We start from the raw sequence: 57,671 nt of genomic DNA on the forward strand, positions 1-57,671 counted from the left end.
GTACGAGGAAGAGCTCATATCCTTTATCGAGAGCAGGCACGCGGACATCATAGAGGATATCCGCACCAAGAAGAACATAGATAACGAAGTAAAGGCGAAGCTCAACAAGGCGCTCGACGACCTGAAGGGCCTTTTTGTGGCAGTGGGCAAGTAATACAAAGACTATCACAGGGTGACCCAATAGATGCCAAGCCTTAAGGACATAAAAAGAAGGATAAAGTCGGTCAAGAACACCCGGCAGATCACGAAGGCCATGAAGATGGTCTCCGCCGCCAAGCTCAAAAGGGCGCAGGACGAGATCGTGGCCGCGAGGCCCTATGCCGAAAAGATGCTCGAGCTCATAGGCTCGCTCGCCTCAAAGGCCTCATCCGACAGCCACCCCCTGCTTGAAGCGAGAGGCGGCAACAAGGTCGGCCTCATGCTCTTCACCTCCGACAGGGGCCTTTGCGGAAGCTTCAACTCCCAGCTCCTCCGGAACGCGGAGAGGTTCATGAGGGAGCGCCCTTCCGCGGAGATAAGCCTCTATCTCGTCGGCAGGCGCGGCGGAGAGTACTTCAAGAAGCGCGGCATCAAACTGATCAACTCCCGGAACATGGGCAACGCGAGGCCGAACTACGGCTCGGCCGCCGAGATAGCCAATGATATCATCGGAGCTTACTTGAAGGGCGAGATCGACGAGGTCCATATCATATTCAGCGAGTTCAAGTCTGCCCTTACCCAGAAGCCGGTCCTCCAGCAGCTCCTGCCAGTTGTCGCTCCTCAGAACGAGGAGAAAAAGGAAGAGGGCGGCGATTACCTGTACGAGCCGGCTGAGGACGCGGTCCTTGCGAGCCTCCTGCCCAGGTACGTCGAGGTGCAGGCTTTCAGGGCGCTCCTTGAAACCTCGGCCAGCGAGCACGGTGCGAGGATGACGGCCATGGACTCGGCCTCAAAGAACGCCGGACAGATGATAAGCGGCTTGACCCTCGTCTACAACAGGCTCCGCCAGGCCGCTATAACCAAGGAGCTGATGGAGATCATCGGGGGCGCCGAGGCGCTCAAGTGATAGGCAGGCTGTAAAACGCTGATTTTTATTAAGGCTGATCAAAAAGCTCCATATGCGAGCGACGAAGACAACGACGCAGATGGGCTTTTTCAGCAGCCGTAACTAACAGATTCCGTAAGGAGGTCTTCCTGAAATGTCCCAAATGAACATTGGAAAGATTACACAGGTCATAGGTCCTGTGCTCGATATCGAGTTCCCCCCGGGGAAGCTCCCGGCCATCTATAACGCCGTAAAGGTGACCAACCAGAGCATAAGCGGGGAAAAATGGAACCTGGTGACCGAGGTGGCCCAGCACCTGGGAGAGAATACCGTAAGGTGCATAGCCATGGACTCCTCTGAAGGCCTTGTAAGGGGCACAGAGGCATGGGATACCGGCGCCGGGATAACCGTCCCGGTCGGAAAGCCTGTCCTCGGGCGCATAATAAACGTCATAGGCGAGCCTGTCGACGAGATGGGGCCGATAGAGTCCGATAAGCAGTACGTCATACACCGCCCAGCCCCGGCATTCGCCCAGCAATCGACCAAGATGGAAGTCTTCGAGACCGGCATCAAGGTCGTCGACCTCCTCACCCCGTACTTGAAGGGCGGGAAGATCGGCCTCTTCGGCGGCGCTGGCGTCGGCAAGACGGTCCTCATCATGGAGCTTATAAACAACGTCGCCATGCAGCACGGCGGCTTCTCGGTCTTCGGCGGCGTCGGCGAAAGGACCAGGGAAGGCAACGACCTCTGGGAGGAGATGAAGGAATCCGGAGTTCTCGGCAAGACCGCGCTGGTCTACGGCCAGATGAACGAGCCCCCGGGAGCGAGGGCGAGGGTCGCGCTAACCGCGCTTACGATGGCGGAGTACTTCAGGGACGAAGAGAATCAGGACGTCCTCCTCTTCATAGACAACATATTCAGGTTCGTGCAGGCCAACTCAGAGGTCTCGGCGCTCCTCGGTCGTATCCCCTCGGCGGTCGGCTACCAGCCAACACTTGGCACCGACATTGGCGGCCTCCAGGAGAGAATCACCTCTACTGTAAAGGGCTCCATCACCTCGGTCCAGGCCATATACGTGCCGGCCGACGACCTTACGGACCCGGCCCCGGCCACGACCTTCGCGCACCTTGACGCCACGACCGTCCTTTCAAGGCAGATAGCCGAGCTTGGCATCTACCCCGCGGTCGACCCGCTTGATTCGACCTCAAGGATCCTCGACCCGCAAATCGTCGGCGACGATCACTACGCCACTGCGAGGCAGGTGCAGGCCATACTCCAGAAGTACAAGGACCTTCAGGACATCATCGCCATCCTCGGCATGGACGAGCTCTCCGAGGATGACAAGCTCGTGGTATCGAGGGCAAGGAAGATTCAGCGGTTCCTCTCCCAGCCGTTCTTCGTCGCCGAGCAGTTCACCGGTTCGCCAGGCAAGTACGTGAGCGTGAAGGACACCATCAAGGGCTTCCAGATGATCGCCAACGGCGAGCTCGACGACATCCCGGAGCAGGCCTTCTACTTGGTCGGCGCCATCGAGGAAGCTATTGAGAAGGCCGAGAAGATAAGGGCGAGCGTTTAACCGAAGGGATAAGAGCTGATTTATGTCAAACACCTTTTTACTTGAAATAGTAACACCCCAGAGGAGGCTCCTCTCCAAAGAGGTCGATGAGGTAACCGCCCCGGGACAGGCCGGGCAGTTTGGCGTGCTCGCAGGCCATACGCCCTTTTTAACAGTCCTCAAGCCCGGAGAAATAATATACAAGAGCGGTACTGATACGGCTCTTCTTGCCATAAACCGAGGCTACGCCGAGGTATTGCCCGAGAAGACCACTATCCTGGTAGATGCAGCCACGGAAGAGCATGAGATAGACCTCGATGGCGTGAGGGCTGAAGCAAGGGAGGCTGAAGAGGCCTTGAAGACCCTCCATCAGGACGACTCGGCGCTGCCTAAGGCGCAGGACAGGCTCGATTACGCCCTGGCAAAGCTCAGGGTAAAAGAGGGGCTTAAGGACTAAGCCGGCAGACCTTATGAAAAAACAGAAAGGCGGGGCAGATGCCCCGCCTTTTTTTATCGGCTCAACCAATATTTTTTTCTCCCCTGCCCATTCACATAACCGCCGCTCGACAGGAGATCCCTCAATGACTTAATGCCAGCAAAACAAAGTCTTAGCTCACGCGGGTTGTGTTCCAGGCGACATTGGGGCTATAATGACCTCCATGCGGATAACCAGAAGACTTATTGTGGCGCTGGTGATCGCGGTCACCGCCGTTTCAGGGATCGCGACATACCTGACGGTCCAACAGGAACGCGACAGGCTCACCACAGACCTCGAGCACCGCGTATGGCTTCTCGCCGAGGGGCTCAAGGAATCTACAGGCCCCCTTATAGCAGAAGCTCCTTCCAAACGGCTCGACAGGATCGTTGAAAAGATAAGCGCCGGCAAACAGGTCGAAGGCATCGCTGTCTTCGACAACTCAGGCAAGCCTGTTTCATTGTCAAAGGGCCTGGCCGGGAAGCTCCCTGATGATCTGAATTTCATACTGAAAGACCACGAGGGGGAGACTGGCAAGGGCACCTACGAAAAGGTAGATTCCCTGCCGATGTATATCTATGCCCTTCCGACGACCATTGACGGGAATGTCAATACCGGCATGGTCGTCATATTCACCGACATCTCCTATATCGAAGAGCATATATCGGGTATCTGGCGGAGGAATTTTATCAGGATACTCGCGAACGCGCTCATCATCTCTGTAATCACGCTTGTCATCGTACGCTGGAGCATCATCGGCCCCATCGCCCAGATGTCCGAATGGATAAAAAGCATGCACAGGGGAAAGGCCGACGGCCTGTTCAAGCTCCCTAAAGAGGGCATTTTCGAGCCGATATCCAAAGAGATATCGAGTATCGTAAAAAGCCTGGCAATAGCCCGCACGCAGGTCGAGGAGGAGGCGAGGCTCCGAAACCAGGCCGATTCCAAGTGGACGGCTGAACGGCTTAAGCTGCATGTGCGTGAGAAACTGCAGGACAGCAAACTTATAGTGGTCTCAAACCGGGAGCCCTACATGCACGTGCGGAGCGGCAAGCTCATCGAGTGCCTCAGTCCGGCAAGCGGCCTCGTTACCGCGCTTGACCCGATATTAAAGGCATGCTCGGGGCTCTGGGTCGCGCATGGGTCCGGCAATGCCGACAGAGAGACCGTGGATAACAAAGACATGGTGCTCGTGCCGCCTGACAACCCGCAGTATGTCCTCAAGAGGATCTGGCTCAGCCAGGAGGAAGAGGCAGGCTATTATTACGGCCTTTCCAACGAGGGTCTGTGGCCGCTGTGCCACATAGCCCATACTCGCCCGACCTTCAGGATAGACGACTGGGCGCGCTATCAGGAGGTCAACTTAAGGTTCGCCAGGTCGCTTGACGACGAGATCGGGAAAGGGACTTACATATTCATCCAGGACTATCACTTCTCCATACTCCCGCGGCTTATCAAGCAGCGGCACCCTGACGCGAAGATCGCCCTTTTCTGGCATATACCCTGGCCCAATCCCGAAGCCTTCGGCATCTGCCCCTGGAAACGCGAGATACTCCACGGGATGCTCGGCGCGGACCTTATAGGGTTCCATACGCAGTATCACTGCAACAACTTTCTTGAAACTGTCGACAGGACGCTTGAATGCCGCACCAATTGGGAAAATTTTTCCACGACCAGGTCGGGGCACTCAACCATCGTCAAGCCCTTTCCCATAAGCGTCGATTTCAGCGGTCAGCCGCTCGGGCCAATAGGCCAGAGCAAGGAGGACCTGCTCAGGGAACTGGGGGTAAGAGCCTCTGTCTTCGGGATCGGCGTTGACCGCCTCGATTACACAAAGGGCATCATAGAAAGGCTCAGGGCCGTTGAGCGCTTCATTGAAAAAAACCCCGAATACCGCGAGGTATTCACATTCGTCCAGATAGGGGCTCCGAGCAGGGAGCACATAAAGAGCTATCACGATTTCGTCGGGGAAGTGCTCTCAGAGGTAGACCGGATCAACTGGAAATTCCAGTCGGCCAACTGGAAGCCTATCGTATTCCTGAAGCGGCATTTCTCGCACGCGGAGATCGAGCCGTTCTATCGCCACGCCGACCTGTGCATGGTAACGTCCCTCCATGACGGCATGAACCTCGTGGCCAAGGAGTTCATAGCTTCACGGGAGGACGAAAAAGGCGCGCTCATACTCAGCACTTTCGCTGGAGCCTCCCGTGAGCTCAGAGACGCCATCCTGGTAAACCCGTATGACATCGAGCAGATGGCCAACAGCATAAAGACAGCTCTCGAGATGGACTCATCAGAACAGATAGAGCGCATGAGGAAGATGCGGGAGATCGTGCGCGAAAACAATATTTACAGATGGGCGGCCAATATAATCACTGAACTCACCAACATACGCGCCAGCTGATGACAGGCTCAAGGACCAGGAAGATAATCTTCCTCGACTTTGACGGTACGCTTTCCCCGATTGTCGACGACCCATCCAGGGCCTTTATCAGGGATGAGAACGCGGCCTGGCTCCAAAAAGCCTCGAAGGACGGGAACCTCAAGCTGGCCATCGTCACCGGCAGGTCGTTAAAGGACATACGCAGGCTGGTCGGTCTAACGGATATCATCTATGCCGCCAACCACGGCGCCGAGATATATTCCGGCGGCAAGATCCTGCTTAAGAAGGGCGAGGCATTTCGCCGGCCTCTCAGCCGTCTCGCAAAAGTGATGCGGGAGGCGCTTTCAGGAATACCAGGAATATATCTGGAGGACAAAGGCCTCTCGATAGCGGTGCACTTGAGGCGTGTGGAACGCAGCAACCACAGCAAAGCGAAGGAGATCGTTAAACAAGAGGCCGCCGCCGCGCTCGCGCGCCATGGGCTTAAAATTACTTACGGCAAAATGCTCGTCGAGATACGGCCTCATGCGCACTGGAACAAGGGGGACGCGGTGCTGTGGGTCTGGAAGAAACTTGCCCCGGACCACCTGCCGTTCTATGTTGGCGACGACACGACCGATGAAGACGCGTTCCAGGCGCTCCGGCCATATGGAATAACGATACGGATAAGAGACAAAAGAGGCTCTCACGCCGAATATTACGTCTCTTCTTTCAAACAGCTGATAGATTCCGGCCTTTTTGAATGCTGAACACGCTGAAGCGTTGGCTGGTCAAGGCTAAAAGGTTCAAAGCTTCGATGAAGGCGGGGATGGGCCCCGCCTTTTTTATTACAAGTGTAAATTCTAACGGTTTTCTGAAAAACCCAGATTTTATTGAGGCCGTTACTGCGGCGGCCTTACCTTATTTGAAAGTATGAGGTCGTAGCTGAACTTCAGGTACTGCTGGAACTCTTCCATCAGGGCCTTTGACTCCGCTCCGTCCTTCAAGATATCCCTGGCAGGGTCAGCCTTGTAATCATACAGGCCCATCGGGGCATTCATGTCTGTTACGAGCATATACCGCCCGTTCACCCACACGAACATGTCGCCGCGCGGAAGCAGCGCCCTCCTCTCGCCTTCCGCAAGCACGGATTTCCCCCATGACGTAAATGGCGCCGGGACCTTTAGCATGTCGAAGACAGTGGGCAGTATGTCCACCTGGCTCGCTACTGCCTGGTCTACCGATGGCTTTACGCCCGGCCCGTAGAAAAGGCACGGTACGCGGTAGCCCTCGTAGACGCTTTCCCGGGTAGAATGCCCCTCCGTATGGTCGCCGACTATCACAAAAATAGTGTTCTTGAAATAATCCGATCTTCTGGCCTTCTCGAAAAACTTCCTCAAGGCATGATCAGAGTATCTCATCGAGTTCAGAAAAGCGCTGTACTGCACTTCGCTTCCGAAGTGCTCGAACTCCTTTGATGGGAGCTTATATGGCGTGTGGGAACTGAGTGAGAAGATGGCCGCGAAGAATGGTTCCCGCGTTTTCGAGAACTCCTCATCGGCTTTCTGGAAGGTATACTCGTCGTATATGCCCCATGTGCCGTCGTCGCCTGAGTCGTCGAAGTCGTCCCTTGAGATGTGCCTCTGGAAGCCGAACCTCTTTACGAGCGAATCGAAGCCGAGAGAGCCGGGCCTTGCGCCGTGGACGAAGATGGTCTCATAGCCGTAGCGTTTAAGCGAGCTCACGGCAGGCTCAAGCCTGGTCTGGTAGAGGAGCCCTCCCTGGTCGAGAGACATCTTTTTCCAGGAAGGCAGAGAGCCCAGGGTGGCTGAAAGCCCCTCGTAAGACCTCTGGGCGTTGGCAAAGCAGTTATTGAGGAGCATCCCGTCTTTTGACAGGGAGCTGAAGAACGGGGCCGCCTCTACTTTGCCTCCGAGAGAGCCTATGAACTTGGCGCTCCAGCTCTCCATGACGAAGATGACGACGTTCATATTCTTTCTTTCGCCGTCAGGATAATTGAACTTCCTGAAGAGCGGATAGCCCTCTGCCGCGCCCTCTTTGGACCTGTCCACTATGAAGCCCTGTACGTCGGCCTCTTTCTCAAAGGACGTCCTTCTTAATATCTCCAGGTTCTTGTCCTCGTTGTTGTTATAGAGCGTATTAAAGGTGGAGTATATGCCGTTTAAGGCCAGCGTCCCGACCTCTATCCTGTCGCTTGAGAACGCGTTCTTGATGCTGAGCGGCTTCATCTGCACCCCGCCCCTCGCTAAGACAACCGTAAGGGCCGCTATGGCGAGGAAGACGCCGGCGTCAACTGCGATGGAGGCAAGGTAGCCTCCGGGGGCGGCAAGCGGCGACCTCTTTTTCTCCCTTGCCAGATAGATATAGACGGAGCCGAAGAGAACAATGAAGAGAACGAGGGCGATGAACTCCGGGACGTACCTCGCCAGCCCTATCTTTACTATGACGCCGGTGTCGCGCCAGGTATTCGACAGCTCGAAGGTGAGGTGCCTCTGCGCGAAAGAATAATACTGTATGTCTATGAAATTGTAGGCGAGCAACGCGGCGTACCAGGCCAGGAGCGTGGCTAAAAGCGCCCTTCTGAGAAGCCTGCTAAGAGAGATGCCAGGAAAAAAAAGGACGAGAAAGACAGGGGCGGACATGAGGGCCGCGGTAGAGAGGTCGAAGCGCATGCCCTGGACAAAGGCCCAGGCTATCGAGCTCGCGTCTATCCCGGAGTAGGTATCGTGATATTTTATGAAAAAATAGAGCCTGCCGGCGGATAAGGCTGCCGCGAAGAGGATAAGAGGTACGAAAAAGCCCTTAAACTTGAGTCTGGCGTGGGTCAGGCTGTCCCTGAACAATCTACCTATATTCACAGTCTACCGTAGAATGAGAGGTCAATGGTGTAAAATAAAAAACCGGCTTACATGGCCGGAAGGCTCTGCCGAGTGTATCAGAATACTGTATTATAAAAGAATGCAAGAGGAAAGTCTAAGATTTTAAAACGGGGCCTTTTTTGGTGTTATGGTAAGCTTCGCCTTCCCGTCCTTTATGGAGACCTTGAGATCGATTTCGCTTGTCTTGTATTGCTCTTCTATCTTTTTCCTGTACTGCTCTACCGTCTTCTTGAGCCCTTCGAACGTGATGCCGTCCGTAGGCTCATGGCATTCCTTCCTCGCCTCGACATACCTCCTGTAGACATCCTCGAATGCGCCCCCGTTGGCCTCCCTCGGCCTCTCAGGGGCGGGTGGTACGGAAGGCCTCTGCGCGGCAACACCGTTACCGCTCAAGCCTTCAGCCTTCCTCACATAGGTGCCTTCATCTATGGCGCGGAGCACCCTGCCCCAGTACTGCTTGTAAGAGTTGTACTTGGAGACGACCGCGTTGAGCCTGAACTTTAAGGCGGTGTTGTTTATGGTCCTGTTGCTGAGCGAAAGTATGGCCTTGTCGACCTCGTCACGGATCTGCGCGGGCTCCCGCTTCAATACCCTGGCAAAGTACTGCTCGTACTCGACCTTGAGCCGGGCAACCTTCGAATCCAGTACGTCTATGTCCTCTCTGTCACCCATCTGCCCTGAAGACCTGTCAGTTCTGGAGCTTTACGGCCTCGATATCTGCCTCCCGCGCGCCGAGCCCTACGGAAACAGGCAATGATACGTAGTGCTTTCTTTTATCCGTACCATAGTCGTGTATTGCCAACCCTATTGTGACCACGTCCCCTTCCGAGAGCGCTACGTTATATCTGCCAGCGCTCCCGAGCTTTATCTTGAAGACCGCGATATACTTACCCGAAGACCATGACCCTGCGCCCTCGAAGCCGGGCTTCTCGTCCCATACCCTGTCGTCAAAGACCCTTCCGTCTTCAGACGACACCCTTCCGCCCTCGAACTGGATCGATTTAAGGTCGATAATACCGTCCCTGGACCTTAAATCCGCGTCCGCCCTCCTCTCGGACCAGGAGCTTTTGGCGTAATAGGCGTAAAGACGCGCTTCGTCCCTGCCCTTATACACACGCCCGATATCGCCGCTTGATGGGGCCTGCGGCATCGTGCTCAGGTCGTTATGGCATGTAATGAAGCAGCCGTAGTTGCGGAAAGCCTGCTCTGACTTGTTCATCTGTATGGAGACCCTGTCAGGGGTGTTGCCCTTCTGGCTCCAGGAAGCCCCTTTTGAGTCCCAGCTGAACCTCAGGTAGAGGTAATCGTTATCGTAAGCCGCCTGCGCCTCGGTTGTGATGACGCCCTTTTTGCCCGGCAGCGGTTCCGGCTCGAAGGGCTTGTGAGACCTCTTCATCCTGATGGCGCCCGAGGCGATCTCATCGGCCTTGAGGTCAAGCCCACCGTCCATTTCAAGATGGCAATGGCCGCAGTTCTTCTTGCCTTTTTTTATCTCCCTGGCTCCCAGCTTGTGGTCATCGCTATTGAGGAATTCCCACGAGCTCACGCCCGGATAAAAGAGGTATATATTCGAGGACCTGACCTTTGACCAGTTTATCTCCGCCGCGCGTGAATATTGAGGAAAGAAGAAAGTAACCAGTACCAGAAAAGGCAATACTATGCTGAAAGCCCCCATCCGCCGCCTCCGTTCTGTCATGCCTTGAAGTTTGCCACAGTGCTCTTGAGGGCGTCTGCCTGCCTGTTCATCTCGCCTACCGTCCTCTCGAGCCTTGCCGCGAGCGCCGCGTTGTCCTCAGCGGCCTTCTTGACCGTATTTACCGCGTTCACTATCCTTTTGGAGAAGACCATCTGCTCGGATGTCGCGTCGGCCACCCTTGATATCTTCTCTATCACCTTGAATATGGCCTCGGCGACCCTCCTGGTCTCACGCCCCTGCTCCATGGTAGATGATTTCACCCGTTCCATGAACTCACGCATCTGCGCGGTGTCCTTCAAGATCTCCTTGGCGGCGTGCGACTGCTCCCCTGAGGCGTTCTTTATGTCGGAGACCATGTGGCTCATCACCTGGACGGCGCTGGCGATCTGGCCGGCGCCCTTGGTCTGCTCGGCAGTCGCCTTCTCGATGAGCTTCGCCATCTCGAAGGAGCTGCGTGAAGAGTCCAGTATCTTTATGAGCGCCTCCTGGGCGTTCCTTGAAAGGGCCACGCCGTCCTCGACCTTCTCAGAGCTCCTCTTCATCGACTCTACCGAGATAGCCACCTCGCTCTGGACCTGGCTTATGAGCTCAGCTATCTCCTTTGTCGAAGAGGTCGTCTTCGTCGCCAGGTCCTTCACCTGCCTCGCAACTACCGCGAACCCTTTCCCGTGCTCACCGGCCTGCGCCGCCAGTATCGTGGCGTTGAGCGCCAGGAGGTGGGTCGTATCGGCTATGTCGTTTATGACGATCAAGACCTTGCCTATCTCTTTCGACCTCTCGCCGAGGCGGTTTATCACCAGCGCGGTCGAGGCCACCTCCTCGCTTACCTTCTCTATCCCCTCCCTGGTCTTGACGACCGAGGCCATGCCGAGGTCCTCGGCGTCCACCCTGACCTTCTCGGCAAGCTCGGCCTGGCTCCTGGAGTAGGTCTCCACCTCCTTGACCTTCTCGCCGATATCAATGATCGAAGAGACGACGTCCTCGCTATTCCTGAAAAGCTCGTCGACGTGCGAGGCGACCTGGTTTATTGATACGGCTATCTCGTTTATGGAAGAGTTAGTCGATGAGGCCGCGATAAAGAGCTTCTCTATATTGACCTTCACATCGTCGACAGAGCCGGACATGGTGCGCACGGACTCGGAGACCTCGCTTGACGAGCCGCGGAGCGCCTCGGCCTCCTCCGCGACCATCTTTATCGACGCGTCCATCTCCTGTATGGACCCGGATGTGTCTTCCGCGGCCTGCATCTGGGTCTTTACCGCCTCGATTATCTCCCTTGACGAAGACTCTATCTGGGTGGACGCGGCCGACACCTCTCTCGATATGCCGAAGATGTCCCTGACCATCGTCTGCATGCCGTCGACGAACTTGTTGAACCACCTGCCAAGGAGGCCTATCTCGTCATTCGAGCTTATCTCGAGCCTCTTGGTGAGGTCTCCCTTGCCCTCGGCTATGGCCTTTAGCATCACGACCGCCCTGTCGATCGGGCGGGTTATGACGCCGGAGACAAGAAGCCCCAGGAGGATCGTCATCGCGCTCAAGGTGGCGAGCCCGTAGAATATCCATTTATTCCTCGACCCGGCCAGGAGGTCGTACATCTCTTCAAGGGAGGTCGTTATCATGAGCGCGCCCCTTGCGGCCTCCTCGTGCTCATGGCAGGAGGAGCATTTCGGCCTGTACTCTATCGGCACTACGTAAGTAAAAAGTTTCCGGTCCCCTTCGCTCTCGGTATAATAGACCGCTTCCTTCTGCCCGCGGTTAAAGGCCTGGAGCGCCTTCTTGAACTCCGGGTTTTGTATGCCCTTGGCGACGTTGTTGAGCTTGTTAGGGTGGTCGGCGAGCCACTCCGGCTTTATCTCGCCGAACTCGGTCTTGACGGCGTCCAGGGTCTTGTGGTCCTGGAAGGCCTCCTCGACCCCGTTCGACCTTATGAGCTGGACCCGCTCAACCCCCTTTATGGTCTTGAGGCCTTCGATGAGGAAGCGGGACATGTCAGCGCGCTCATCGAGCATGTCCTTGTAGATAGTATGGAGGATGGGCTGGGCCATGAGCGCGCTCGCCTTCAGGCGCTCCCTCAAAAGGCTCTTCTCCTCCTCCTTTATGACCAGGAGTATGAGCACCCCGAAGGCGACGAGCGCAAGCCCGATCGTCAGGTTGAGTATTTTGGATTTCAAGCCCTGCCGGAACATCACGTATTACCCCGTGAGAATATGAACGCAAGCCAAAACAAGACAGGTAGCTTAAGCGGATGGCGAATGGAGGAAAAGGGCGTAGTCCGGAAAATTCTTAAAGGCCCGCGTCTTGAAAGGCATTATATTACTTTCAATTCCGGAATACCATTAAATAGAGCTTTCCCCGCATCAGGAAATGCCGGTCAATTCCGGCCAGCAGTCCCGCCATCAGGCTGCGTCTTTACATATCGGATAAGGGAAGGGATTTCTTTAAGCCTGTAAAAAACCGCCCGCCCGGGGTACGGGCGGGCGGAGCGGATACCGTCTCTAAGAGGCACTTACCTCTTTGACTTCTTCTTGGCCGGCTTGGCCTTGGCCTTTAATACCTCAAGCTCCTGCTTGGTAGCGTCAAGCTCGGAGGTTATCGTGGTTATGCGTGTCTTGGCCTCTTCAAGCTCGGTCTGAATAGTGGCCATCTGTGTCTGCAGCGCCGTCTTCTCGCCCGTAAGAGCCGTTATCTGCGCCTTGAGCTCCTCATTTTCCTTCTTGATCTTCTGGCCGCAACCCGCTGTCGCAAGAAGCACCACAAACGCAAGACCCAATAAACCAGCTTTTCTCATATTTCTTTAACCTCTCCTGCTTTTTATTTATGGCAACCCGGCCAAGGCCGGAGATAACCCGTAACGGGTGACAGATTGAACGGATTTGGCAGATTGTACGAAAAGGCGGAGAGCGTGTCAAGCGGCAAAAAAGGCGGGAGAAAAACGCTTTAATATGGTATCGTTAGGCCATCCCCGGCCTCAAGAAAGCCCGGTGAAGCTATTGACTAAGCTTCCAGTGCTATGATAAAGTAGGTAGCTTATGAGAAGGCCCAGCCACTGCCCTTCCCTCGATGTCTTCAAGGAATTAGCCAAAACGAGCAATATGGTGCCCGTCTGGAGGGATATCCTCGCTGACACCGACACCCCTGTCTCCGCTTTCATGAAGATAGATACCGGAGGCGACTCCTTCCTCCTTGAAAGCGTGGAGGGCGGTGAGAAATGGGGGAGGTACAGCATCCTCGGCTCTGCCCCGAAGATGGTCTTAAGGAGCCTCGGAAACCGTGTCGAGGTAGTACAGGCCAATGGCAAAAGGGTCATAGAGGGCAACCCCCTTGATATCATCCAGTCGATCATCTCCGGCTTCTCCCCGGCTACAGTTGAGGGCGCGCCCAGGTTTTCAGGCGGGGCCATAGGCTACATGAGCTATGACATCGTCCGCCACATAGAGAACCTGCCTGACTCATCCCCCAGGGAGCTCGGGCTCGACGACATATACCTCATCTTTACAGACACGTTCCTCGTATTCGACAACGTCGAGCACAGGATAAAGATAGTGTCAAACGCCTATATCAACGAAGGCGACGACGTCGACGAGGCCTACGCAAGCTCACTTCGGAAGATCGACGCCATCGTGGAGCAGCTCAGGAAAAGGACCCCGGAAAGGGGCGGACAAACACCCGGCGGCACAGTAGAGATATCCTCGAACTTCAGAAGAGAGGACTTCCTCAGGGCCGTTGAGCGCGTAAAGGAATACATAGTCGAAGGGGACATATTCCAGGCGGTCATCTCCCAGAGGTTTTCGGCCTCTCTCACCGTAGACCCTTTCGACATATACAGGGCCTTGCGTGTCATAAACCCCTCCCCCTACATGTTCTTCCTCAAGCTCGGGGAGGCAACCCTCGTCGGCTCCTCGCCGGAGATACTTGTGCGGGTCGAAGGGGAGAGCGTGAACGTGAAGCCGATAGCCGGCACGAGGAAAAGGGGCAGGGACGAGGCGGAGGACCTCTCGCTTGAAAAGGACCTCCTGGCCGACCCGAAGGAACTCTCAGAGCATATAATGCTCGTGGACCTCGGCAGGAACGACGTCGGAAGGGTCGCGAGGGCCGGCACCGTCGAAGTCGACGAGCTCATGGCTATAGAGCGCTATTCCCATGTCATGCACATAGTCTCTAACGTAAAGGGTACTCTCAAAAAGGGGCTCGACTCATTCGACGCCCTCAAGGCCTGCTTCCCGGCGGGCACGCTCACCGGCGCGCCGAAGGTAAGGGCCATGGAGATAATAGAAGAGCTCGAGCCCTCCAAGCGCGAGGTCTACGGCGGGTGCGTTGGCTATCTCGGCTTTTCAGGCAACATGGACATGTGCATAGCCATACGGACCATGGTCATCGCCGGCGGACGCATACACATACAGGCCGGGGCCGGCATCGTTGCCGACTCGGTCCCGGAAAAAGAGTTCGAGGAGACTGAGAACAAGGCAAGGGGCATGCTAAAAGCCGTAGAGATGGCGACGGAAGGGCTTTTCTGAAATGATACTGATGATAGACAACTACGACTCCTTTACCTTCAACCTCGTCCAGTACTTCATGGAATTGGGGCAGGACGTGCTGGTCAAAAGGAACGACGCCATAACGACAAAAGAGATAGAGAAGCTTTCCCCGGCGGCGATAGTCATCTCGCCGGGGCCGTGCGACCCGCCAAAGGCAGGGATATCGGTCGAGGCCATAAAGGCATTCGCCGGAAAGATCCCCCTTCTCGGCGTCTGCCTCGGGCACCAGTCCATCGGCTACGCCTTCGGGGGAGAGGTCGTAAAGGCAAAGCGCCTCATGCACGGCAAGACCTCGATGATATACCACGACGGCAGGACGATATTCGAAGGGATAGAGAACCCGTTCGAGGCCAACCGCTACCACTCCCTCATAGTTAAAAAGGACAGCCTGCCGAATTGCCTTGAGATAAGCGCGTGGACGGAGATGGACGAGATCATGGGGCTCCGCCACAGGAGCCTTCCCATAGAGGGCGTCCAGTTCCATCCTGAATCGATCCTTACAAGGGCGGGCAAGGAGATCTTGAGGAACTTCATTCAAAAATACGCCGTAGCGAGGCAAGCGTGATAAAGGACGCCCTCGGAAGGCTGATCAAAGGCTCAGACTTGAGCGAACCCGAGATGTCCGGCGTCATGAACGAGATAATGACCGGCGGGGCAAGCCCAGCTCAGATAGGCGCGTTCCTTGCCGCCCTCAGGATGAAGGGCGAGACGGTCGCGGAGATAACCGGCGCGGCCAGGGTAATGCGCGCTAAGGCTACGAAGGTAGCGGCCCCCGAAGGGGTCGTGGATACCTGCGGCACCGGCGGGGACGAGTCGATGACCTTCAACATATCTACTGCCGCCGCCTTTGTCGCCTCAGGCGCGGGCCTTACGGTAGCAAAACATGGCAACAGGTCGGTATCATCGAAGAGCGGCAGCGCTGACGTGCTCCGCGCCCTCGGCGTGAACATCGAGGCCGAGGTCTCCAGGGTGGAGGAGTGCGTAAGGGAGGCTGGCATCGGCTTTCTCTTCGCGCCCATGCTCCACGGGGCCATGAAGTACGCGGCCCCGGTAAGGAGAGAGATCGGCATACGGAGCATCTTCAACATACTCGGCCCGCTGACCAACCCGGCTGGCGCAAAAAGGCAGGTCATAGGCGTCTACGATCCGGCCCTAACCGATATCCTCGCGAAGGTCCTTCATAACCTCGGCTCTGCCCACGCCTTCGTGGTAAGGGGCGAGGACGGGCTCGACGAGATCTCCCTTGCCGCTGAGACCAGGGTCACGGAGCTTAAAGACGGCTCGATAAGGACATACCATGTAAAGCCTGAGGACTTCGGCTTCACAAGGTGCTCATCCATTGACCTTCTGGGCGGCGGCCCTGACGAGAACGCCGAAATAATACTCGGTGTGCTAAGCGGCGCCAAGGGCCCGGCGAGGGACGTTGTGATACTTAACGCGGCAGCAGCTATAACTGCTGGAGGCGCCTCATCGAGCCTTGAGGAGGGCATCGCCATCGCAAGGGGCGCGATAGACTCCGGAGAATCTTTAGACAAGCTTGAGAAGCTCAAGGAAATATCAAACAGATGATACTCGACGAGATACTTGAGAATAAAAGAGTTGAGCTGGAGGAGACAAAGGCGCGCTTCCACATTCAGGGGATTATGGAGAAGCTTTCAATGGTCCCGAGGCCAAAGGACTTTGAAAGGGCTGTCGCCTACAGGGGCGGGGCCGACCGCATAAGGATAATCGCCGAGATAAAGCGGGCGTCTCCGTCAAAGGGCATGATAAGGGAGTACTTCGTGCCAGCCGAGATAGCCCGTGGCTATATCGAGGGCGGGGCCGCGGCCATCTCCGTCATAACCGAGGAGAAGTACTTCAAGGGCAAGCTCGACTACCTGCTCGCGCTAAGGGGCAACATCAGGCTCCCGATACTCAGGAAGGACTTCATATTCGACGATTATCAGGTCTATGAATCGAGGGTATCTGGAGCTGACGCGCTCCTCCTCATCGCGGCTGCCCTTGATAAGGAGCGGCTTAAAAGCCTGATCGAGCTTACCCAATCGCTTGGCATGTCGGCCCTCGTCGAGGTCCATGACGAAAAGGAGCTCGAGGACGCGCTTTCAGCCGGGGCAAAGATAATAGGGGTCAACAACAGGGACCTCAAGACCTTCAAGACGGATATCGAGACAACGATAAGGCTCGCCCCCTATGTGCCGAAAGACAGGGTCCTCGTGAGCGAAAGCGGCATCAACACGCACGAGGACATATTGAAGCTCAAGGAGTGGGGCGTAGAGGCCTTCCTCATCGGCGAGGCGCTCATGAGGGAAGAGAACTTCAGAAAAAAACTCAAGGAACTCAGAGGTGTCATACAACCAAACCAGGGTCAAGATCTGCGGCATAACAAACCTTGAGGACGCGCTCAAGGCTACTGAGCTGGGGGCGGACGCCCTCGGCTTCATATTCTACAGGAAGAGCCCCAGGTACATAAGCCCGAAGACGGCGGGGCTCATCATAAGGGAGCTGCCGCCCTTCATAACTCCTGTAGGCGTATTCGTGGACGAGGAGCTTCATAAGGTGGCCTCGACCGCCGCGGAGACAGGCATCCGCTCGGTACAGCTCCACGGGAGCGAGCCGCCCGAGTACTGCGAGCAGCTCGGCCTCAAGGCCATAAAGGCCATCCGCGTCAAGGACAGGGCTGACATAAACAGGCTCAAGTCCTATAACGTCTCGGCCTATCTCCTCGATACCTTCAAGGAAGGCGTCCAGGGCGGCACAGGAGAGACTTTCGACTGGGAGATAGCTATAGAGGCAAAGGCCCTTGGGAGGGTGATACTCTCCGGCGGGCTAAACCCTGAAAACGTAAGAGAGGCCCTGGAGAAGGTCCGGCCGTACGCCGTTGACGCAAGCTCCGGGCTTGAGGAGAGGCCCGGCAAAAAGGACCACGCAAGGCTTGAGAAATTCATGGAGCAGATAAGGAAATGAAAAAACAACAGTCGCGCCCTTCCCATAAAAAGGTAAAGACACCCGACAGGCTCGGCCACTTCGGCATATACGGCGGCAGGTATATATCCGAGACCCTGATGCCGGCGGTAATAGAGCTGGAAGAGGCATATCTCAAGTGGAAGGGCGACCCAGAGTTTAAAAAAGAATTCGCCTATTACCTTAATGAGTACGTCGGCAGGCCCACCCCGCTTTACTTCGCCGAGAGGCTCACAAAAAAAATGGGCGGCGCGGACATATTCCTTAAAAGGGAAGACCTCTGCCACACCGGGGCGCACAAGATAAACAACACGATAGGGCAGGTACTCCTTGCCAATAGGATGGGCAAGAAGAGAGTGATCGCCGAGACCGGGGCCGGCCAGCACGGTGTCGCCGCGGCTACAGTCGCGGCCATGTTCGGCCTCGAGTGCGAGATATACATGGGAGAGGACGACATAAAAAGGCAGCTCCCGAACGTATTCAGGATGAAGCTCCTCGGTGCGAAGGTAAACCCTGTTACCTCAGGGAGCAGGACGTTGAAGGACGCGATGAACGAGGCCTTGAGGGACTGGGTCACGAACGTATACAACACCTTCTATATCATAGGGACCGTGGCTGGCCCGCACCCGTACCCCATGCTCGTCAGGGATTTTCAATCGATAATCGGCGCGGAGGCGAGAAGGCAGATGCTGGGGCTTAGAGGCTCTCTCCCAGACCTCCTTGTAGCCTGCGTTGGCGGCGGCTCGAACGCCATGGGCCTCTTCCATGCCTTCCTCGATGACAAAAAGGTAAAGATGACAGGGGTCGAGGCCGCCGGAGAGGGCCTTAAGACCGGCAGGCACGCGGCCTCGATAAACGGAGGCAGCGTCGGCGTGCTGCACGGCAACAAGACATACCTGTTGCATGACAAGTACGGCCAGATAATAGACACCCACTCCATCTCAGCAGGGCTCGACTACCCGGGCGTAGGCCCGGAGCACGCCTACCTTCACGACACCGGCAGGGTGGAGTATACTACCATTACGGACAAAGAGGCCCTCGATGGGTTCAAGGCATTGACCCTTTCGGAGGGCATAATACCGGCCCTTGAAAGCTCACACGCCGTGGCCCACGCGATGAAGGCCGCCAGAGACATGAAGAAGGGCGCGAGCATGATAGTGTGCCTCTCCGGCAGGGGAGACAAGGACCTCAATACAGTCTCAAAGGCTTTTAATTTCGAGATCTGACAGGGAAAGCAGATGACCTCCAACAAAGAAAAAAGGATAGAATCGCTCTTCGCGCGGCTCAAGGCCGAAAAGAAGAAGGCCCTTATCACCTTCATAACCGCCGGGGACCCTGACCTGCCGACATCCGGGAAGATAATCCGTGAGCTTGAAAAGTCCGGGGCAGACCTTATCGAGCTCGGCATTCCGTTCTCAGACCCGATGGCAGACGGCCCGACGATACAGGCATCTTCAGAGAGGGCGCTTAAAAAAAACGTCCACCTCCCCGACGTCCTCACCCTCGTAAGAAATATACGGCAAAGAAGCGAAGTCCCCATCGTGCTATTCGGCTACTACAACCCGGTATTTACCTACGGGCTTAAAAAGTTCGCCAGGGACGTAAAGGCCGCGGGCGCGGACGGCGTCCTCATAGTCGACCTTCCGGCCGAGGAGGCTGACGAGCTTAAAAGCGAGCTGGACAGGAACTCCATAGACCTCATATTCCTCCTCACGCCTACAAGCGACGAGAAAAGGATCAAGCTTGCCGCTCAAAAGGCCTCAGGGTTCATCTACTTCGTTAGCGTTACGGGGGTGACCGGCGCGCGCAAATCAGTATCGGCCGACATACCGAGGTACGTAAAACGCGTGAAAAAATTCACAGACCTGCCGATAGGCGTGGGCTTCGGCATCTCCACCGCTACGCAGGCTAAAGAAGTGGTAAAAAGCGCTGACGCCGCTGTCGTCGGCAGCGCCATAGTCAACATAATAGCCAGGAACGCGGGCTCGAAGATCTTAAGCGAGACGGGCTCATTCGTCTCGTCTTTAAAGCGCGGCATAGGCAGGTAATCGAGAGGGGATATGATCTGGTTCAAGAAAGACCTCTTCACCAACGGAGAGGAAAGCAAGAGCGTAAAGGTCCCGTATGGCCTCTGGGTCAAGTGCGACCACTGCGGCGAGATAATCTACAAGAAAGAGGTCGAACGGAACCTGGACGTCTGCCCGAAGTGCGACTACCACTTCCGCATCTCCGCGAGGGCCAGGATAGAGATAACCTTCGACGAGGGGACCTTCAGGGAATTCGACGAGCGTATGGAGCCGGTAGACGCCCTTGAGTTCCGCGACCTCAAAAAGTACAAGGACAGGATCAAGGCCTCTCAGAAGGAAACGGGCCTCAAGGACGCCATGATCACAGGCGAAGGGCTCATAGGCGGGCAGAAGGCCTCAGCAGCCGTATTCGAGTTCTCGTTCATGGGCGGCTCCATGGGCTCTGTAGTGGGCGAGAAGATAACCCGCGCGATAGAGCGCGGGATAGAATCAGGCTCTGGCGTGGTCATCTTCTCATCCTCCGGAGGAGCGAGGATGCAGGAATCGATACTGTCGCTTATGCAGATGGCCAAGACCTCCGCGGCTTTAGCGAAGCTCCGGGAGGCGTGCCTCCCGTACATATCCGTCCTTACAGATCCCACGATGGGAGGGGTCTCAGCGAGCTTTGCCATGCTCGGAGACGTAATCATAGCAGAGCCAAGAGCGCTTGTCGGTTTCGCCGGGCCCAGGGTCATAGCCGAGACCATACGGCAGAAGCTCCCGGAGGGCTTCCAGAGGGCAGAGTACCTCCTTGACCACGGCATGCTCGACATGATCGTCGAAAGGAAGCTCATGAAAGAGACCATCTCGAAGCTCCTTTCCATGCTCAATCCGCGCTGCCGTTAAAATGCCCTCAACTGGCCCCACCATTAAAATGCTGCTCGGCCTCGAAAGGCACGGCATAAAGCCGGGCCTCGCGAGAATATCAGAGCTTCTGTCGCTTATCGACGACCCTCACAAGGCATATCCTGCAGTCCACGTGGCAGGCACGAACGGCAAGGGTTCTACCTCCGCCATCGTGGCCTCGGTCCTCCGCGAGGCGGGCTTGAAGACCGGCCTTTACACCTCCCCTCACCTCTCAAGGTTCAACGAAAGGATACAGGTATCAGGAAGGCTCGTATCCGAAAAAGAGCTTGCCCTGGCCGCCCGCGTTATAAAACGGGCTTCCCGAAGGATGTCAAAAGAGGCCTCACCCCTCACATTCTTCGAGTTCACAACGGCGATGGCCTTCCTCCATTTCAAACTCAGGCAGGCCGACATAGCCGTAATTGAAACGGGCATGGGCGGCAGGTTCGACGCGACGAACGTAGTCGTCCCCGAGGTCTCTGTCATCACCAATATAAATATCGAGCATACCAGATACCTCGGGAAGGGATTGAAGGACATAGCCCGTGAAAAGGCTGGCATCATAAAGCCAGGAAGGCCGGTCATAACAGGCGAAGATAAGGCTGCCGCCCTTTCTGTCATACGCGGGAAGGCACAAGAGTCCTCATCCGCCCTCTATGGGCTTGGCAGAGACTTCTCCTCAACCGGGGAGCCGGCCTCTTTCGATTATTCGGGCTTAAACTTAAAGCTCCGCGGCCTGAAGCTAAAGCTCCTCGGCCAGCACCAGATCAAGAACGCCGCCCTGGCCCTCGCGGCAATCGAAGTCCTTAAAAAAAGGGGCTTCAATATACCTGTAGCGGCGATAAGGGCAGGGCTCAGGAAGGCCCTCTGGCCGGGAAGGCTCGAAGTCATATCAAGGCGCCCCCTCGTGGTCGTCGACGGCGCGCACAACCCGGCTGCCGCGGCCGTCTTAGCCGATGCCCTCAAGGGACTCAAGTGGAAGAGGCTCATAGTCGTTGCCGGCATAATGGCCGACAAGGACGTGGACGGGGTCTTGAAGGCCATTCTGCCGCTTGCGGACGAGGTCATAGCGACAAGCCCCGGAAATGAACGGACCCTGCCTGCCACAGAGCTCGCCAAAAAGATAAAGCGGCTCGGCAAGCCCGCAATCGAGCGTCCGCGCGTAAAGGACGCGTGCGTTGAAGCGTTGAAGATGGCCCGCCCCGGCGACTGCGTCTGCGCTACCGGATCTCTTTTCACCGTCGCTGAAGCGCGTGTTTTCCTCAGGCGCTCTCTCATTTAACCCACCTTTGGCTTGTAAAATACCCCCCTTATGTGCTAACGTTTCGAACTTACCCGCATTACACTCTCCAAGGCAAAAAAACAGTGGCGCCCGTAAGAAAACCCTTGATCATAATAATCTTACTGCCGCTCCTCTTTATCCTCACATGGGGCGCCCGGGCCGAAGAGGCTCCCACCGGAGACCTCTTCAACAAAGAGACCCCTGTAGAGGTCACCGCCGACACGATAACCTATGACAAGACTACCGATACATACCACGCTACCGGAAAGGTGGAGATGGTCCAGGAAGGTACGAGGCTCCTGGCGGACGAGGCCATACTCGACATGGCCGCCGGGGTAGCGACCGCATCCGGCGACGTGCGCGTAACAGACGAGGGCGGCGGCGAGCTCTCTGGCAAGAGCCTGCAGTTCAACATGAAGGACAAGACAGCCGTCCTTGTAAACGGCAGGCTCTATTACCGGGAGGGCAACATCCACCTGACGGCCGACACGATTCAGAAGACAGGGCCGGAATCATACTTCGCCAGGCGCATCACGTACACGACCTGCGACTGCCCCCCTGAGGATGAGCCGGCCTGGAGCTTTGCCGCCACCTCTGCCAACGTGACCGTCGGTGAGTTCCTTACGGGCTGGAACGCAAGGTTCTACATAAAAGGCGTGCCTGTCCTCTATTCGCCTTTCATCTCGATCCCCATAAAACGCGAACGGCAGAGCGGGTTCCTGCAGCCCAGGCCCGGCTACTCGAGGCTAAGGGGCTTTGTGCTTGAGACGTCCTTCTTCTGGGCCATAGCCAGAAACCAGGATGCCACATTCTACCTCGACATAGAGACAGAGCGCGGGGCAGGCAAAGGCATTGAGTACAGGTACGCGCGTTCGAGGAACAGCGCAGGGGAGGTCTTTTTCTACCAGTTCCAGGAGCAGAGCATAGAGCGCATAAGGGAGTTCAGGGACGGCGTCGACAACCTCTCAAGGCCTGAAGAGGCGACGAACAGCAGGTGGAGGTTCAATCTCCGGCACAGCGAGCTCCTCGCGGGTAACGTGAACATAAGGGCTAACATAAACCTGGTGAGCGACGACGAGTACTTCATCGACTTCGGAAAGGGCACTGATGAGAGGTCGCTCGAATCGATAGAAAGCAACGTCTCGATAAGCAAGAACTGGTCGAGCTACAGCCTCGTCGGCCAGTTCAGGGTATTCAACAACCTCCTTGACGCCGATGACGATGAAACGCTCCAGAGGCTCCCGGAGATAACCCTTACCGGGACGGACAGCAAGATCTACAATACCCCTGTTTACCTGTCAAGCCAATCCTCTTTCGTGAACTTCTGGAGGGATGCCGGGACCAGGGGACAGCGCTTAGACATACGCCCAAGGCTGTCGCTGCCGATGAGCCCGGGGGGATATTTCGACTTTATCCCTTCGGTCGGGCCGAAGGCTACGTTCTGGTATATCGACGGGGACCCTGAGAAAAGCTACTTTGACAGATTTATCTATGACGTAACCGCCGACCTTACGACGACGTTTGTGCGGATATACAGGACGGACCTTCCGCGGCTCAAGTCCCTGAGGCATACCATAAGGCCGAAAGTGACCTACACCTATGTGCCGGAGGCGGTCCAGGACGACCTCCCCAGCTTCGACGCCGTTGACAGGGTCGCCCCCATGAACAGCATGACCTATTCGATCAACTCTACCCTTACCGGCAAGCTCTTTGACGGCGATACGCCAGGCTATTTCGACTACCTCTACCTGGACTTGAGCCAGACCTACAACTTCTACGAGGCCCAGAGGGAGCTCACCTCCGCCACTGATGAAAGGAAGCCCTTCTCCGAGATAACCGGCGAGGTCATCATAAGGCCGGGCCCGCTGGTGACGGCCACCGCGAAAGGCAAATTCGATATATACGAGAACCGCTTCAACACCTATGACATCTCGCTCGCGGCGGCGGATAGCAGGGGAGACACCCTGAATATCTCGCACAGGTTCGTAAGGGACGGATCCAATTACCTTGAAGCATTCCTGAGGGGGCGCGTATCGAAAAGCGTTGACCTCACCTACTTCAAGAGGTACTCGTTCGACGAGTACAGGTCCCTTGAGACCTCCTACGGCATCGACTACACGCACCAGTGCTGGAGCGCTACTGTCACATACACGGAGCGCCTCGAAGAAAAGATCGCCTACCTTACCTTCAACCTGCTGGGCCTCGGCAAGGTGGCCGGCATACAGGGCAGGATCGAGCAGTAACAGGGAGAACCCATTGACACCCGGCGGCTTATTGGGTTAAACTGGACATTACGCTTGAAACCCGTAAATTCCTTATAAAAATGGTCTACATGCCCGATGTGCAAGACAAAAAAACAGCCGCAGGGAAAGAGCCCGTCGAGATAGCCTGCGTCGAGTGCGACACCAAATTCAGGCTCTGGGTCCCGGGAGAAATGCTCCCTGAATGGAAGAAGGGCGTGAGGATAAATTGCGTCAGATGCGGCGCGCAATACCTCGTTAAAAAGGTGGCCGACGGCTTCGACATAACCCCGGTGGCAACGCCCGCGCCCCCGGAAAGAGTTAAGGTGAGGCACGAGGAATACGAGGAGGCCCGCCCGGCCAAGGGCCCTGACTCATCCAGCGAATCCGTGCTCATCGTCGAGGACGACCGCCTTTCAAGGGAGATGGTCGCGGCCTCTCTTTCCGAACTTGGCTTCAGGACGGTCCCGGCCAAGAACGCGGCAGAGGCCTTGAAGGCCGCCAAGGCTCAAGTGGTAAGCCTCATAGTCACCGACCTTTATCTGAAGAACCCGGCTGACCCGGCCTCAAACATGGACGGAGAAGAGCTTCTCCAGAAGATGCGCTCAACCGGCTTTGAGATGCCTGCGATAGTGACTACAGGGAAGGATATCATAGACGACCTGGTGCTCGACCCCAAATGGTTCGAACTCAAGGTCAAGGGCTTCATCCAGAAGGGCAACCCGTTCTGGGTTGAGGAGTTGAAGCTCAAGGTGAAAGAGGTTCTCTACAAAGGTTAACGCACCTATGGCTAAAAACATAAAGCCCTGCCGCTAATTCACGGCAGGGCTTTTTTATTCAGGCCGTTCAAAGAGTCTGCTCAAGGAACGCATACGCGCTGTGGTTGTGTATCGATTCCCAGTTCTCGGCCTCGACCCTCAACCACTTGAGCTTCTTTATCCTGCCGAGGTTTATGGCCACTTCCCTGACCATGTCCTCGACGAACATCGGGTTGTCATAGGCCCTTTCGGTGACGTACTTCTCGTCAACCCTTTTAAGGAGGGAATACACCGGGCTTGAGGCGGAGCTCTCGACGGCGGCTATCAGGTCCTCCAGCCAGACGAACCCCTTGAAGCGGACGCTTACCTTCACAACCCCCCTCTGGTTGTGCGCCCCCCTCTCGCTTATCTCCTTGGAGCAGGGGCATAGCGTGCAGACAGGCACCTCGACCTCGAGCATGAAGTCCTTTTCAGCCCCGAGCGTCCCCCTGTACCTGCACCTGTACTCCATAAGCCCCTTTGAATCGGAGACCGGGGCGCTCTTCTCTACGAAATAGGGGAACTCCACCTCGAGGTGGGCGGTAGAGGATATGAGCCTCTTTTTCATCTTCTTGAGTATCTGCGGGAAGTTCCTGACCGAGAGCTCGCCCCTGTGCTCGTTCAGTATCTCTACGAACCTGGACATGTGCGTGCCCTTGAACTGGTGGGGCAGGTCGACGTACATGTTGATCGAGGCCACGGTGTGCTGAAACTTGTTCTTCCTGTCAAGCACCACTATGGGGTACCTGATATCCTTGACGCCCACCTTGTCGATGGGTATGCGCCTGTGATCGCGCTCTGACTGTACATCCTTGAGCTTCTTTTTTGGCATTATAACCCCTTGTCTATTCATAGTAAGCGGCGGCGGCCTTCTCCGATTCCCAGACCTTCACTCTGGAAACCTTCACGTTGCCGTCGTTCAACGACCTGGAAAGCTCGGTGTAGATATGCCTCGCGATGTTCTCGGCTGTGGCGTTCAGAACGTCGAAAGGCGGCAGCTCGTTCAGGTATCTGTGGTCCAGGGGGTCTATTATCGCCTTCGCCTTGCCCCTGAGCGACTTGAAATCGACTACCATGCCGAGGCTGTCGAGCCCTTCGGCCCTCACATCTATTTCCACCTTCCAGTTATGGCCGTGGAGGTTCTCGCAGGCCCCCTGGTATCCCCTCAGGTTATGCGCGGATGAAAAATAAGTTATTATAGAAAGTTCGTACATCCCTACAGTTTACCATAGACCTTCGGTCCAAAATCAAGTGAAAATCCTATGTAGGCTCTTATCCCTTGACAGGTATATGCGTCAACGGATATCCTGAAGTGTGCGTTCCTTGCCCATAGGGCCTGGACCGTCCAATTATACCTCATTTTGTGAAACGGCAACCGCTAACAGAAGAATAGGCTGCCCCAAAATAGCATTATAACGGTAAGCGCTGCTTATCTTGTATATACCGATACGGTTCATCGGCAACAATGCCAGCCATAAAATTCAAACAGGACCAGTCATGAAAAAAACATTGTGCTTCCTTGCGGTATTGCTTTCTTTAGCCTTTGCCTGGGCGCAGGGTGTGAACGCGGAGGGTACTCCGAAAGCGGAGTCGAATAAAAAAACGGCGGTCAAGAAGGCGGCTACCCCGGCCAGGACGGTATTCGACCTGGGCCACGGCGAGATATTCTCGCCAACAAAAGAAGGCGACCTTAATTACACCTCTTTTTACCGGATGGCAGATGAGGCTGGCGGGAAGGCCGGAGTAAACGAAGGGCCGATCACTACAAAAGCTCTCAAGGGCGTCAAGACCTATATCGTGGCCGGCCCCTCCATGGGCTTCACCGAGCCTGAGGGCGCGGCCCTTAAGAAGTTCGTAAACGGCGGCGGCAACCTCCTGGTGCTCCTCCACATCTCGCCTCCTGTGGCGGCGCTTACCGGACAGTTCGGGATAATCGTCTCCAACTTCGTCATCTGCGAAAAGGAAGGGCTGATCGACGGCCATTCCCAGGACTTTAACGTTACAAGGTTCGCGGAGCACCCCGTCACATCAGGCCTGCAAAAGGTGGCTGTATACGGTACCTGGGGGCTCATGGCCGACCAGGGCGCCATCGTCGTAGCCTCCACATCAGATCAGGCGTGGATGGACACCGACAGGAACAGGACGTTCACTGAGAACGAGCCGGTCGAGAAGGTCGGGATAATAGCCGTGCGTGAGGCCGGCAAAGGCAAGGTGGTGGTCGTGGCCGACGATGCCCCGTTCGCCAACAAGTTCATCGGCGAGGCCGACAACACCAGGCTTGCCGGGAACATACTGAAGTGGTTCAGATAATAACGGCATGAGAAACGTCTGGAGGTTTTTCTCCTCCTTATACCTGACCATAACGCTCGCGGTGCTTATCTGCGGTGTCTCTGCATGGGGATCGATGGTCTCCATGCAGAACCCGCGCTTTTTCAGGGCGTTCGACCAGGAGGTGCTCTTTCCCCTCATCTACTCCCTGGGCACAGGGTACTTAAAGCTTACGCTATGGGTATATCTGCTCATGGTCCTGATGGCGCTCTTTGCCATAAACACCGCCGTCTGCACCATTGACAAGGTCTGGTCGATAGCCGCCAGCAGGAAGCCCTGGCAGTCGTTCTTCCCCCATATCGTCCACATTGGCTTTCTCATAGCGCTTCTTGGGCACCTCATCGGAAGCATTTGGGGCTTCAGGAGCTACGGCAATCTTCTCTACAAGGGGGAATCTATCCCCGTGCCGAACCAGCCTGGCCTTCATGTCCGCCTCGACGGCGTCGATATGAGGACCTCGCAAGACGGCGAGATCGAGTACCTCAAGACGGGGCTCACGCTCTTAAAAGATGACAAAAGCGTGGCCGTCGCCGGGGAGGCCGGCATAAACAGCCCCCTTATATACAAGGGCATAGCCTTCTACCATCTGGACCAGGGCGAGAGCCCGACCGGATTGGTCCTTGATATCGATGGCAGCTCAGTAGAGGTCAAATTGGACGGCGCCTTCACCGCCCCGGACGGAAGCCACTTCCGGCTCGGCGTCCTTTACCCGGATTTCGCTATCGACGGGTCCGGGCGCCCCTACAGCAGGACCGGCGAGTTCGCCAACCCGCACATAGAGGTAATATCCGGCGACGGAAAGGCGTCTTTCCTCGATGTCTCGGCCCCCGGAAGCCGTCTAAGGCACGGCGGGCACGCTATAACGCTTACCGATTACGTCTACAGCCCTTACGTAGTGCTTACAATCAACAAAGACCCAGGTATCACCTACATCATAATAGGCTCAATAGTGCTTGTGGCGGGCATGGCGCTGCTCCTGTTTTTCAGGGGTGAGCGCGCCGAGCTTGTCCGCCAGAGGCCGGGGCCGCCGGAGAGCGCGACTTGATACAGGAATTATTGATACTTGCCTTCTGGCTGATCGTCATAATAGCCGCCAGCGAAATATTCACAAACGCGATCGAGTCCCTCGGCGCGAAGCTCAAGTTCTCAGAGGGGGTCACCGGGAGCATATTCGCGGCGGTCGGGACCGCTTTGCCAGAGACCATGGTGCCGCTCGTGGCCATATTCGGCGGCAACGGAGCCAAAGTAAGCGAGGAGGTCGGCGTAGGGGCGATACTCGGTGCGCCCTTCATGCTCTCCACCCTTGCCATGTTCCTCATAGGGGCCGCGATCTGGCAGTTCCAGGGAAAGAGGAAGAAGACGCACCTTACGCCGGAGCGCGGAGGCTTCAGGCGCGATATCGAGTTCTTTCTCTTCGCCTTCACGCTGGCCTTTCTCGTAGCCTTCACGCCGCAGGAGTACAGGCTCATAAGGGTCTTCGTGGCCATAATCCTCGTCCTCGCCTATTTTTATTACGTCCTTGAGACAGTAAAGGCCAGCGCGGCGCTTGTAAAGGAAGGGCACGGCACTGAAGAGTCGAAGTCGCTCTACCTCGGCGTGATATTCAAGGACCACATGGCCATCGTCGTAGTCCAGCTCATCGTCGCGCTCGGGCTCATAATCGTCGGGGCCAAAGGGTTTGTCCACGGGGTAGAGTCCCTCGCTGATATACTCGACATCCCGGTAATAGCCCTCGCGCTCCTCATAGTGCCGGTTGCTACCGAACTCCCGGAGAAGATAAACAGCATACTCTGGATCCGGAAGGGCAAGGACACCATGGCAGTAGGCAACATCACGGGCGCCATGGTCTTCCAGGGAAGCCTCCTTCCGGCGATAGGCATATTCCTGACCCCGTGGACCGTGAACGTCACGGTCGTGGCGAGCAGCGTCGTCACGATAATCGCCGGGATCTGGCTCTACTTCATCGCCATGAGGATAACGAAGATCACCCCGTGGTTCTTCATCGTAAACGGCATCCTCTACGCTACCTTCGTCTACATAGCGCTGACGCTCTCATGAAAACGCCCGCAAGGCTTTTCATGGCCACAAGGCCACAGTTCCTCCCGGCCGTAGCCGTTGCCGTTGGCCTCGGCGCCTCTGTAGCCTGGCGGGAGAGCGGGTCGTTTAACGCCTTCACCTTCTCGGTATCGATGGTCGCAGCCCTCCTCTACCACGCCGGGATGAACGTCTTGAATGACTACTACGACTTCAAAAACGGCACGGACAGCATTAACAAAAGCGCCTTGTCGCCCTTTACCGGCGGGAGCAGGTTCATACAAACAGGGCTCATGACCCCATCCGGAACGTTCGCCCTCGGCGCGGCCCTTATCGCGGCTGGGTCGATTGCCGGCATCTACCTTGCTCTTACGACAAGCCCGTTGCTCTTTGCCATAGGTTTTTTAGGGCTCCTCTCAGGGTATTTCTACTCAGCCCCTCCGGTATTCCTTGTTGGCAGGGGGCTCGGTGAGATAACCGTCGGAGTAACCTTCGGCCTCCTCACGGTGCTCGGGGCCTACCTAGTGCAGACGGGTACGATAAGCCTCTTTCCGGTATTCGCCTCCCTCCCCCTCTCCTTCCTCATAGCGGGCCTTCTTTACGTAAACGAGTTCCCGGACTTCGAGGCAGACAGGAGCGCCGGCAAGAGGACACTCGTGGTGCGCCTCGGCCCGGAGCGCGCCAGGTACGGGCTCATTTTTATCCTGATACTTACTTACTCGTCGCTTGTTGCCGGGGTCATTCTCGGCTTCCTGCCTAAAGCGTCTCTCATCGTAGTGCTGACCGCCTTTATCTCTATCCCGGGGGCCCTCTGCCTTATACGGAATTACAATGGCGGGCCAGCCCTCATACCAGCCATAAAGGCAGTGATCCTCACCCACCTCGCCACAGGCCTCATCCAGATAATCGCGGACCTCATCTAAAGTCCAGCCACTTGACTACTGAAGCGGCGTACCTATCATTTATTTGTTAAACACAGGCGGCCTTTCATGCCGATTGACGAAAGGAGGACGGATATGACGCTTGAGAAGTGGATTTGGAGATATCGCTTCAGGACAATACCCTTACGCTCAAGGGCGCGCGCCGGGCTCTTGACTATTCCGTCCATCAATTCGGACTTAAGCCATTGTTGTTGACGAGGTCCAGTGGCGTGGTTGTCCAGACGTCTATGCCGAGCTCACCTGAGACCCTCAGCACCCTGTCAAGGAACCGCCTGTCCCCTTCCCTTTCCATTATCAGAAGTATGCCCGGGCTACGCCCTGTCATGGACGAATAGTACAGGGCCTGCCCTATCGCCTCGGCCCATTTGGGAGCGAAATCGACCTCGACCGCGTGGGTATCGGTAAGGCAGTCGACACGCGTCCTGTCAGGCAGAACGGCCTCAGCCACCCCGCCGGCGTTTTCGCACCAGCGGGCCTGGTACGCCCTTTCGTTATACTCTCTCGCGAGGCACGCGCCGGGTATAATAAAGAAGATTATCATCGTCAGGCTTAAAAACCTCATCAAGCAATCTTAACGCGGGTTTTCCATTTATCAACCGGACTTGCTTGCCGTGATAGAGGTTATGGGCTATATTCCTTTTGTGATTTGCAAGGTGAACGGCTGGATATCATCACTCCGGCTGACAACACGGGTAAAGCTGTTATAGCGGCTAAATCGGAGCCCTGAAAGGAGTATCGGATGCGGCGCGGTACTATAGCCGAAAGGCTTGTCGACTATGCCCTTGCTCTTAAGTACGAAGACCTGCCCGGAGAGGCGGTCCATGAGGCCAAAAGAAGGCTCGTCGACTCGTTCGCGTGCATGCTCGGGGGCTATGAGGCGCCGCCGGCAAAGGCTGCAATGAGAGCAGCGCCTGTGGTCACAAACGGCCTGGCCTCGACCATATTCGGCTCCCCCCTTCCTACCACCCCGGAGGCCGCGGCCTTCGCAAACGGCATACTTGTAAGATACCTCGACTTCAACGATACATACTTATCAAAGGAACCGGCGCACCCTTCCGACAATATCCCTGCCGCGCTCGCAGCGGCACAGGCGGCCAATGCGGGGGGCAAGGAGCTTATAACGGCGATAGTCGCCGCCTACGAGGTGCAGTGCAGGCTCTGCGACGCCGCAACGCTTCGCACCAGGGGATGGGACCACGTGGCCTACGGCGCCTTTTCAGCAACGGTCGCCGCATCGATGCTTTTGGGCCTTTCAAGGGACGAATTCATAAACGCCATAAACATAGCGGGGACGGTCTCACCGGCGCTCAGGCAATCGAGGGCCGGCGAGCTTTCGATGTGGAAGGGGTGCGCCTTCGCCAATACGTCCAAAGACGCGCTGTTCGCGTCGATCATGGCGAAAAACGGCATAACCGGCCCGGCCCCGATATTCGAAGGCGAGTTCGGCTTCGAGAAGACCGTATCAGGCCCGCTTGGGCTGTCGGAAACCTTCGGCGGCGAAGGCGGGGAACGCTTCAAGATACTCGACACCTATATCAAGTTCTATCCGGCCGAGTACCATTCACAGAGCGCGATAGGTGCGGCTGTAGAGCTTGTGGCCGACATAGTTGACCCGAAGGAGATAGAATCTGTCGTGGTAAGTACCTTCGGGGCCGGCTTCGAGATAATCGGCTCCGGGGATGAAAAATGGAGGCCCCGCACAAGGGAGACCGCAGACCACAGCCTGCCATTCCTCGTTGCAGCCGCCCTTCTTGACGGCAACGTGAACCTCGCGACCTATTCAGACCGGATGGAAGACCCTGACCTCACTACACTCATCAAAAAGGTCAGGGTCGTGAAGGACGCTGAGCTTGACCGGATGTACCCCGGCGCGATACCGAACAGGGTAGAGGTCAAGCTCTCGTCAGGAGAGCTTCTGACAAGGGAGATGATATACCCGAAGGGCCATCCAAAAAACGCGATGACCGACAGGGAGCTCGAAGAGAAGTTCAAAAACCTGGGCGGCTGGTATCTCGGGGACGGAATGGCTGAAAAGGCGCTATCAAAGTTATGGAAGGCAGAGGAGGCCAAAAGCGTAATGGAGCTGCTAAGGCTTTTCATGAGGTGAGCTGTGGCCGAGAAAAACCTGCTCACTATAAAAACCAAACGTAAGGGCGCGCTCCCGATACCCGGGGCCTTCAACGCGGCCTCTGCCATGCTCATCGAGAAGGCGGGCTTTGAGGCGGTATATATATCCGGGGCCGGGCTCTCGAACTCAAACGGCCTGCCTGACGCCGGTCTCCTTTCAAGGGAAGAGGTATTGCGCCTATCGTCATATATCTTAAAGGCGGTAAGCGTGCCTGCCGTCATCGACGCCGACACCGGCTTCGGCGGCCCTCAGGATGCGGCCCTTACAGTAAAGGCCTTTGAAGAGGCAGGCGCGTCGGCTATCCAGATAGAGGACCAGGAGTTCCCGAAAAGGTGCGGCCACCTGCCCGGCAAGAGCGTAATACCAGCAGCCGAGTTCGCGGAGAAGGTCAGGGCGGCGGCTTCGGCGAGAAGCTCCAAAGACTTTCAGATAATCGCCAGGACAGACGCCAGGGGCGCTGGCACGCTCGATGAGGCCATACAGAGGGCGACCTTATACATCGAGGCAGGGGCTGACATAATATTCCCCGAGGCGCTTGAGACAAGGGAGGAGTTCATCGAGTTCGCGCGGGCGGTGAAGGCCCCTCTCATGGCGAACATGACCGAGTTCGGGAAGAGCCCCTACTTGACTATGGATGATTGGAGCGAAATGGGTTATTCTTTTGTACTCTTCCCGATGACCGCCTTTAGAACAGGCATGAAGGCGATGGAAGAGGCCTTGAGCGAGCTTAAGGAGAAGGGCACTCAGAAAGGGCTGCTCAACAGGATGCAGACGCGGGAAGAGCTTTACAGGCTGATCAAGTACGACATCAATAAATAGCGGATATGGACGAGAAGGCCGGGGAGAAAAACTGCTTCCACTGCAAGCACTTCTACATCACCTGGGACGAGTTCTTCCCGAAGGGATGCAAGGCCCTGGGCTTCAAGAGCCGGGAGGCGCCATCGGCGGTGGTACAGAGGTCCTCTGGCATGGAATGCCAGATGTTCGAGCATAAAAAGGAACACGGGAAGGCGTAAGGCTGGCTAACCTGTATACTCATTAACAAGTTGCTGAAGAACTCAAAATCACGATCACGTTCAGGCTGGTCAAAAAGGTCAAGATGCAGGGAGTCGAAACAGGAGGAATGCGGCGTACCTGGATGGTACGCCGCAGTGACGAATTTTGATGACGACACAGCAGATTGGCCTTTTTCAACAGCCTGTCAGGAGGAGCATGGGACTGATAGAGAACTTCGACCCCTTCAAGGTATTAAAGGCGGCTCTTAAAAAAGGCGGCGAATACGCCGACATCTATCTTGAGGACACGGCCAACGCCTCGATAGTGGCGGAGGAAAAAAGGATAGAGAAGGTCATAACAGGCAGGGACAGGGGCTGCGGCATCCGGGTCATAGCAGGGCTCAAGACCTACTTCGCCTATACCAACGACGTCTCCGAGAAAGGGCTCATCGAGGCGGCCTCCGCTGTCGCCCATGGCGTGCGGGATGGCAAGGAAGCCGGCGCAATAAACCTCAAGAAAAAAGAGACAGCCCCGGGCTTCGACATAAAGAGGCTCCCGTACATGGGCGTGCTTGAAGAGAAGGTCGGGCTCGTGAACAGGGCCGCGGACGCTGCCTGGAAGTTCGACAAGAGGATAAGGCAGGTCAGGGTCGTCTACGGCGACGGGTGGCGGAGGATGGCCGTCGTAAACTCCCTTGGCGAGTGGATAGAAGAGGACCGGAACGCGCTCCTCTTCCTCTGCAACGCCATCTCCGCCGAGGGGGACGTCATCCAGACCGGCTATGAGCCGCTCGGAGGCATAATGGGCCTTGAGGCATTCGATGAGACCCCTCCTGAGGCGATAGCGGAGACAGCGGCCAGAAGGGCGATAATGATGCTCGGCGCGAGGAGGGCGCCCGGCGGAAAGATGGCGGTAGTGCTCTCGAGCGAGGCTGGCGGCACCATGGTGCACGAGGCCGTAGGCCACGGCCTTGAGGCCGACCTCGCCCTCCAGAACCTATCCGTATATTCCGGAAAGATAGGCCAGAAGGTCGCGAATGAGAAGATAACCGTACTGGACGACTCGACGCTGCCTTACAGGAGGGGCTCTTTCTTCTTTGACGACGAAGGGACGCCCGCGGAGAAGACTGTGCTTATAGAGAACGGGGTCTTGAAGACCTACATGTGCGACAGGCTCAACGCGATGAAGTCAGGCTTTAAGTCCACAGGCAACGGCCGGAGGGAGTCATACCAGCACAGGCCGATACCGAGGATGACGAACACGATCATAGCGCCCGGCACCGAGGACCCGGATACGATAGTAAGGTCGCTGGACAAAGGCCTTTTCGTCAAGAAGATGGGCGGCGGCCAGGTAAATACCGTGAACGGGGACTTCGTCTTCGAGGTGACAGAGGGCTATATGATTGAGAAGGGCAAGATAGGCGAGCCTGTAAGGGGGGCTACCCTTACAGGAAACGGCCCTGACGTCCTCATGAACATAGACATGCTCGGGCGAGATCTGGGCTTCGGCATAGGCACCTGCGGCAAGGACAGCCAGGGAGTACCCGTATCAGATGCCCAGCCGACGCTCCGGATACCGGAGATAACCGTGGGGGGAAAGGCGAAGTAGCGGAGTGTTTTTGTACTTAAAACAACTTCGGGCATAAGACGTAAGCGAGCATAGGGCTGGGGGAGGGGCGCGCGAGCCTTATGCCAAGAAAAGCGCGGCAGCGCGCAAAAGGCCTTTCTACAAAAGACTGCAAAAGGAAAATAAAAAAAACTGGAAAAAAATTCTGACTTACAAATATTCGCCTGATTACAACAGCATCTCTATTGCCGAAAAACCCAAAGCCTGTGAAGGCATAAACCTGTTCATCCTGGGAACAGGAATCGGCTGCAAGCTTTAGACTCACCGGAAGAACTGTAAATTTTAAATCCCCCCCACATCCTTGACACCCCCTTCCACATAACTTAAAATGAGCGAAGACATGTTCCCATGAAATTATCCAGCGTGATCATAGCGATATTCGCGCTCCTTTTCGCAGTCTCATTCGGCGTCGTTGTGCGCGTCATAAACCCGTCCGAGAACGTCAACGCCCTCTGGCTCGTGGTCTCGGCCGCGTGCTTCTTCATCATAGTCTACCGCCTTTACGGGTCGTTCATCGCGGCAAAGATACTCGCCCTCGACGACAGACGCGTAACCCCCGCCATAAGGCTCAACGACGGCAGGGACTACCACCCGACGCATACCCTTGTGCTCTTCGGCCATCACTTCGCGGCCATAGCCGGGGCTGGCCCGCTCATAGGCCCGGTGCTCGCGGCCCAGTTCGGCTATCTCCCCGGCTTCCTGTGGATACTTATCGGCGCGGCCTTCGGCGGGGCGGTGCATGACATGATAATACTCTTCGCGTCTGTCCGCAGGAACGGATGCTCTCTTGCGCAGATGGCCAGGAACGAGGTCGGCCCTGTTGCCGGCTTTACCGCCGCGCTCGCCATCCTCTTTATCATCATAGTCGCGATGGCAGGCCTGGGGCTCGCGGTGGTAAACGCCCTGTACAAAAGCCCCTGGGGCGCCTTCACCATATTCATGACCATACCCATAGCCCTCCTCATGGGTGTCTACCTCTACAGGCTCAGGCCCGGCAAGGTCGCCGAGGTGAGCGTCATAGGTGTTGTGCTCCTTTTGGCGGCGGTGCTCGGCGGAAGGTACATACAGGGAAGCATGCTGGAGCCGGTATTCAGCCATGACAAAGGCTTTCTCATCTGGGCGCTGGCCATATACGGCTTTCTCGCCTCTGTCCTTCCTGTCTGGCTTCTGCTCGCTCCAAGGGACTATCTTTCGACATACTTGAAGATCGGGACGGTCCTCATCCTTGCCGGAGGGGTCATAATACTCGCCCCTGACATAAAGATGCCAGCCGTCACCAGGTTCGTCGACGGCGGCGGCCCGATAATCCCGGGCACAGTATTCCCGTTCATGTTCATAACGATAGCCTGCGGGGCCATCTCCGGCTTCCATTCGCTCATATCGTCAGGCACTACGCCAAAGATGATAGAGCGGGAGAGCGATATCCGCGCGATAGGCTTCGGCGCCATGCTCTGCGAGGGCTTTGTGGCGGTAATAGCCATCATTGCCGCTACGGTCCTCATACCGGGAGATTACTTCGCCATAAACACGACTCTTTCCGCAGACGCCCTGTCAGCCATGGGCTTCGCGCCTGAGAGGATATCCGAGCTATCCTCCACCGTAGGCGTTGACGTCTCCGGGAGACCTGGCGGAGCGGTTTCTCTTGCGGTAGGCATGGCCTCGATTTTCAGCGCCCTGCCCGGCATGACCGGGCTCATGCCCTACTGGTACAACTTCGCCCTCATGTTCGAGGCCCTTTTTATCCTCACGACCGTCGATGCCGGGACAAGGGTGGCGAGGTTCATCCTCCAGGAGTTCGGCGGCCGCTTCTACAGGCCGATCGGGCGGACCGATTGGATGCCGGGGGTGATACTTACGAGCGCGCTTGTAGTGGCGGCCTGGGGCTACCTCATAAGCTCCGGGAGCGTGTCGACCATCTGGCCCATGTTCGGGGTGGCAAACCAGCTGCTGGCGGCCCTCGCCCTGAGCGTTGGCACGACGATACTCCTTAAGATGGGCAAGGCACGGTACGTCTGGATAACCCTTGTGCCGATGGCGTTCATGGTAGTGATGACAATTGTCGCCGCATGGAAGCTTTTCTGGATATTCACGGCAAAGGCCGCCGCGTCCGTTGACCCGTCCCAGGCCTTCACGTTCAGGCTGGATTCCATACTTGTCGCTGTCATGGCCGCCCTCGCGGTAATAGCCGTCCTCGATTCAGCCATAAAATGGCGGGGCCTCATCTCAAAAGACCTCCCGGTCGCCGAAGCCGAATAGCAAAACCGCATAAAATCCCCTTGTTGAAAAGCTCACACGCACGTTCCGGCTGCGGATTCTTGACAAAGAGACGGCAGAAGATATGCTTTAGGCAGGAGGCCATAATGGATAAGTCCGCGCCTTACACGGATAGGCTTGCCGCGGGCAGGGCACTTGCGGAAAGGCTTAAAAAGCACTCTGGCGACCGCCCGGTCATAGTCGGCCTCCCCAGGGGTGGCGTTGTAGTCGCGGCCGAGATCGCCCGCGTATTGAAGGCCGATCTCGATGTGATACTCGCCGGAAAACTGAGGGCGCCATATAACCCTGAACTGGCCATAGGCGCTGTAACTGAAGAGGGGCAGGTCTATATAAACAACCTCGCCATAAGGAGCCTCCATATAAAGGAAAGCTATATAGAAGAAGAGCAGAGGTCCAGGCTCAACGCTATGAGGGAGCGCCTCAGCCTCTACAGGCTGGTCAAAGGCAAGGTGCCTCTCAAGGGAAGGACGGTTATCATCGTCGACGACGGCCTGGCCACGGGCTCCACGATGATATCAGCCATACAGGCCGCGCACGCCTCAGGGGCGAAAAAGATAATCGTAGCCGTACCAGGGGGGCCAGCCGACACGGTCGAGCGCATAGAGAACATGGACGAGGTCTCGGAGGTCATCTGCCCCCTCATACCGGACCTCTTCTTCGCGGTAAGCCAGCTCTATTACGACTTCCAGCAGGTCGAGGACATCGAAGTCATCGAGATATTGAGGGCCTCTGTGGAGGAAGAGCGAAAACGCGCCTGAAGCCCTTTCAGGCCTTTATATGATGGTCTGTATATAGCTTTCTATCGACTCCCTGTCATCCTGCGGCATATCCGTAAAGACGAGCGCCATCCCTGGATGTGAAACAAGCCTTTTAAAGGGGTCACGTGGATTGGATATGATGCTCAACTCCCTGTTCACCTGAATATTGTAGATGACCCTCGCCCCTGTCGAGAGCTCTTTTTGCGTGCCTGGAATGGAGAAGCTCAGAGCGCATGCCGAGTTTACGGCAAGCGGGTTGAGGCTCATGACGAATATGCCGTCCCTGCTCAACATGGAGGCGAACGACTTCATTATCTTCTGGCCTGAGACAAGCGTTACCGGTATGCTGACGGGCACCCTCGGGTTCCTCTTGAGCATCTTGTCGTAGAAAAGAGCCTTGTTGAGCAGGAATACTATGTCCTCGGGCGGTGTCTCCGGCGTGATGACCCCTATGAGCCCTGCCTCCTTTAAGCCCTGAACGTCCTCCTGCGAAAGCGCCATGGCCGTATAGATGAGAAAGGGCCTTGCAGCCCCCAACTCTATTTCCTTGAGGCCGTCCATGCTCGCCACCCCTATTATCGGCAGGCTCTCCGGCTCAGAAGGAAGCCCCGTGCCCTGCCCTTTCTCCCGCAGAGCGAATCCGCATTCCTTAATAGCCTCTCTTAACCCGGCTGAAAAAGCATCCGTTGAGCCTGCGAGCACGACACAATATGACATCGTCTTAACCCTGAATAGTTATTCTGTTCATCTTTACAGCCGCTATCGCGGCCTTGTGCTGCCGGGTAGCGAACTCTCTGAACCCCATGCCGGCCGCCCCTTCACCGGCATCCTTCCATCGGGTCCTCTTTGAGAAAAAGATCCTGCCGCCCTGATATATGACCGTCTCTATGAAAGGGTCGCCCCCGCCCTGGGCCTCTGTCTGCACATGGAAGACAGTACCAGAGTGGCTCACGTTATCGTTGAAGCCGAAGACCTCCTGCTCCGCTTGCGCTTCGGTCTTCTCGGAGAGCGAGCCTGCATCTTCCGGCTCGTTCACCGCCGCCTTAGAGGTACCACCTGAAAGGCCCTCAAGCCTGAACAGGTTCTGCACAATCGACTCTACATCCGAGTGCGCGTCAGAGGCGGATGGATCGAGCATGAACGGGCACATCTTGCGGGCAGCCGCCTTGACCGAAGGCCTTGAGAAGAGCGCCCCCAGGAAATCCGTCTCCAGGCCCAGAAACGTCTTGGCCGCGCCCTTGAAGGCGTCTACCACCTTGAGGTCGTCCTTCGACTGAGCCATGTTGAGAAGGAGCCTGGGCCTGAACCCCTTTATCTCTGAGACGGCTCTGGCCGCGGCATCCCGGTCATAAGCGGCTATCCTCTCGCATAGGTCTGAAAATGATTTGACGGCGCGCTCGCTCCTTACGTCGGTTGCTTCCTTTACGAGCTCGGTGAGACGCGGGTCATCTGAAAAGAGCCTCTGCAGCCTCCTGTACACGAAGCTCTTGAGGAATATGTAGGCGTTCTGGATGGCGGCGGGCTCAGGCACCAGGACCACTATGCCTTCGTTCGAGAGCGCGAAAAAATCAAGGACGTTGTAGGAAGAACCGGCGCCAAGGTCAACGATAATATACTCCGCGCCAAGGTTCCTGATGCCTTTTATGAGCTTCTGTTTTTGCGCGTAGGCCGGGTTCGCTATCCCCAGGAACTCGCCTGCCCCGCATATGAGCTTCAGGTTGGGCAGAGGGGTCGCTACCGCGGCCTCCCCGAGGTCTTTTATACGGCCCTTGAGAAAATCATCCAGACCGGCAGGAGGGTATCTGACGCCGAAATAGGTATGAAGGTTCGCTCCGCCCAGGTCCGCGTCGACAAGGATGACCTCCTTGCCGGCCCTGGCAAGGGCGCAACCTATATTGGCGGTCATGACGCTTTTTCCTATGCCGCCTTTACCCCCGCCCACAGACCATATGGCCTTGTTTGACGCCATGAGCCCTAAAATATACCCTTTAGGCGTGAATTGTCAATAATATTGAAGCTCCTGCAGGAAGCTGCGGAAGTCTTCGGCATGGAAGGAAAAAACTGTTACGATTCGATAACTTTACCACGAAGTCGACCGCGGGTGCGCTCGCGATCATATTGAAGGCCAGCGGCTTAAAACCTTGACAAGCACGCGGACTGTATAGTAAAAAGATATATGGTCCGGAAAATATAAAAAATGCAACCGCCCCAAGAAGGTATCCCGATTGAAGCCCCTTCCCCGACCCCAGAGCCTCCTCGCCATGCTGACATTCACGGCCATCTCCATACTGTTGCTTGGCTGCGGAGAGTCGCTGGAGGTCCTCGTAAATCCCAACGCGCCTCAGAAGAAAGTTGAAGAGTTCAAAAACTCTGATGATTACTATGACAAGTTCTTCAATGAGATCAAACACAGGGCTTCCATCAAGGAAGGCACTTCGGAGATCCTTGCCCTTGACGTCATGCCCAAGGACCCTTCAGGGAACGTAAACTGGACAGCCGCGGTCGTAGGCGGCTATATAGACCCCAGGGGGGCCATATACGAAGAGGAAGCGGCTGACGAACCGCCCTTTAACCTCAACATATTTATGGAAGCCAAGGTCCCGCTCATGTCCAACGTCATATTCCCCCACTCCGTGCATACATACTGGTTGAGCTGCAACAACTGCCACCCCAAGATATTCATACCCGAGGCGGGGGCCAACCCTATCACCATGGACGAGATATTCCAGGGGCAGTGGTGCGGAAGGTGCCACGGCAAGGTGGCTTTTACATTCTGGCCCCGTGACAACTGCGTAAGATGCCACGCGATCCTCAAAGGACAGTCCCTTGAGAAAGAGCGGTGGAGGTAATCGGTCCTGAAGATCCCTGAAAACACGCGCTCAGGTGATGACGCAATCAGGTCTTGACTTAGCCGGATTCAGCGTTGTAATATTTTAAATGGCAATCAGACCCACCGGCTTATAGTTTCAGCTCCAGCGGGAGCACATCTCCTGAAACAAACGAGGAAATCAAGATGAGTAAATTTCTAAAAAGGCTTTTGTTGGTCTTTGCCGTCCCGGCTGTCCTTTTCGGGTGCGCCGCCCCGCCTCTGCCGGACGTAGCATGGCCGGAACCACCTGACCAGCCCAGGATAAAATTTGTACGGGCGCTTCGCGGCAGCGCGGATTTCTCATCGGGCGGGGTTGCGGTCGATATACTGCTCGGGTCCGGGCAAGGGAATAACCTTAAAAAGCCCATGGGCGTTCACGCGGATAAGAACGGGAAAGTATACGTGACCGACACCGCGGCCGCCGACGTCTTCGTATTCGACACCAAGAACTCGAAGATGACCACACTTGTCGAGATGGGGGCAAGGGGATTCTTCAAGCCCATAAGCGTCACCACGGACAACAAGGGCAGGATCTTCGTAACCGACTCTCAGGTAGACAAGGTAGCCGTACTTGATCAAACGGGCAAGATGATCCAGAACCTTCAGCCCGCAGAGCCTTTCCAGCAGCCTACCGGGGTGGTGGCGGATGACGCCAACAACAGGCTCTATGTGACCGATACGCATTCTCATGACATAAGAGTCTTTGAGCTTGACACGCTGAAGCCGTTAAAAACGATAGGCAAACGGGGCAAGGAAGAGGGCGAATTCAACTTCCCCTCTCATATCAGCGTGGACAATAAAGGGAACCTTTATGTAGTCGACACCATGAACGGCAGGCTGCAGGTCTTCGACGTTGACGGCAAGTTCATCAGGGCCTTCGGCCAGTTCGGTGACTCCGCAGGCATGTTCGCCAGGCCAAAGGGCGTAGGGGTCGACAGCGAGGGGCATATATTCATAGTGGACGCGGCCTTCAACAACGTCCAGATATTCGATATCGAAGGGCAGATACTCATGTCCTTCTCCTCCTATGGCGCCGACAGAGGACAGTTGATTCTGCCTGCCGGCCTCTCTATCGATAATGAAGACTATATATACGTAGTTGACTCCTGGAACAGAAGGGTCAATGTGTACGAATATGTCGGCGAGAAATCAAAGGCCAGGGAGGCCTCCAAGGCAAAAAAATAATGACGGGCTTTTAATCAAAAAAGCCGCTCCGCAGGGGGCGGCTTTTTTTATTCCAGGGGAATAGAGCCCGTTTGCGCAGACCAGAGACGATTCTTCATGGGTGCCCTGGGAGTCCTCCAGCGACTACGGCAGGCGGATCGCTCACGAGGACTGAGTCGCCAGCGTCCCACCTTGCCTACTATTAAAATTTTTTAATAATCGTATAATCGATGTTTTAAGCAATAAGGGGTAAAATAGCCTCGCTTTTCAACACAACTCAGGGGGCGCGGGCATGCCTTCAAATAGCACCTGAAAAGACAGGAATTTAGTTTTTTTCTTCAGCGACTTTATATTATAATGCAACTTAACAAAAACCGGAGGTCTAAGAAACCATGCGCCTATCAAAGGTGTTTTTCATAACGTCGATCTTTGCGGCATTTTTATCTTTTTCCAGCGCCAAAGCTACTGAGCCGAGCGATACCGACGTGATCGTGAAGGTAAACGGCCATGAGATCACCAGGGAAAATATCGACTCGACTATCAACATGATGCTTCCGCTGGTAACCTATCACCAGACGATACCAGACGCGAAATACGATGAGATACGGCAGAAGGCCATACACACGCTGATAGACAACGAGCTTATCTACGAATACGCCATCGCGAACAAGCTTGATAAAGTCGACAAAAAAGAGGTCGATAAGCAATTAAAGGAGATCAGGAAAAAACTCCCGCCTGGCGAGACCCTTCAAAAGGTGCTCAAAAGAAGCAATCTGACTCTGGATGAGCTCAAGAACACGTTCAAGAAAAACACGGTCATAACCAAGATCCGGAAGTCAAAGGCCGAGGAGTTCAAGAAAAACGCGGAGACAACGGTAACAGAGCAGTTCATGAAGGACTATTACAACAACAACCTCAATAAATTCAAGGAACCCGAGCGCGTGCACCTGAGTTCCATACTTATCAAGGCTGACCCGTCAGGCGGACAGAAGGTCTGGAATGAATCGAAGAAAAAAGCCGATGGGATCCTTGAGCTTGTGAAATCAGGCCAGGACTTTGCCAAGCTGGCGCAAGAGCACTCGGAAGACCCTACCGCAAAGGATGGCGGCGACATGGGCTGGGCCCATGTCGGCAGCATTTCAGAGGAGATAGGGGCGGCCATAGAGGGCGTGAATACCGGAGAGGTCGTAGGGCCTGTGATGGACATGTACGGGTATCATCTGGTCAAGATCGAGGAAAGAGTACCCTCCACCCAGAAAGCGTTTGAGTCCCTTAACATTGATAAGCTAAAGACGGAGCTCATTGAAAAAGAGAAGAAAGAAGCCATGAAAAAGTGGCTGAAAGGCCTCAACGATTCCGCCAAGGTCGAATACCTTGAGCAGAAGTAATATCAAAACATCCAAAGGCTAGAGAGCGCGTATGAGAATGAGAACGATAAACAGTAAAAAACCGGCTGGCATCTGGCTTGCCGCCCTGTTCCTCCCTTTGGTAGCGGCCGTGACGTTCGGGTGCTCGGGAGGTGACACCGGCTCGAAGCCTGAATCCTTAAACGCGAAAACGACAGCGTCAAAGCCTGAAAAAATCGACCTGGAGCAGGGCAAGGAGATCTACTTCAAGTACTGCCATTTCTGCCACGGCCAGAAAGGGTACGGGGACGGTCCGGTTGGGATCGCTTTATCACCGCACCCTGCCAACTTCGTTGAGGACAGGAAGAGGATGGACAAAACGGACGAGGAGATGTTCCGGTCGATTACCGCCGGCATACACAAGGACATAGGCGGAGAGGCCATGTCGATGCCAAGGTGGCAGGAGATACTCACGGACGCCGAACGCTGGAACGTGCTGGCTTACATAAGATTCCTTGAACAGGAGGGCCTGAAGGCCGCAGAGGCAAAAGAACTTACGCCCTCAGGACGGACGGGAAAAACTGATGCGCGATAGTCATAAGGTAATATCTACAGCCTTGTTCTCCCTGTGCCTAATGGCCGGCGTGAACTCATATGCCAACCAGAGCCAGGAATACGACCCCGTAACCGGCGAACCTGACTGTACCAAATGCCATACCTCCGACAGGAGATACTCGATCGACTACACCAGGGACGATACCTGCGTGGGATGCCATGGCCCCGGCTTGAGCGAAAATTATATTGACATAAATGAACGGTACGGCTCGCCCCATGCCACTGCCGAGATGGAACGGTACGCCAGGGCGGAGAAGGCCTCTGCCAAGGACAAAAAATCATCGAGGCCGACGAAGGGCCCAAAAGATATGGTGCTTGTGCCTGCGGGTGAGTTTACCATGGGCGCGAACGACTGGTGGCCCAAGAGTCAGCCAGCTCACAAGCTGAACATGGATTCATTCTACATAGACATATACGAGGTCACAAACAAAAGATACATGGTCTTTGTCGACGCAACCGGACGCCCGGCCCCAAGCCACTGGACAGGCGGGCGCATCCCTGAGGGCAAGGAAAACCACCCGGTAATATACGTGACCTGGGCCGATGCCGACGCCTTCTGCAAGTGGGAGGGCAAGAGGCTTCCCACGGAGCAGGAATGGGAAAAAGCCGCCAGGGGTACCGATGCAAGGACCTTCCCGTGGGGGACTAAATTTGACAAGAACAAGGGCAACACCCCCCAGTACGGCAACGAAGACACCATGCCGGTCGGAAGCTTTGAGAACGGCAAGAGCCCTTACGGCATCTACGACATGGCGGGAAACGCCTTCGAATGGACGGACAACTGGTTCAAGCCTTACGCCGGGAACACCCACCATGACGAGAACTACGGCGAGAAGTACAAGGTGCTCAAAGGCGGGTCCTGGTACGACTGTACGTACTACAAGTGCGGCATAAGCGCCCCCGCGTTCAACAGGATATTCTTCCATCCCCTGACGAAGAACAACAACTTCGGCTTCAGGTGCGCCAAAGGCGCGAAGGAATGATCCGGGATGGAAGGGCCTGAACTCAAGCGGCAAGTGTCCGCAAGCAGATACCTGGTTTTCACCGCCTTTATATGCGGCGCGATAGTAATGGTCCTGGAGCTACTTGGCTCGAGGATCATAGGGCCTCCATTCGGCGTAAGCCTTTTCGTGTGGACGTCGCTCATAACCGTCACGCTCGTCTCGCTCGCCCTCGGGTACTGGTTCGGAGGAAAGCTCGCGGACAGGAAGACGAGCCATACAGCGCTCTTCACGGCCATACTCCTCGCTGGCCTCTTCGTGCTCTCTATTCCGCTCACAAAGGGCGTTGTCATAGACAATGCCCTCATCCTGGGTCTCAGGGCAGGGTCGCTTGCAAGCTCCGCGGCCCTTTTCGGGCCTCCCCTTTTCCTGCTCGGGATGGTGAGCCCCTTTACAGTCAAGCTATATATGGACGATGGAATGGGGGTCGGCAGGACCGTCGGCTGGCTCTACGCTGTCTCCACCTTCGGCAGCTTTCTGGGCACGGTCCTCACAGGCTTTATCCTGATACCGAGCCTCGGCGTAAACAACATCATCTACCTCTCGGCCCTGGTCCTCGTCGCTTTATCCGCGGGGTACTGGGTGTTTTTCAGGAAGAAAGCCCTGGCTGCCGCGCTCATAGCGCTCCCGGTCCTGTTCTTCCTCGCGCCTGAGGAACTTCCTTCCGTTGTGAGGCCCGACGGCACAAAGGTATCGATTATCTCAGCCAGGGACAGCGCCTACGGGCAGATAAAGATAGTCGATTACTCCTACGGCGGAGTGACATTAAGGGAATTCCTCCTTGAGAATATGATCCAGGGTGCCATCGATGTCAACACTGGCCTTTCGATATCAAAGTACACATATTACTCCGAGCAGATAGCGATGGGGTACAAGCCTGACTCAAGGCGCGCCCTTGTCATAGGCCTCGGCAGCGGGATAGTCCCGAAGAGATTCGCCTCGCACGGCATAAAGACGGACGTGGTGGAGATTGACCCGGGCGTGGTGGACGCGGCTGCAAAATACTTTTCTTACGACCCCTTAACGCATGACACCTACATAGAGGACGGAAGATATTTTCTCAAGTCTCCCGGGGACGACTACGACATCATCTTTCTCGACGCCTTCTCCGGAGACACCCCGCCAAGCCACCTCGTGAGCGTCGAGGCGTTCGAGCTTATGAAAAAAAGGCTCTCCCGTGACGGCATCCTCATCATGAACTTTATCGGCGAGAACCGGGCCAGCAACCCGATAGTGCCCTCTATGGTCCAGAATACCCTTAAAAGGGTATTCCGTCACGTGGACATATATACCTCGCCCGGTTATTTTTCCGAGACGCCTCATGTGCTGAACATGATATTCGTGGCTTTCGATGACGAAAGGGCCGTTAATACCGGCTTTCTCCCGGACAACGTTTATCCGCCGATCGTACAGGACCTCAAGGGCCTTTACTCCAGGAAGGTATCGCTTAAACAGGCGGATCTTGTTTTTACCGACGATTACAACCCTATCGACTTCTACGACATCGAGACAAGGGAGCTCTTCAGGAAAACCGTTATATCGAACACCGACAGGGCGATATTCATTTATTGACCACGGGATATCCGGGGTAAAAGTTTTTTTTCGGAAGGGCTTGCCCTATCCATCCAAGCCAGGAGGTTATTGAAATGCTTACCGCCGCATACAGATGCCTTGCGCTTCTTTCAGCGCTCGCCATATTCACGGGGTGCAGCTCCTCTGCCCCGGAAAACATGGTCCAAGTGCCTAAAGGGGAGTTCATCATGGGGAGCAACGAGGTAGATAAGGAGGCCAAGGCCATTCAGTACGGCGATAAAAGGCCATGGTACGCCAATGAAGGGCCTGAGAGGAAGGTACAACTCAAGGAATTCCATATAGACAGGACAGAGGTCACCAACCTCCAGTATAAGGAGTTCGTTCAAAAGACAGGACGGCCCCAGCCGCCTCACTGGGCCGGCGGGACATATCCGGCAGGCCTGGACGAGCACCCTGCCGTACTCGTAAGCTGGGCTGATGCCGATGAGTACTGCAAGTGGAAGGGCAAGAGGCTTCCGACAGAGGCCGAGTGGGAAAAGGCCGCGCGCGGCACGGATGGCAGGAGGTTCCCGTGGGGAGCGGACTTCGATACAAAGAAAGTAAACACGCTCGGCGAGTACAATGGCACGCTTCCGGTAGGCACGCTCAAGGACGGCGCAAGCCCATACGGCGCCATGGACATGTCCGGCAACGCTCAGGAGTGGACGGCGGACTGGTACCTCCCCTATCCCGGCAATGACTTCAACGACAAGGATTACGGCGAGAGATACAAAGTGGTAAGGGGCGGCGGCTGGGGAGGCATGGGCCACTACAGCCTGCAGGTCTACGTAAGGTCGGCCTTCAGGAACGCTGCCCCTCCGCAGGAACGCTTCGACGATGTGGGCTTCAGGTGCGCCTGGCCGTAACAGCGCGCGTTGCTTCTGAAAAACCTCATCCCGGCGTTATTGCAGCTCTTCCGATGGAAAGGACCGTCTTTTGATGTCTCGCAGCGGCAAGCAGACAATATGCGCGATTCTGCTTGTAATATCAGGCGCCCTTCTGCCTGACACGGCATTTTGCGTTGAAGAGGACCTCTATATCTACAGGCTCCTTTTCGGAGGCGTCCAATTCACTTTTGAGAAGATAACGACCGATGAGAACGGCCACGAGCAGGAACGTTCCCAATTCCGGCAGGCCTACTACCTTGATACGCTTGGGCCTATTTACTCCCGCTTCCTGGCCACCTATAACGCCGGCATCAGGTTCGTCAACTCCAGCACCGGTTCGGGGTCGTCAGGCTCCGATACGGAAACCGATTCCATTTATTATTATCTCACGACCAACCTGCTTCCGAAATCATCGATCCCCCTTACCCTGTCGGCTTCCCGCAGCGCTTCCACCACCGAATACGGGACCGGCAACTCCGAGATCACCACTAACCATTACGCGCTGCAGTGGTATCTGGGACTCAGGACCTTGCCCAAGACCGCTATCTTCATAGAAAAGACCGATACCGAGACCGACAACACAAGCCAGAACACAATGAACTACAGATTAAACATGGAGAAAAGGGTAGGCAAGTCCTCAAATGCCCTCTATTATACCCTGTCGGAGTCCGACAGCTCTGGCGGCAGTTCCAGCACCAACTCCTCGATAAACTTCATCAACGGCACAAGGCTTTCGAAGGACACCTCGATAAACTTCGGGTTTTCAAGGGGAAATAGCGAAACGGATTCCGCTGGCACGGCGACCAGCACCGACGTCCAGGGATTGAATATCAATCTCTATTCCTCCCCCAGCCGGGAGTTCGCCCAGACGCACAGTTACACGTACTTCAACAGCGATACCGGAGAGAGTACGGACACAGGACAGACCTACAACGGATCCATGAGCTACAGGTTCTCCGGCGCGCTGACATCCAGCATGGCCCTTTCTGTTACCGAGGCCGTCTCTGAAAACCCGACCATAACGACTGAAAGCACCTCTTTTGCCTACAATGCCGGCATGAGCTACGCCATAAACAGGAACATGTCCCTCTCCCAGACCATCGCCTACAGCTCTTACGATAGCACCTCAAGCGACACCAATGAAGCGTTCAGCGAACAGACCTCGATAGGGTACCACACCGACTATCTTGGCTGGGCAGACCTCTCCACCAGTTACGGCCTGGGCTACAGCTACCAGCGATACAACGAAAACCCGACCCTTACAGGTCTTGCGCAGAACTTCTCGCTATCGCTCAGCAGTATTGACGTGACCCAATACGCTCTGTTCAACGCCAACTTCAATCTGCGCGACACTTCCAACAGCTCCGGTAGCTGGGAGAGCTATAGGTCCTACGACTTCAACGCGCTCAGCAGGAAATGGAAAAAATATGTTGGGCTCGCAGCTACTTACCACAATGAGACCGAGAGCCACGAGTTCTCCCTCCTGGGGAGGGAGAGCGAAAGTTTCAGATTCACCGCCAACTCCAACTATTTCCAGAACACCACACTGGCATTCTCTTCTGATTACAGCAGCACAACCAACAGCGTAAGCGGCACCTCCGACATAATACGCAACGACTTCAGCGCGACACACAACCGGACCGTCAAGGGTGGCCCCCTGAGTCTTTTTCTCAGGTGGTCCACTGTCGATCAGTCGTTCAATGGCGGGACGGACTCCACCCTGATCACAGCCTACGGCGCGACATATGGCAGGAGGGTCTTGCGGAATGCGTCCTGGGTTATCGCGGCGAACAGGACGAATACCACATACAAGAACACCTCCAGCCATGTCACCTCTGTATCCAATGCTTTAAACTTTGCCCTGAGGAGCTGGTTATTATCGCTCCGACACAACTACAGCATGACCAAAGACCAGACAAGAGACCAGGTCGAGAACAGATATTACATGCAGATCTCAAGAAACTTCGCGAGTATGCTTCCTTTTTAGCCGGCCATGAAAAACAACTCAGCGGCTGTAGCCGCAACATCACTTGTCTTGCTCGCGGTAGTAATCGCCTATTCCTTTGCCGCGCACTCCAGGAACTTCGTCTGGTCTGACCCTCTGACCATGTGGCGTGACACGGTGACGAAATCACCGATGAAGGGCAGGGCCCATTACAATTACGCGACAGTGCTTGTCGGCGCCGGGCAGTTTGAGAAGGCGCTTGAAGAGAACCTGAAGGCCGTGGAGATAACCCCCGGGTACGCGAGGGCGCACTTCAATATCGGAGCTATCCTCCATGTCTGGGGACGCAATGACGAGGCCGCCGCCAGATATAAACTGGCGATAGAGCTTAAACCCGATCTGGCGGAGGCGCACCTCAACCTCGGTTTCATATATTATACGAAGGGCCTTCTTAAAGAGGCCATGTCGGAGTACGCTCTTGCGGCCAGGCTCAAGCCCACAAACCCGAAGGTATACGTCAACATGGGGAATATCTACAGGGACACGGGGATGCCGGAGAAGGCCCTTGCCGAATACAGCAAGGCATTGTCATATGACCCGGCTAACGTACAGGCTATCATGAATATCGGCGGTATACTTATTAAGACGGGCAGGGCCATGGAGGCTCTGCAGGAGTTCCGGCAGGCTATCGCATTGGACCCCGGGCTTGCTGAAGCGCATTATATGCTGGGGGGAGCCCTTATCGCGCTCGGAAGGACTAAAGAGGCCAGGGCAGAGCTTGAGGCTGCGATGATGCTGGACCCGGGGCACGAAGGCGCGCGCGAGGCCTTTATAAGGCTTAATAACGGTAAGTATTAGGAACGGATCTTCCGCAGGGCGTTCTGCGCCTCTTCCCTGACAGGTTCGAACGGGTAATCAGCGAACGCCTGAATAAAGCCCTCGAAGCCCTTCGCCTTGCCCTTGAGCGAGGAGGCCACCTTAAGCAGCTCTATGACCGACCTGGAGTCCTTCCTGTCGCCAGCGTTCATCAGCGCGTCGAATATCCTCATGACATCGGCCTGGACCATGTCATCACCGGCGGCGGCGAGCGCCTCAGCCGCGGAAGCCATCGCTTCCCCATCCCCTGAGCCGATTACATTCAACAGCGCCTCAACGCCTTTCCTGCCGGCGTTGGCCAGGGCCTGCGCGGATGTGAGCCTGTAGAACGGCTCCCGCTGCTCAAGCATCTGTTTTTTGACTATTTCAACGCCATCGGTGAAACCCTGGACGAGCGCGGTCGCCGACGCTTTCCGTACATGATATATCTCGTTATCGAGGTGCTCCATAAGCTTTTCTTTCGCGTCATGTGTCTTGAACCTGGCGAGCTCCTGGGCGGCCATTATTGAAACATCCTCGTCCTTATGGGTAAGGGCGTCGGTGATGATATTAAAGAAGGCCTTGTTCCTGGCCAGGGCTATCGTGTGGACGATAGTCTTGGCGAAGACCCCCTGAGGAGGATCATCGATCAAAAGGGTCAGCTCATTTGAGGTCCCTGCCTGGTCTTCCTTCGCCAGGTGATTGAGGAGCATCGCCCCTTCCTCCCTTGTGACGGTCCCGGCCATCACCTTGGAGAACATGGTGGTCAGCTTGTCTTTTATCGAGCTCATCCGAGTCTGTCTGTTCCTTCTGCTTTCATTAAGGGGCCGCACCCTTCCGGGCTCAGGCGATACTACGTTTCGAGATCGTATGGCAGCATGCCCCAGAGAAGTTAAGCTCTTGGATTATAACATAAAAGCCGCAGGGGACAACAAGATTATCAAATGCCGGCAGAGCCCGTCTTCCAAGCCCCCGAGCTTCATCTCTCATCTTTTTCGAGCCTTGGGACAGACGCCGCCAGGTCAGGCCGTAGAGCAACCGCCCTGTTGTAAGCGGCCCTGGCCCTTTCCTGGTCTCCTGTCTTCGAGTAGAGCTTGCCAAGGTTTACAAGGGCGTCCCAGCTCGCCGGATTGAGCTTGAGAACAGAGTCAAGAAGATATTCGGCGGACCCGAAGTCCCCTTTTTCCATAAAGGCGAGCGCCAGGTTATACATGGCGTTCTCATTGTCCTTTTGCGCCCGGATAGCCTTTACATAATATTCTATCGCCTTGTCCAATTCCTTCCCCTCGTGGTGCATGGTGCCGAGGTTATAGAGCGCGGCCGCGTTCGCGGGGTTTATCCTGACGGTCTCGCTGAAATGATATACGGCCTTATCCCGCTCTCCCCTTCCCATATAGATCATACCCAGGTTGAGATGCGCCTTTTCCGCCTGAGGATTGAGCTTCAAATCCTCGTTGTACTGCTCTATCGCCTTGTCTATCTTCCCGCCCCTGTGATACGCCCACGCGAGGTTATACCTTACCCGCTCCTTTGCCGGGCTCTTCAAGACAGCGTCCTCGTAGAGCGTCATCCCGTTCTGCCAGACGTTATTGCGCGCGTAGGCGGCCGTGCCCAGAGGCAGGACCATGAGCGCAAAGGCGGCAGCTACGGCCTTCCACGGCCCACCGAGGCCCGCCTTGCCCCATACAAAAAAAAGGCCCGCGCTTGCCGACAACGCAACACCAACGCTTGGCAGATAGAGCCTGTGCTCGAATATAAGGTCCTTTATCGGGACTATGGACGACTCCACGGAGATGGTGATGAAAAACCAGAGCCCCCCGGCCGATATAAGGGCCAGGTATCCGCTCCCTCCCCTCAAGAACCTGATAAAGAGATAGACCGCTCCGATGAAAAGGGAGGATATGAAGATGAATGAAGCGAAGACCTCTGGCGCGAAGAAAGAACTGAACATGGGATAATCATAATCAATCGTCTGATCGACGGGCAGCACAAGCAGGCGCAAATAGGTGACTATCACCCTGAACTGGGTCACGAGGTAGTCGTGCCTGGAGATATTCTGCAGGTCCCGTATCTGAGCGCCGATCAGATTACCCCCGACGCCATCCACGCCCATTGGGCCAAAGATCATATACGGGATGACCGCCATGGCAAGGAGTATTGGCGTAAGCTTTAACAGCCTCCTTCCAGGCCGCCCCCTGAACAAGGCCAGCTCTATCATAAGGAGCGTAAAGGGGAGCGTGAAGCTTATCTCCTTTGTCATCTGGGCGGCCCAGACGGAGATGAGCCCGGCAAGGTACAGGACGGCCCTCGTCCTGGCCTCAGAAAGCCTCCATTTGAGGTAAAAAACGATACCGAGAAGATAAAAAAACGTGGCGAGAGAGGCGAACCTCTGCGAGATATAGGCCACCGCCTCTGTCTGCACCGGATGGACTATGAACAGGAGCGCGGCAAGCGCCGCTATCTGGAAAGAGGGCAGGCCCTTTTCAGAAAGCCTCGGGGTCCTCGTCAGCAACCCGGAGAAGAAAAATACAAGGATGCCATTAGCTATATGAATGGCGATGTTCACGGCATGGTAGCCTCTAACGTCCATGCCGTTGGCAAAGAAGTTAAGGGCGAAGGTAATGTATGTGAAGTACCTTGTGCCGCCGGGAGGCCAGAAGCTCTCTGGCCTGTACGCGCTGCTGTAGTCTACTACGTACAGATAATCATCGAACTGGAAAGTAGCGGTGAAGGTATTAGAGTAAACGGCAACGGCCAGGAGGGCGATGAAAAACAAGACCGCCGCTACGGAAAGTCTTTTATGCCCCGACAGGAAGTTGTCTAAACCAGACATAGAGATTGGGTCCCCTGGAAAATTGCGTTATTTTACCCTAATTTACATAAATGGCACAAGGGTTTATGTTGTGACTTACGACCTTGATTAGGCTGATGTTTATTGATAAGCTAAGGTTTGGCGGACTGAAACCCCGATTTTAAAAAGGTCGTAAATGGCTGGTTACAGCGGCAGCAGACTTGAGATCCTTGACCGTCTCCTCGCGCTTGGGGCGGAGGTGCCGGAGGGCAGGCTTTGGACCCTTGACCCCAAGAGCCTTAGGTTCAAACACGGCGAGACGCTTGCCGAGCTCAAGGTCCCATACCACATGGGGGGAGAGGACGAAAAGTGCGTTGAAGAGGCGGTCCTCGGCCTCGTCTCGGTCCTTTCAAAGCGGTACGACCCTAAAAAAGAGGGGGCTGAGTCCGCTGTCCATCTGCCAATAGGCCTCCTCAAGGAAAAGACATTCCGGACAGACCTCTTCATCTCAGATTCCCTCGAAAAAGATACGGCCACCTTTGCCCTCTCGGGCGTGCCGTACATCGACAGCGCGATACTCTCCAACTGGCTTGGTTCCGAAGGCCACGGACGCAGGCTCGTTAAGTGGGTCCACGAGTACTTCGGGAAGATGATGAAGGAAGAGGCCCGGACCGACGTGGATGAAAGGACAGCCTACCTTGCCCTCCTTGCCGTCATAAACACGGTAAGGAAAAAAAAGGAGAAGGCCAAGGGGTTCAGGATAAAGGGCCTTTCCTACGAAAGGCTCGACCTTATAACAGGCCTTGTGATCTTCCTGACCTTGAGGACGTCCCTTTCCTGGTTCTTCAAAAAGCTTAAAACAAGCGGGGCATCATCTTACAACCCGGCTGCGGAATTATTACTTTCGTCGGCACTGGTCCCCAAGTCCTTTCTCGCCATACCCGCAAGCCTTGTGTCAACTACGCTCAACCCGTACGGGATAAGCGCCGAGGCCTTCGACGCGCTCGGAGGCGTACTCCCGGCCATATACGACGCCGCCTCCGCAGAGGAACTGCTCTCAAGGAGCGTCCGAGCCGTCGGCGGCAACAATGAGGTCAACGAGGTCGTACAGGCCCAGGCCAACATAAACAGGTTCAGACAGGAGTCCCTGGCATACCTTTCGGAGATCGACCAGCCGGGATCTGACGCGCAGTCGACCCTCTATGAGCTCTACAACGAAGACAGGCTCATAAAGAACTTCCTCTCAGACCACAAGTCCATTGCGAACCTCTCAGCCGCGCTCGAAGAGGTGAGAAAGAACCATGTGAAAGACCAGCACAGGGCTGAGAAGCTCGAATCGTTCCTCGACTTCCTTGCCGGCTTCAGGAAATCGGTCTTCGGCAGCTTCTTCAAGGGGCCCAGGAAGGCCGAAGAGATAACCGGCGTCATACAGGGCTATTACGCCTGCGCGCTCGACAACCACGTTGAGCGCAACGCTGGCCCCATGCGTACCTGCCTTGCCGACAGGCGGGAAGAGTACAAGCACAACCTGCTGGTCGATGAGTACAACAGGGGACGCCTGTACAGGTTCTCAACCGATGACAGGCCTGCCCTCAAGACCCTCGCGGTCGAGGAGGAAGGGCAGCTCTTCATCGATATGAAGGACTTCTCCCGGAAGACCTTGAACGTCAAGGAAATAGCGATGGCGGATTTCATGCGGGAGCATTTTTACACCCCGATCCTTAACGCCGCGAGCCGCTACGCCGTTGGCACGGGCGTGACAGCCAACGAGCGCGGCATAAGGCTTACGAACCTCCCCGGCGACGCGGCCATCTTCTCCGGCGGCGTGACGAACCTGGTGGCGCTCGCAAAGGACATACAGCAGATAATACGGGGCTACCGCGAGGAGCTATTGAAAAGGCTGCCCCCTAAAAGGGATGACGAGGTACTCGAAGAGGTCCACAGGAGATTCGCGGCAAGGAAAGACGCGCTCAGGCAGAAGAGGGCTGAACTGAATGAGTCGATGGCCAGAAACGAGGCTGGTATCGAGACCAGGCTCGTGGCTCTCGGTGAAGAGGAGCACAGGCTCGAGAACACTTACAGAGAGGAGCTTGAGGCCGCGATAAAGGGAGAGCTTGAGGCCGGGCTTTACATCGCGTACGGTGCCAAGGCTGAGAACATGGTCATCGAGACAAGGGAAGATTTCTCCGGGCCGGTAAGCGTATCGATAGGCGGAAAGATAAACGAGGCCTCAAGAGGCACCTTCAGGAACCCGCTGGTGAGGGCAAAGCTCGAAAGGTCGCTTGAGAACGAAAAGAGCCGCCGCAGGAACAAGGCCATACGCTACCCGTTCGACGTTTACATAGACAGGGTATTCTCGATAAAAGTCCCGACCGAGCTCGACAGCGCCTTTGAGAAGCTTTTGACCTCGCACAGGGAGACAAACGTAAAGGCCATGTCCCAGGTGGTGGCCAACGAGTTCCTTGGCGACATCAACAGGATAATCTCAGGGGAGCCGTTCTCGAACCTCCGCGTCATATCGGCCACTACCGACATATACAACAAGGGAGAGGTCTTAAGCATAAACGCCCTTGAGGCCTATATGAAAGAGGGCCGGGGATTGAAATGGTTCTTCAGAAAAACAGTCCGGACAAGCGAGCTCTGCCCTTCCATACAGGAAGAGTTCTTCATCCCGTTCGACCCGCTGGACCTCTGGTTCAGCCTCGACCCGGTGAAGGGGGTAGACCGGGTCGAGGCATTCTGCAAGGTCGGCGAGGTGATATTCAAGGGCTTCGAGGCAACGACACCGATGGTCGTCTATGAGATCATCAACCCTGAGGGGGATTTCTTCAAGGCGCTGGTAAAGAACCACTTCCAGCAATGGCTGGATGAGTCAAAGGCCGAGCAGCGACTTACAGAGAAGGCCTGAACGACCTTCATCCCTGGCTTGTTGCCGAAGAATTTGTTCGGGCTGCCAATAGCCCTTTCCTATTTCGTAAGCGCCTCATTCATGCTCCCCGTCCTGTATCCCTCAAGGTCAAGGGCAACGTAGATAAACCCTATCTCCTTAAATCCCTGGACCACCTTTTTTCTCAAGCCTTCGTCAAGGAATAGCTTAAGGGCGCCCTCCTCGACCTCTATCCTGACTATATCGTCATGATAGCGGACCCTGAACTGCCTGAACCCGAGCGACCTTAAAAACTCCTCTCCCAGCGCTACCTTCTTTAGCCTCGGCTCGGTTATCCGCGTGCCGTATGGGAAGCGGGAAGAGAGGCAGGCGAAGCTCGGCTTGTCCCATGTCGGGAGGCCAAGCTCCCTGCTGAGCAGTCTTATCTCCTGCTTGGTGAGCCCGGCTTCCTGAAGCGGGCTCCTTACGCCCACCTCCTTCGCGGCGGTCCGGCCTGGCCTGAAATCATTCAAGTCGTCGGAGTTCGACCCGTCGGCAACGCACTTAAAGCCAAGGGCGTCGGCCTCATTGCGGGAGATGCTGAAGAGCTCGCTTTTACAGTAATAGCACCTCTTCTCCGTGTTCTCGGCGAAGTTCGGGATCTCAAGCTCATTTGATTCGATTATGATGTGCCTCGCCCCGATGAGCTTCGTAAGGCGGCAGGCCTCGTTGAACTCGCCTTCAGGGTACGTGGGGGATGTCGCGGTAATGGCAGCGGCCTTCTCCCCGAGCGTGGCGGCAGCGACCTTAAGAAGGAACGTGGAATCCACGCCTCCTGAAAAAGCGACAAGGACGGAGCCCATCTCTTTCAAAATGGATCTGAGCCTTTCCAGCTTGGAGAACGCGGTCATCTCGTCTCCACCGTGGCTTATGGCCGCAGGGCCGTTCAGCATACCCTTGTTTCCTCTATGGCAGCTTCGGAAGCTGGCCCGTCCACCTCGAAATCGGTCGAAACCCCTCCACGGGATGCCCTGAGCGTCCTTTGTGGGCCGGCCTTCTCAAGGGCGTACTTTATTATGAGGCTCCCGGCAAAGTCCCGCGCCTCGATCTCTTCTGTGCCCGAGATGACAGCGGCCGGGCCAGGAAATCCGCAGGGCTCCACAAGGGTGTCTCCTTCCTGCAGCATGGAACGCAGCTTGGTATTGTCGGCGTCGTTCCTGCCGAGTATTATCTTCGCCCCCTTGTACCTGAAGTGCCTGCCTGTCTTGAGGAGGGCCAGGTCCTTTTTGGTAACGTCCTCCTTATTCGTAAGGAGGTCCCTTACCTTTAGCGAAAATATCTTGTCGGTCAGGAGGCACCCGCCGGATGGGCATGGGTAATCGTTTATGTCGAGCTCCTCGGCCAGGTCTATCTGCTGTCTTCTTGACCTGCCGAGCACATCAAGGAGCCGTTCCCTGTCTACAAGCCCCTCCTTCTCAGGTATTGTTGGTTCGAGCTGCTTCGCGCTGAGAGGACGGAGGATAAGCCCTGCGAGCCCGGTCTCTCTTTCTATCACCCTGAAGGCATCTTTCCTCTGGCTCATGGGCCTCTGCCCAAGCACCTCTCCGGTGATGATGAAAGAGGCGCCTATCTCGCGCATGTACTCCTTTGCCTGCATGAACATGTAGACCCTGCAGTCCACGCACGGGTTCATTCCTTTCCCGTAGCCGTGTTTCGGGTTCCTGACTATCTCGATATAGTCCATGCCCTTCGCGAGCACTTTAATGGGAATGCCAAACTCTTCGGCAACCCTTTTCGACTCGCTACGGCACCCGCCGCCGTCCTTTCCACCGTGATTGCAGGTGCAGAAACTGGAAGTGAAGTTCAGGGCATGGACCTCTATGCCCTGCTCGATCATGAGCTTTACGGCAAGGGTGGAGTCCAGCCCGCCTGA

The 57,671-nt window shown here is 55.8% G+C and carries 51 protein-coding genes (2 of these 51 running past the window's edge); 37 read left to right on the forward strand and 14 right to left on the reverse strand.

The features are described 5' to 3' along the window. The 6 genes from A2V21_303865 to A2V21_303890 form a co-directional block, all read left to right on the forward strand. On the forward strand, positions 1 to 154 hold the 3' portion of the coding sequence (locus tag A2V21_303865) for a F0F1 ATP synthase subunit alpha (protein ID OIJ73476.1). The gene continues 1,361 nt to the left of window position 1, outside the view; 154 of the gene's 1,515 nt are visible here — the last part of the coding sequence; its start codon lies off the left edge, out of view; it ends in the stop codon at positions 152 to 154. A 30-nt stretch (positions 155 to 184) separates the two neighbouring features. Further along, positions 185 to 1,045, forward strand: coding sequence for a F0F1 ATP synthase subunit gamma (locus A2V21_303870; protein OIJ73477.1), 861 nt, complete (start codon positions 185 to 187; stop codon positions 1,043 to 1,045). 133 nt (positions 1,046 to 1,178) lie between these two features. Beyond that, the gene (locus tag A2V21_303875; protein ID OIJ73478.1) at positions 1,179 to 2,600 is read left to right on the forward strand and encodes a F0F1 ATP synthase subunit beta; all 1,422 of its coding nucleotides are present in this window, start codon (positions 1,179 to 1,181) and stop codon (positions 2,598 to 2,600) included. A 22-nt stretch (positions 2,601 to 2,622) separates the two neighbouring features. Continuing rightward, on the forward strand, positions 2,623 to 3,036 hold the full coding sequence (locus tag A2V21_303880) for an ATP synthase F1 subunit epsilon (GenBank protein OIJ73479.1): 414 nt from the start codon (positions 2,623 to 2,625) through the stop codon (positions 3,034 to 3,036). A gap of 226 nt (positions 3,037 to 3,262) precedes the next feature. Beyond that, positions 3,263 to 5,458, forward strand: coding sequence for a hypothetical protein (locus A2V21_303885; GenBank protein ID OIJ73480.1), 2,196 nt, complete (start codon positions 3,263 to 3,265; stop codon positions 5,456 to 5,458). Beyond that, entirely contained in the window at positions 5,458 to 6,186 is a 729-nt protein-coding gene (locus A2V21_303890; GenBank protein ID OIJ73481.1) for a trehalose-phosphatase, read from the forward strand. The genes A2V21_303885 and A2V21_303890 overlap by 1 nt, the downstream gene beginning before the upstream one ends. 132 nt (positions 6,187 to 6,318) lie before the next feature. Here the strand turns inward: A2V21_303890 and A2V21_303895 are convergent, their stop codons facing one another. The 5 genes from A2V21_303895 to A2V21_303915 all read right to left on the reverse strand — a co-directional run bounded on the left by A2V21_303895 (position 6,319) and on the right by A2V21_303915 (position 12,785). Further along, positions 6,319 to 8,280, reverse strand: a complete 1,962-nt coding sequence (locus A2V21_303895; GenBank protein OIJ73482.1) for a hypothetical protein — start codon at positions 8,278 to 8,280, stop codon at positions 6,319 to 6,321. 138 nt (positions 8,281 to 8,418) lie between these two features. Next, on the reverse strand, positions 8,419 to 8,988 hold the full coding sequence (locus tag A2V21_303900) for a hypothetical protein (protein OIJ73483.1): 570 nt from the start codon (positions 8,986 to 8,988) through the stop codon (positions 8,419 to 8,421). A gap of 16 nt (positions 8,989 to 9,004) precedes the next feature. After that, complete coding sequence (locus A2V21_303905) at positions 9,005 to 9,991, reverse strand: hypothetical protein (GenBank protein OIJ73484.1); 987 nt, start codon at positions 9,989 to 9,991, stop codon at positions 9,005 to 9,007. Positions 9,992 to 10,008: 17 nt separating this feature from the next. After that, the gene (locus tag A2V21_303910) at positions 10,009 to 12,201 is read right to left on the reverse strand and encodes a hypothetical protein (protein OIJ73485.1); all 2,193 of its coding nucleotides are present in this window, start codon (positions 12,199 to 12,201) and stop codon (positions 10,009 to 10,011) included. A gap of 320 nt (positions 12,202 to 12,521) precedes the next feature. Continuing rightward, the gene (locus A2V21_303915) at positions 12,522 to 12,785 is read right to left on the reverse strand and encodes a hypothetical protein (GenBank protein ID OIJ73486.1); all 264 of its coding nucleotides are present in this window, start codon (positions 12,783 to 12,785) and stop codon (positions 12,522 to 12,524) included. Positions 12,786 to 13,044: 259 nt separating this feature from the next. On the opposite strand from A2V21_303915, the gene A2V21_303920 reads away from it, so the two are divergent. The 11 genes from A2V21_303920 (at position 13,045) to A2V21_303970 (ending at position 24,724) form a co-directional block, all read left to right on the forward strand. Continuing rightward, positions 13,045 to 14,529: an anthranilate synthase component I gene (locus A2V21_303920; GenBank protein OIJ73487.1), complete on the forward strand. Its 1,485-nt coding sequence runs from the start codon at positions 13,045 to 13,047 to the stop codon at positions 14,527 to 14,529. A 1-nt stretch (position 14,530) separates the two neighbouring features. Next, complete coding sequence (locus A2V21_303925; GenBank protein OIJ73488.1) at positions 14,531 to 15,115, forward strand: anthranilate/aminodeoxychorismate synthase component II; 585 nt, start codon at positions 14,531 to 14,533, stop codon at positions 15,113 to 15,115. Positions 15,116 to 15,168: 53 nt separating this feature from the next. Continuing rightward, positions 15,169 to 16,119, forward strand: a complete 951-nt coding sequence (locus A2V21_303930; protein ID OIJ75040.1) for an anthranilate phosphoribosyltransferase — start codon at positions 15,169 to 15,171, stop codon at positions 16,117 to 16,119. Beyond that, the gene (locus tag A2V21_303935) at positions 16,116 to 16,943 is read left to right on the forward strand and encodes a hypothetical protein (GenBank protein ID OIJ73489.1); all 828 of its coding nucleotides are present in this window, start codon (positions 16,116 to 16,118) and stop codon (positions 16,941 to 16,943) included. Before A2V21_303930 ends, A2V21_303935 begins: the two co-directional genes overlap by 4 nt. Further along, positions 16,894 to 17,514: an N-(5'-phosphoribosyl)anthranilate isomerase gene (locus tag A2V21_303940; protein OIJ75041.1), complete on the forward strand. Its 621-nt coding sequence runs from the start codon at positions 16,894 to 16,896 to the stop codon at positions 17,512 to 17,514. Before A2V21_303935 ends, A2V21_303940 begins: the two co-directional genes overlap by 50 nt. Beyond that, positions 17,511 to 18,737 carry a tryptophan synthase subunit beta gene (locus tag A2V21_303945; protein ID OIJ73490.1) on the forward strand — a complete coding sequence of 409 codons (1,227 nt, stop codon included), beginning with the start codon at positions 17,511 to 17,513 and terminating at the stop codon, positions 18,735 to 18,737. The genes A2V21_303940 and A2V21_303945 overlap by 4 nt, the downstream gene beginning before the upstream one ends. 12 nt (positions 18,738 to 18,749) lie before the next feature. Continuing rightward, positions 18,750 to 19,559, forward strand: a complete 810-nt coding sequence (locus A2V21_303950; GenBank protein OIJ73491.1) for a tryptophan synthase subunit alpha — start codon at positions 18,750 to 18,752, stop codon at positions 19,557 to 19,559. Between the two features lie 12 nt (positions 19,560 to 19,571). Continuing rightward, a complete protein-coding gene (locus A2V21_303955; GenBank protein OIJ73492.1) occupies positions 19,572 to 20,423 on the forward strand; it encodes an acetyl-CoA carboxylase subunit beta in 852 nt (283 codons plus the stop codon). Position 20,424: 1 nt separating this feature from the next. Continuing rightward, positions 20,425 to 21,705, forward strand: a complete 1,281-nt coding sequence (locus A2V21_303960) for a hypothetical protein (protein ID OIJ73493.1) — start codon at positions 20,425 to 20,427, stop codon at positions 21,703 to 21,705. A 104-nt stretch (positions 21,706 to 21,809) separates the two neighbouring features. After that, positions 21,810 to 23,948 carry a hypothetical protein gene (locus A2V21_303965; protein OIJ73494.1) on the forward strand — a complete coding sequence of 713 codons (2,139 nt, stop codon included), beginning with the start codon at positions 21,810 to 21,812 and terminating at the stop codon, positions 23,946 to 23,948. 89 nt (positions 23,949 to 24,037) lie between these two features. After that, a complete protein-coding gene (locus A2V21_303970) occupies positions 24,038 to 24,724 on the forward strand; it encodes a hypothetical protein (GenBank protein OIJ73495.1) in 687 nt (228 codons plus the stop codon). A 67-nt stretch (positions 24,725 to 24,791) separates the two neighbouring features. Here A2V21_303970 and A2V21_303975 read toward each other — a convergent pair whose 3' ends face one another. Continuing rightward, positions 24,792 to 25,595: a GTP cyclohydrolase gene (locus tag A2V21_303975; GenBank protein OIJ73496.1), complete on the reverse strand. Its 804-nt coding sequence runs from the start codon at positions 25,593 to 25,595 to the stop codon at positions 24,792 to 24,794. After that, on the reverse strand, positions 25,588 to 25,956 hold the full coding sequence (locus A2V21_303980; protein ID OIJ73497.1) for a 6-carboxytetrahydropterin synthase QueD: 369 nt from the start codon (positions 25,954 to 25,956) through the stop codon (positions 25,588 to 25,590). Before A2V21_303980 ends, A2V21_303975 begins: the two co-directional genes overlap by 8 nt. A 283-nt stretch (positions 25,957 to 26,239) precedes the next feature. On the opposite strand from A2V21_303980, the gene A2V21_303985 reads away from it, so the two are divergent. Genes A2V21_303985 through A2V21_304000 form a run of 4 tightly spaced genes read left to right on the forward strand, consistent with a single transcriptional unit; the run spans position 26,240 to position 30,027 of the window. Continuing rightward, positions 26,240 to 27,052, forward strand: a complete 813-nt coding sequence (locus tag A2V21_303985; GenBank protein OIJ73498.1) for a hypothetical protein — start codon at positions 26,240 to 26,242, stop codon at positions 27,050 to 27,052. A 7-nt stretch (positions 27,053 to 27,059) separates the two neighbouring features. Beyond that, entirely contained in the window at positions 27,060 to 28,115 is a 1,056-nt protein-coding gene (locus A2V21_303990; GenBank protein ID OIJ73499.1) for a hypothetical protein, read from the forward strand. Continuing rightward, entirely contained in the window at positions 28,112 to 29,128 is a 1,017-nt protein-coding gene (locus A2V21_303995; GenBank protein ID OIJ73500.1) for a sodium:proton exchanger, read from the forward strand. Before A2V21_303990 ends, A2V21_303995 begins: the two co-directional genes overlap by 4 nt. Continuing rightward, the gene (locus A2V21_304000; GenBank protein ID OIJ73501.1) at positions 29,125 to 30,027 is read left to right on the forward strand and encodes a hypothetical protein; all 903 of its coding nucleotides are present in this window, start codon (positions 29,125 to 29,127) and stop codon (positions 30,025 to 30,027) included. The genes A2V21_303995 and A2V21_304000 overlap by 4 nt, the downstream gene beginning before the upstream one ends. A 184-nt stretch (positions 30,028 to 30,211) precedes the next feature. Here A2V21_304000 and A2V21_304005 read toward each other — a convergent pair whose 3' ends face one another. Further along, entirely contained in the window at positions 30,212 to 30,586 is a 375-nt protein-coding gene (locus A2V21_304005; protein ID OIJ73502.1) for a hypothetical protein, read from the reverse strand. A 198-nt stretch (positions 30,587 to 30,784) separates the two neighbouring features. Between A2V21_304005 and A2V21_304010 the strand changes: the two genes are divergently transcribed. The 6 genes from A2V21_304010 to A2V21_304035 all read left to right on the forward strand — a co-directional run bounded on the left by A2V21_304010 (position 30,785) and on the right by A2V21_304035 (position 37,827). Further along, entirely contained in the window at positions 30,785 to 32,152 is a 1,368-nt protein-coding gene (locus A2V21_304010) for a hypothetical protein (protein ID OIJ73503.1), read from the forward strand. 57 nt (positions 32,153 to 32,209) lie between these two features. Further along, a complete protein-coding gene (locus A2V21_304015; GenBank protein ID OIJ75042.1) occupies positions 32,210 to 32,992 on the forward strand; it encodes a methylisocitrate lyase in 783 nt (260 codons plus the stop codon). Positions 32,993 to 32,997: 5 nt separating this feature from the next. Beyond that, positions 32,998 to 33,189, forward strand: coding sequence for a uracil-DNA glycosylase (locus A2V21_304020; protein OIJ73504.1), 192 nt, complete (start codon positions 32,998 to 33,000; stop codon positions 33,187 to 33,189). Between the two features lie 202 nt (positions 33,190 to 33,391). Then, the gene (locus tag A2V21_304025; GenBank protein ID OIJ75043.1) at positions 33,392 to 34,777 is read left to right on the forward strand and encodes a peptidase C69; all 1,386 of its coding nucleotides are present in this window, start codon (positions 33,392 to 33,394) and stop codon (positions 34,775 to 34,777) included. Between the two features lie 366 nt (positions 34,778 to 35,143). Then, on the forward strand, positions 35,144 to 37,051 hold the full coding sequence (locus A2V21_304030; GenBank protein ID OIJ73505.1) for a carbon starvation protein CstA: 1,908 nt from the start codon (positions 35,144 to 35,146) through the stop codon (positions 37,049 to 37,051). A 104-nt stretch (positions 37,052 to 37,155) separates the two neighbouring features. After that, positions 37,156 to 37,827, forward strand: coding sequence for a hypothetical protein (locus A2V21_304035; GenBank protein OIJ73506.1), 672 nt, complete (start codon positions 37,156 to 37,158; stop codon positions 37,825 to 37,827). A gap of 15 nt (positions 37,828 to 37,842) precedes the next feature. Here A2V21_304035 and A2V21_304040 read toward each other — a convergent pair whose 3' ends face one another. After that, positions 37,843 to 38,544 carry a hypothetical protein gene (locus tag A2V21_304040; GenBank protein OIJ73507.1) on the reverse strand — a complete coding sequence of 234 codons (702 nt, stop codon included), beginning with the start codon at positions 38,542 to 38,544 and terminating at the stop codon, positions 37,843 to 37,845. A gap of 4 nt (positions 38,545 to 38,548) precedes the next feature. Then, the gene (locus A2V21_304045) at positions 38,549 to 39,796 is read right to left on the reverse strand and encodes a hypothetical protein (GenBank protein ID OIJ73508.1); all 1,248 of its coding nucleotides are present in this window, start codon (positions 39,794 to 39,796) and stop codon (positions 38,549 to 38,551) included. 256 nt (positions 39,797 to 40,052) lie between these two features. On the opposite strand from A2V21_304045, the gene A2V21_304050 reads away from it, so the two are divergent. From A2V21_304050 to A2V21_304090, 9 genes are all read left to right on the forward strand, one after another. Beyond that, the gene (locus tag A2V21_304050) at positions 40,053 to 40,676 is read left to right on the forward strand and encodes a hypothetical protein (GenBank protein OIJ73509.1); all 624 of its coding nucleotides are present in this window, start codon (positions 40,053 to 40,055) and stop codon (positions 40,674 to 40,676) included. Between the two features lie 191 nt (positions 40,677 to 40,867). Then, positions 40,868 to 41,881 (forward strand): hypothetical protein, encoded by a 1,014-nt coding sequence (locus A2V21_304055; GenBank protein ID OIJ73510.1) that lies wholly within the window; start codon positions 40,868 to 40,870, stop codon positions 41,879 to 41,881. A 371-nt stretch (positions 41,882 to 42,252) separates the two neighbouring features. Beyond that, positions 42,253 to 43,248: a hypothetical protein gene (locus tag A2V21_304060; GenBank protein ID OIJ73511.1), complete on the forward strand. Its 996-nt coding sequence runs from the start codon at positions 42,253 to 42,255 to the stop codon at positions 43,246 to 43,248. Between the two features lie 37 nt (positions 43,249 to 43,285). Then, positions 43,286 to 43,801: a hypothetical protein gene (locus tag A2V21_304065; GenBank protein ID OIJ73512.1), complete on the forward strand. Its 516-nt coding sequence runs from the start codon at positions 43,286 to 43,288 to the stop codon at positions 43,799 to 43,801. Positions 43,802 to 43,841: 40 nt separating this feature from the next. Next, positions 43,842 to 44,804 carry a hypothetical protein gene (locus tag A2V21_304070; GenBank protein ID OIJ73513.1) on the forward strand — a complete coding sequence of 321 codons (963 nt, stop codon included), beginning with the start codon at positions 43,842 to 43,844 and terminating at the stop codon, positions 44,802 to 44,804. A 6-nt stretch (positions 44,805 to 44,810) separates the two neighbouring features. Continuing rightward, positions 44,811 to 46,394, forward strand: a complete 1,584-nt coding sequence (locus A2V21_304075; protein OIJ73514.1) for a hypothetical protein — start codon at positions 44,811 to 44,813, stop codon at positions 46,392 to 46,394. A gap of 74 nt (positions 46,395 to 46,468) precedes the next feature. Continuing rightward, on the forward strand, positions 46,469 to 47,260 hold the full coding sequence (locus tag A2V21_304080) for a hypothetical protein (GenBank protein ID OIJ73515.1): 792 nt from the start codon (positions 46,469 to 46,471) through the stop codon (positions 47,258 to 47,260). A 73-nt stretch (positions 47,261 to 47,333) separates the two neighbouring features. Continuing rightward, a complete protein-coding gene (locus A2V21_304085) occupies positions 47,334 to 49,268 on the forward strand; it encodes a hypothetical protein (protein OIJ73516.1) in 1,935 nt (644 codons plus the stop codon). A 6-nt stretch (positions 49,269 to 49,274) separates the two neighbouring features. Then, the gene (locus A2V21_304090; GenBank protein ID OIJ73517.1) at positions 49,275 to 50,084 is read left to right on the forward strand and encodes a hypothetical protein; all 810 of its coding nucleotides are present in this window, start codon (positions 49,275 to 49,277) and stop codon (positions 50,082 to 50,084) included. Here A2V21_304090 and A2V21_304095 read toward each other — a convergent pair. Beyond that, positions 50,081 to 50,872 carry a hypothetical protein gene (locus A2V21_304095; GenBank protein OIJ73518.1) on the reverse strand — a complete coding sequence of 264 codons (792 nt, stop codon included), beginning with the start codon at positions 50,870 to 50,872 and terminating at the stop codon, positions 50,081 to 50,083. The two genes, A2V21_304090 and A2V21_304095, sit on opposite strands and share 4 nt — an antisense overlap. Positions 50,873 to 51,060: 188 nt before the next feature. Then, positions 51,061 to 52,857: a hypothetical protein gene (locus tag A2V21_304100; protein ID OIJ73519.1), complete on the reverse strand. Its 1,797-nt coding sequence runs from the start codon at positions 52,855 to 52,857 to the stop codon at positions 51,061 to 51,063. Positions 52,858 to 53,068: 211 nt separating this feature from the next. On the opposite strand from A2V21_304100, the gene A2V21_304105 reads away from it, so the two are divergent. Next, positions 53,069 to 55,780: a hypothetical protein gene (locus A2V21_304105; protein ID OIJ73520.1), complete on the forward strand. Its 2,712-nt coding sequence runs from the start codon at positions 53,069 to 53,071 to the stop codon at positions 55,778 to 55,780. Positions 55,781 to 55,839: 59 nt separating this feature from the next. Here A2V21_304105 and A2V21_304110 read toward each other — a convergent pair whose 3' ends face one another. Further along, positions 55,840 to 56,649: a TIGR00268 family protein gene (locus tag A2V21_304110; GenBank protein OIJ75044.1), complete on the reverse strand. Its 810-nt coding sequence runs from the start codon at positions 56,647 to 56,649 to the stop codon at positions 55,840 to 55,842. 35 nt (positions 56,650 to 56,684) lie between these two features. Beyond that, on the reverse strand, positions 56,685 to 57,671 hold the 3' portion of the coding sequence (locus tag A2V21_304115) for a hypothetical protein (GenBank protein OIJ73521.1). Its footprint extends 27 nt past the window's final position; only the last 987 of its 1,014 coding nucleotides appear in the window; its start codon lies off the right edge, out of view — the gene reads right to left on this strand; its stop codon occupies positions 56,685 to 56,687.

This window comes from Deltaproteobacteria bacterium GWC2_55_46 (assembly GCA_001595385.3).
Classification (GTDB): Bacteria; Desulfobacterota; GWC2-55-46; order GWC2-55-46; family GWC2-55-46; genus UBA5799.

What these genes read in the sequence shown, in the direction of transcription:
- A2V21_303870 (OIJ73477.1), top strand. Translation starts at nt 185, where the DNA reads ATGCCAAGCCTTAAGGACATAAAAAGAAGGATAAAGTCGGTCAAGAAC.
- A2V21_303875 (OIJ73478.1), top strand. Translation starts at nt 1,179, where the DNA reads ATGTCCCAAATGAACATTGGAAAGATTACACAGGTCATAGGTCCTGTG.
- A2V21_303880 (OIJ73479.1), top strand. Translation starts at nt 2,623, where the DNA reads ATGTCAAACACCTTTTTACTTGAAATAGTAACACCCCAGAGGAGGCTC.
- A2V21_303890 (OIJ73481.1), top strand. Translation starts at nt 5,458, where the DNA reads ATGACAGGCTCAAGGACCAGGAAGATAATCTTCCTCGACTTTGACGGT.
- A2V21_303900 (OIJ73483.1), bottom strand. Translation starts at nt 8,988, where the DNA reads ATGGGTGACAGAGAGGACATAGACGTACTGGATTCGAAGGTTGCCCGG.
- A2V21_303905 (OIJ73484.1), bottom strand. Translation starts at nt 9,991, where the DNA reads ATGGGGGCTTTCAGCATAGTATTGCCTTTTCTGGTACTGGTTACTTTC.
- A2V21_303910 (OIJ73485.1), bottom strand. Translation starts at nt 12,201, where the DNA reads ATGTTCCGGCAGGGCTTGAAATCCAAAATACTCAACCTGACGATCGGG.
- A2V21_303920 (OIJ73487.1), top strand. Translation starts at nt 13,045, where the DNA reads ATGAGAAGGCCCAGCCACTGCCCTTCCCTCGATGTCTTCAAGGAATTA.
- A2V21_303925 (OIJ73488.1), top strand. Translation starts at nt 14,531, where the DNA reads ATGATACTGATGATAGACAACTACGACTCCTTTACCTTCAACCTCGTC.
- A2V21_303930 (OIJ75040.1), top strand. Translation starts at nt 15,169, where the DNA reads ATGTCCGGCGTCATGAACGAGATAATGACCGGCGGGGCAAGCCCAGCT.
- A2V21_303935 (OIJ73489.1), top strand. Translation starts at nt 16,116, where the DNA reads ATGATACTCGACGAGATACTTGAGAATAAAAGAGTTGAGCTGGAGGAG.
- A2V21_303945 (OIJ73490.1), top strand. Translation starts at nt 17,511, where the DNA reads ATGAAAAAACAACAGTCGCGCCCTTCCCATAAAAAGGTAAAGACACCC.
- A2V21_303950 (OIJ73491.1), top strand. Translation starts at nt 18,750, where the DNA reads ATGACCTCCAACAAAGAAAAAAGGATAGAATCGCTCTTCGCGCGGCTC.
- A2V21_303955 (OIJ73492.1), top strand. Translation starts at nt 19,572, where the DNA reads ATGATCTGGTTCAAGAAAGACCTCTTCACCAACGGAGAGGAAAGCAAG.
- A2V21_303960 (OIJ73493.1), top strand. Translation starts at nt 20,425, where the DNA reads ATGCCCTCAACTGGCCCCACCATTAAAATGCTGCTCGGCCTCGAAAGG.
- A2V21_303970 (OIJ73495.1), top strand. Translation starts at nt 24,038, where the DNA reads ATGCCCGATGTGCAAGACAAAAAAACAGCCGCAGGGAAAGAGCCCGTC.
- A2V21_303975 (OIJ73496.1), bottom strand. Translation starts at nt 25,595, where the DNA reads ATGAATAGACAAGGGGTTATAATGCCAAAAAAGAAGCTCAAGGATGTA.
- A2V21_303980 (OIJ73497.1), bottom strand. Translation starts at nt 25,956, where the DNA reads ATGTACGAACTTTCTATAATAACTTATTTTTCATCCGCGCATAACCTG.
- A2V21_303985 (OIJ73498.1), top strand. Translation starts at nt 26,240, where the DNA reads ATGAAAAAAACATTGTGCTTCCTTGCGGTATTGCTTTCTTTAGCCTTT.
- A2V21_303990 (OIJ73499.1), top strand. Translation starts at nt 27,060, where the DNA reads ATGAGAAACGTCTGGAGGTTTTTCTCCTCCTTATACCTGACCATAACG.
- A2V21_304000 (OIJ73501.1), top strand. Translation starts at nt 29,125, where the DNA reads ATGAAAACGCCCGCAAGGCTTTTCATGGCCACAAGGCCACAGTTCCTC.
- A2V21_304005 (OIJ73502.1), bottom strand. Translation starts at nt 30,586, where the DNA reads ATGATAATCTTCTTTATTATACCCGGCGCGTGCCTCGCGAGAGAGTAT.
- A2V21_304010 (OIJ73503.1), top strand. Translation starts at nt 30,785, where the DNA reads ATGCGGCGCGGTACTATAGCCGAAAGGCTTGTCGACTATGCCCTTGCT.
- A2V21_304020 (OIJ73504.1), top strand. Translation starts at nt 32,998, where the DNA reads ATGGACGAGAAGGCCGGGGAGAAAAACTGCTTCCACTGCAAGCACTTC.
- A2V21_304030 (OIJ73505.1), top strand. Translation starts at nt 35,144, where the DNA reads ATGAAATTATCCAGCGTGATCATAGCGATATTCGCGCTCCTTTTCGCA.
- A2V21_304035 (OIJ73506.1), top strand. Translation starts at nt 37,156, where the DNA reads ATGGATAAGTCCGCGCCTTACACGGATAGGCTTGCCGCGGGCAGGGCA.
- A2V21_304040 (OIJ73507.1), bottom strand. Translation starts at nt 38,544, where the DNA reads ATGTCATATTGTGTCGTGCTCGCAGGCTCAACGGATGCTTTTTCAGCC.
- A2V21_304045 (OIJ73508.1), bottom strand. Translation starts at nt 39,796, where the DNA reads ATGGCGTCAAACAAGGCCATATGGTCTGTGGGCGGGGGTAAAGGCGGC.
- A2V21_304060 (OIJ73511.1), top strand. Translation starts at nt 42,253, where the DNA reads ATGCGCCTATCAAAGGTGTTTTTCATAACGTCGATCTTTGCGGCATTT.
- A2V21_304065 (OIJ73512.1), top strand. Translation starts at nt 43,286, where the DNA reads ATGAGAACGATAAACAGTAAAAAACCGGCTGGCATCTGGCTTGCCGCC.
- A2V21_304070 (OIJ73513.1), top strand. Translation starts at nt 43,842, where the DNA reads ATGGCCGGCGTGAACTCATATGCCAACCAGAGCCAGGAATACGACCCC.
- A2V21_304075 (OIJ73514.1), top strand. Translation starts at nt 44,811, where the DNA reads ATGGAAGGGCCTGAACTCAAGCGGCAAGTGTCCGCAAGCAGATACCTG.
- A2V21_304080 (OIJ73515.1), top strand. Translation starts at nt 46,469, where the DNA reads ATGCTTACCGCCGCATACAGATGCCTTGCGCTTCTTTCAGCGCTCGCC.
- A2V21_304085 (OIJ73516.1), top strand. Translation starts at nt 47,334, where the DNA reads ATGTCTCGCAGCGGCAAGCAGACAATATGCGCGATTCTGCTTGTAATA.
- A2V21_304090 (OIJ73517.1), top strand. Translation starts at nt 49,275, where the DNA reads ATGAAAAACAACTCAGCGGCTGTAGCCGCAACATCACTTGTCTTGCTC.
- A2V21_304095 (OIJ73518.1), bottom strand. Translation starts at nt 50,872, where the DNA reads ATGAGCTCGATAAAAGACAAGCTGACCACCATGTTCTCCAAGGTGATG.
- A2V21_304105 (OIJ73520.1), top strand. Translation starts at nt 53,069, where the DNA reads ATGGCTGGTTACAGCGGCAGCAGACTTGAGATCCTTGACCGTCTCCTC.
- A2V21_304110 (OIJ75044.1), bottom strand. Translation starts at nt 56,649, where the DNA reads ATGACCGCGTTCTCCAAGCTGGAAAGGCTCAGATCCATTTTGAAAGAG.